Source organism: Candidatus Methanoperedens nitratireducens (assembly GCF_000685155.1).
GTDB lineage: Archaea > Halobacteriota > Methanosarcinia > Methanosarcinales > Methanoperedenaceae > Methanoperedens > Methanoperedens nitratireducens.
Genome location: NZ_JMIY01000002.1, coordinates 310,774 through 365,293 on the forward strand (window position 1 = coordinate 310,774; position 54,520 = coordinate 365,293).

At 43.3% G+C, this 54,520-nt stretch carries 70 protein-coding genes and 3 tRNA genes (1 of these 73 cut by a window edge); 42 read left to right on the forward strand and 31 right to left on the reverse strand.

Annotated features, from left to right (window positions below; genetic code table 11):
• Positions 1-312 precede the first annotated feature (312 nt).
• From ANME2D_RS05455 to ANME2D_RS05485, 7 genes are all read left to right on the forward strand, one after another.
• Entirely contained in the window at positions 313-759 is a 447-nt protein-coding gene (locus ANME2D_RS05455; RefSeq protein WP_048089644.1) for a hypothetical protein, read from the forward strand.
• Positions 756-1,493 carry a hypothetical protein gene (locus ANME2D_RS05460; protein WP_048089646.1) on the forward strand — a complete coding sequence of 246 codons (738 nt, stop codon included), beginning with the start codon at positions 756-758 and terminating at the stop codon, positions 1,491-1,493. Before ANME2D_RS05455 ends, ANME2D_RS05460 begins: the two co-directional genes overlap by 4 nt.
• Positions 1,490-2,203 (forward strand): DUF1673 family protein, encoded by a 714-nt coding sequence (locus ANME2D_RS05465; RefSeq protein ID WP_048089648.1) that lies wholly within the window; start codon positions 1,490-1,492, stop codon positions 2,201-2,203. The genes ANME2D_RS05460 and ANME2D_RS05465 overlap by 4 nt, the downstream gene beginning before the upstream one ends.
• Complete coding sequence (locus ANME2D_RS05470) at positions 2,200-2,805, forward strand: DUF1673 domain-containing protein (protein WP_048089650.1); 606 nt, start codon at positions 2,200-2,202, stop codon at positions 2,803-2,805. The genes ANME2D_RS05465 and ANME2D_RS05470 overlap by 4 nt, the downstream gene beginning before the upstream one ends.
• A 103-nt stretch (positions 2,806-2,908) precedes the next feature.
• Complete coding sequence (locus ANME2D_RS05475) at positions 2,909-3,100, forward strand: hypothetical protein (protein ID WP_048089652.1); 192 nt, start codon at positions 2,909-2,911, stop codon at positions 3,098-3,100.
• 1 nt (position 3,101) lies between these two features.
• A complete protein-coding gene (locus ANME2D_RS16750) occupies positions 3,102-3,911 on the forward strand; it encodes a DUF1673 family protein (protein WP_052368587.1) in 810 nt (269 codons plus the stop codon).
• Between the two features lie 85 nt (positions 3,912-3,996).
• Positions 3,997-4,761, forward strand: coding sequence for a dienelactone hydrolase family protein (locus ANME2D_RS05485; protein WP_048089659.1), 765 nt, complete (start codon positions 3,997-3,999; stop codon positions 4,759-4,761).
• A 7-nt stretch (positions 4,762-4,768) separates the two neighbouring features.
• Here ANME2D_RS05485 and ANME2D_RS05490 read toward each other — a convergent pair whose 3' ends face one another.
• The 8 genes from ANME2D_RS05490 to ANME2D_RS05525 all read right to left on the reverse strand — a co-directional run bounded on the left by ANME2D_RS05490 (position 4,769) and on the right by ANME2D_RS05525 (position 11,373).
• Positions 4,769-6,013, reverse strand: coding sequence for an ABC transporter permease (locus tag ANME2D_RS05490; protein ID WP_048089661.1), 1,245 nt, complete (start codon positions 6,011-6,013; stop codon positions 4,769-4,771).
• 18 nt (positions 6,014-6,031) lie between these two features.
• Positions 6,032-7,405, reverse strand: coding sequence for a COG1361 S-layer family protein (locus ANME2D_RS05495; protein ID WP_052368588.1), 1,374 nt, complete (start codon positions 7,403-7,405; stop codon positions 6,032-6,034).
• Positions 7,402-8,106, reverse strand: coding sequence for an ABC transporter ATP-binding protein (locus tag ANME2D_RS05500; protein ID WP_048089663.1), 705 nt, complete (start codon positions 8,104-8,106; stop codon positions 7,402-7,404). Before ANME2D_RS05500 ends, ANME2D_RS05495 begins: the two co-directional genes overlap by 4 nt.
• Positions 8,094-8,285 (reverse strand): hypothetical protein, encoded by a 192-nt coding sequence (locus ANME2D_RS05505; protein ID WP_048089665.1) that lies wholly within the window; start codon positions 8,283-8,285, stop codon positions 8,094-8,096. Before ANME2D_RS05505 ends, ANME2D_RS05500 begins: the two co-directional genes overlap by 13 nt.
• A gap of 35 nt (positions 8,286-8,320) precedes the next feature.
• Positions 8,321-8,950, reverse strand: a complete 630-nt coding sequence (locus ANME2D_RS05510; RefSeq protein ID WP_048089667.1) for a hypothetical protein — start codon at positions 8,948-8,950, stop codon at positions 8,321-8,323.
• 74 nt (positions 8,951-9,024) lie between these two features.
• Positions 9,025-9,930 (reverse strand): helix-turn-helix transcriptional regulator, encoded by a 906-nt coding sequence (locus ANME2D_RS05515; RefSeq protein ID WP_048089669.1) that lies wholly within the window; start codon positions 9,928-9,930, stop codon positions 9,025-9,027.
• A 36-nt stretch (positions 9,931-9,966) separates the two neighbouring features.
• Positions 9,967-10,605 carry a class I SAM-dependent methyltransferase gene (locus tag ANME2D_RS16755; RefSeq protein WP_052368589.1) on the reverse strand — a complete coding sequence of 213 codons (639 nt, stop codon included), beginning with the start codon at positions 10,603-10,605 and terminating at the stop codon, positions 9,967-9,969.
• Between the two features lie 30 nt (positions 10,606-10,635).
• A complete protein-coding gene (locus ANME2D_RS05525) occupies positions 10,636-11,373 on the reverse strand; it encodes a cytochrome c biogenesis CcdA family protein (RefSeq protein WP_048089671.1) in 738 nt (245 codons plus the stop codon).
• A gap of 236 nt (positions 11,374-11,609) precedes the next feature.
• Here ANME2D_RS05525 and tes point away from each other — a divergent pair, with 236 nt between their 5' ends.
• The 5 genes from tes to ANME2D_RS05550 all read left to right on the forward strand — a co-directional run bounded on the left by tes (position 11,610) and on the right by ANME2D_RS05550 (position 14,753).
• Complete coding sequence (gene tes, locus ANME2D_RS05530; protein ID WP_048089673.1) at positions 11,610-13,103, forward strand: tetraether lipid synthase Tes; 1,494 nt, start codon at positions 11,610-11,612, stop codon at positions 13,101-13,103.
• Positions 13,104-13,121: 18 nt separating this feature from the next.
• Positions 13,122-13,829, forward strand: coding sequence for a uroporphyrinogen-III synthase (locus tag ANME2D_RS05535; RefSeq protein WP_048089675.1), 708 nt, complete (start codon positions 13,122-13,124; stop codon positions 13,827-13,829).
• 46 nt (positions 13,830-13,875) lie between these two features.
• Positions 13,876-14,115, forward strand: a complete 240-nt coding sequence (locus ANME2D_RS05540) for a hypothetical protein (protein ID WP_048089677.1) — start codon at positions 13,876-13,878, stop codon at positions 14,113-14,115.
• Positions 14,116-14,304: 189 nt separating this feature from the next.
• Positions 14,305-14,604, forward strand: a complete 300-nt coding sequence (locus ANME2D_RS05545; RefSeq protein WP_048089679.1) for a hypothetical protein — start codon at positions 14,305-14,307, stop codon at positions 14,602-14,604.
• A 75-nt stretch (positions 14,605-14,679) separates the two neighbouring features.
• Positions 14,680-14,753: transfer RNA gene (locus ANME2D_RS05550), tRNA-Val, on the forward strand.
• Positions 14,754-14,809: 56 nt separating this feature from the next.
• Here the strand turns inward: ANME2D_RS05550 and ANME2D_RS05555 are convergent.
• Complete coding sequence (locus tag ANME2D_RS05555) at positions 14,810-15,094, reverse strand: antibiotic biosynthesis monooxygenase family protein (protein ID WP_048089681.1); 285 nt, start codon at positions 15,092-15,094, stop codon at positions 14,810-14,812.
• An 8-nt stretch (positions 15,095-15,102) separates the two neighbouring features.
• Positions 15,103-15,513, reverse strand: coding sequence for a carboxymuconolactone decarboxylase family protein (locus tag ANME2D_RS05560; protein WP_048089683.1), 411 nt, complete (start codon positions 15,511-15,513; stop codon positions 15,103-15,105).
• A gap of 165 nt (positions 15,514-15,678) precedes the next feature.
• On the opposite strand from ANME2D_RS05560, the gene ANME2D_RS05565 reads away from it, so the two are divergent.
• The 5 genes from ANME2D_RS05565 (at position 15,679) to ANME2D_RS05575 (ending at position 18,535) form a co-directional block, all read left to right on the forward strand.
• Positions 15,679-16,854, forward strand: coding sequence for an argininosuccinate synthase (locus tag ANME2D_RS05565; RefSeq protein ID WP_048089688.1), 1,176 nt, complete (start codon positions 15,679-15,681; stop codon positions 16,852-16,854).
• A 101-nt stretch (positions 16,855-16,955) separates the two neighbouring features.
• The gene (locus ANME2D_RS17880) at positions 16,956-17,108 is read left to right on the forward strand and encodes a hypothetical protein (RefSeq protein ID WP_157833974.1); all 153 of its coding nucleotides are present in this window, start codon (positions 16,956-16,958) and stop codon (positions 17,106-17,108) included.
• Between the two features lie 168 nt (positions 17,109-17,276).
• A complete protein-coding gene (locus ANME2D_RS17885; protein WP_157833975.1) occupies positions 17,277-17,444 on the forward strand; it encodes a hypothetical protein in 168 nt (55 codons plus the stop codon).
• Positions 17,445-17,486: 42 nt separating this feature from the next.
• Positions 17,487-17,768: a lipoate protein ligase C-terminal domain-containing protein gene (locus ANME2D_RS05570; RefSeq protein WP_052368592.1), complete on the forward strand. Its 282-nt coding sequence runs from the start codon at positions 17,487-17,489 to the stop codon at positions 17,766-17,768.
• Positions 17,765-18,535, forward strand: a complete 771-nt coding sequence (locus ANME2D_RS05575) for a lipoate--protein ligase family protein (RefSeq protein WP_048089690.1) — start codon at positions 17,765-17,767, stop codon at positions 18,533-18,535. Before ANME2D_RS05570 ends, ANME2D_RS05575 begins: the two co-directional genes overlap by 4 nt.
• Positions 18,536-18,539: 4 nt before the next feature.
• Here ANME2D_RS05575 and ANME2D_RS05580 read toward each other — a convergent pair whose 3' ends face one another.
• Together ANME2D_RS05580 and ANME2D_RS05585 are read right to left on the reverse strand one after the other, a co-directional pair.
• On the reverse strand, positions 18,540-19,238 hold the full coding sequence (locus tag ANME2D_RS05580) for a ferredoxin--NADP reductase (RefSeq protein ID WP_048089692.1): 699 nt from the start codon (positions 19,236-19,238) through the stop codon (positions 18,540-18,542).
• A gap of 69 nt (positions 19,239-19,307) precedes the next feature.
• Positions 19,308-19,991, reverse strand: a complete 684-nt coding sequence (locus tag ANME2D_RS05585) for a lipopolysaccharide kinase InaA family protein (RefSeq protein ID WP_048089694.1) — start codon at positions 19,989-19,991, stop codon at positions 19,308-19,310.
• A gap of 156 nt (positions 19,992-20,147) precedes the next feature.
• Between ANME2D_RS05585 and ANME2D_RS05590 the strand changes: the two genes are divergently transcribed.
• Both ANME2D_RS05590 and ANME2D_RS05595 read left to right on the forward strand, forming a co-directional pair.
• Entirely contained in the window at positions 20,148-21,074 is a 927-nt protein-coding gene (locus ANME2D_RS05590) for an ABC transporter ATP-binding protein (protein ID WP_241763310.1), read from the forward strand.
• A 3-nt stretch (positions 21,075-21,077) separates the two neighbouring features.
• Positions 21,078-21,860, forward strand: a complete 783-nt coding sequence (locus tag ANME2D_RS05595; RefSeq protein ID WP_048089696.1) for an ABC transporter permease — start codon at positions 21,078-21,080, stop codon at positions 21,858-21,860.
• On the opposite strand, the gene ANME2D_RS05600 is transcribed toward ANME2D_RS05595, so the two are convergent.
• From ANME2D_RS05600 to ANME2D_RS05620, 5 genes are read right to left on the reverse strand one after another with little or no spacing between them, the layout of a single operon-like run.
• The gene (locus ANME2D_RS05600; RefSeq protein WP_048089698.1) at positions 21,857-22,957 is read right to left on the reverse strand and encodes a pyridoxal phosphate-dependent aminotransferase; all 1,101 of its coding nucleotides are present in this window, start codon (positions 22,955-22,957) and stop codon (positions 21,857-21,859) included. The two genes, ANME2D_RS05595 and ANME2D_RS05600, sit on opposite strands and share 4 nt — an antisense overlap.
• A gap of 5 nt (positions 22,958-22,962) precedes the next feature.
• On the reverse strand, positions 22,963-23,571 hold the full coding sequence (gene hxlB, locus ANME2D_RS05605) for a 6-phospho-3-hexuloisomerase (protein WP_048089700.1): 609 nt from the start codon (positions 23,569-23,571) through the stop codon (positions 22,963-22,965).
• Positions 23,568-24,086 (reverse strand): hypothetical protein, encoded by a 519-nt coding sequence (locus ANME2D_RS05610; protein WP_048089702.1) that lies wholly within the window; start codon positions 24,084-24,086, stop codon positions 23,568-23,570. The genes hxlB and ANME2D_RS05610 overlap by 4 nt, the downstream gene beginning before the upstream one ends.
• Before the next feature lie 29 nt (positions 24,087-24,115).
• Entirely contained in the window at positions 24,116-24,973 is an 858-nt protein-coding gene (gene mtnP, locus ANME2D_RS05615; protein WP_048089704.1) for an S-methyl-5'-thioadenosine phosphorylase, read from the reverse strand.
• Positions 24,974-24,977: 4 nt separating this feature from the next.
• The gene (locus ANME2D_RS05620) at positions 24,978-25,682 is read right to left on the reverse strand and encodes a phosphoribosyltransferase (RefSeq protein WP_048089706.1); all 705 of its coding nucleotides are present in this window, start codon (positions 25,680-25,682) and stop codon (positions 24,978-24,980) included.
• 227 nt (positions 25,683-25,909) lie between these two features.
• Here ANME2D_RS05620 and ANME2D_RS05625 point away from each other — a divergent pair, with 227 nt between their 5' ends.
• From ANME2D_RS05625 to ANME2D_RS05680, 12 genes are all read left to right on the forward strand, one after another.
• Positions 25,910-26,680: an ATPase domain-containing protein gene (locus ANME2D_RS05625; protein ID WP_048089708.1), complete on the forward strand. Its 771-nt coding sequence runs from the start codon at positions 25,910-25,912 to the stop codon at positions 26,678-26,680.
• An 18-nt stretch (positions 26,681-26,698) separates the two neighbouring features.
• A complete protein-coding gene (gene tpiA, locus ANME2D_RS05630; protein WP_048089709.1) occupies positions 26,699-27,370 on the forward strand; it encodes a triose-phosphate isomerase in 672 nt (223 codons plus the stop codon).
• 178 nt (positions 27,371-27,548) lie between these two features.
• A tRNA-Lys gene (locus tag ANME2D_RS05635) sits at positions 27,549-27,643 on the forward strand.
• A gap of 22 nt (positions 27,644-27,665) precedes the next feature.
• The gene (locus ANME2D_RS05640; RefSeq protein WP_048089711.1) at positions 27,666-27,923 is read left to right on the forward strand and encodes a DNA-directed RNA polymerase subunit H; all 258 of its coding nucleotides are present in this window, start codon (positions 27,666-27,668) and stop codon (positions 27,921-27,923) included.
• A 20-nt stretch (positions 27,924-27,943) separates the two neighbouring features.
• Positions 27,944-29,536 carry a DNA-directed RNA polymerase subunit B'' gene (locus ANME2D_RS05645; protein WP_081810154.1) on the forward strand — a complete coding sequence of 531 codons (1,593 nt, stop codon included), beginning with the start codon at positions 27,944-27,946 and terminating at the stop codon, positions 29,534-29,536.
• Positions 29,529-31,343: a DNA-directed RNA polymerase subunit B gene (gene rpoB / locus ANME2D_RS05650; protein WP_048089713.1), complete on the forward strand. Its 1,815-nt coding sequence runs from the start codon at positions 29,529-29,531 to the stop codon at positions 31,341-31,343. The genes ANME2D_RS05645 and rpoB overlap by 8 nt, the downstream gene beginning before the upstream one ends.
• 9 nt (positions 31,344-31,352) lie before the next feature.
• Positions 31,353-33,983, forward strand: a complete 2,631-nt coding sequence (locus tag ANME2D_RS05655; RefSeq protein WP_048089715.1) for a DNA-directed RNA polymerase subunit A' — start codon at positions 31,353-31,355, stop codon at positions 33,981-33,983.
• A complete protein-coding gene (gene rpoA2 / locus ANME2D_RS05660; protein WP_048089716.1) occupies positions 33,980-35,125 on the forward strand; it encodes a DNA-directed RNA polymerase subunit A'' in 1,146 nt (381 codons plus the stop codon). The genes ANME2D_RS05655 and rpoA2 overlap by 4 nt, the downstream gene beginning before the upstream one ends.
• A 12-nt stretch (positions 35,126-35,137) precedes the next feature.
• Positions 35,138-35,431: a 50S ribosomal protein L30e gene (locus ANME2D_RS05665; RefSeq protein WP_048089718.1), complete on the forward strand. Its 294-nt coding sequence runs from the start codon at positions 35,138-35,140 to the stop codon at positions 35,429-35,431.
• Complete coding sequence (locus ANME2D_RS05670; RefSeq protein WP_048089720.1) at positions 35,424-35,867, forward strand: NusA-like transcription termination signal-binding factor; 444 nt, start codon at positions 35,424-35,426, stop codon at positions 35,865-35,867. Before ANME2D_RS05665 ends, ANME2D_RS05670 begins: the two co-directional genes overlap by 8 nt.
• Positions 35,868-36,058: 191 nt before the next feature.
• The gene (locus ANME2D_RS05675; RefSeq protein WP_048089722.1) at positions 36,059-36,487 is read left to right on the forward strand and encodes a 30S ribosomal protein S12; all 429 of its coding nucleotides are present in this window, start codon (positions 36,059-36,061) and stop codon (positions 36,485-36,487) included.
• Between the two features lies 1 nt (position 36,488).
• Positions 36,489-37,049, forward strand: a complete 561-nt coding sequence (locus tag ANME2D_RS05680; protein WP_048089724.1) for a 30S ribosomal protein S7 — start codon at positions 36,489-36,491, stop codon at positions 37,047-37,049.
• A 46-nt stretch (positions 37,050-37,095) separates the two neighbouring features.
• On the opposite strand, the gene ribH is transcribed toward ANME2D_RS05680, so the two are convergent.
• On the reverse strand, positions 37,096-37,506 hold the full coding sequence (gene ribH / locus ANME2D_RS05685; protein ID WP_048089727.1) for a 6,7-dimethyl-8-ribityllumazine synthase: 411 nt from the start codon (positions 37,504-37,506) through the stop codon (positions 37,096-37,098).
• Positions 37,507-37,594: 88 nt separating this feature from the next.
• On the opposite strand from ribH, the gene ANME2D_RS05690 reads away from it, so the two are divergent.
• From ANME2D_RS05690 to ANME2D_RS05700, 3 genes are all read left to right on the forward strand, one after another.
• Positions 37,595-37,667: transfer RNA gene (locus ANME2D_RS05690), tRNA-His, on the forward strand.
• A 98-nt stretch (positions 37,668-37,765) separates the two neighbouring features.
• Positions 37,766-39,463 carry a glutamate--tRNA ligase gene (locus ANME2D_RS05695; protein WP_048090000.1) on the forward strand — a complete coding sequence of 566 codons (1,698 nt, stop codon included), beginning with the start codon at positions 37,766-37,768 and terminating at the stop codon, positions 39,461-39,463.
• 41 nt (positions 39,464-39,504) lie between these two features.
• A complete protein-coding gene (locus tag ANME2D_RS05700) occupies positions 39,505-40,164 on the forward strand; it encodes an acylphosphatase (RefSeq protein ID WP_048089729.1) in 660 nt (219 codons plus the stop codon).
• Positions 40,165-40,215: 51 nt separating this feature from the next.
• On the opposite strand, the gene ANME2D_RS05705 is transcribed toward ANME2D_RS05700, so the two are convergent.
• Positions 40,216-40,638: a glycine cleavage system protein H gene (locus ANME2D_RS05705; RefSeq protein WP_048089731.1), complete on the reverse strand. Its 423-nt coding sequence runs from the start codon at positions 40,636-40,638 to the stop codon at positions 40,216-40,218.
• A 54-nt stretch (positions 40,639-40,692) separates the two neighbouring features.
• Between ANME2D_RS05705 and ANME2D_RS05710 the strand changes: the two genes are divergently transcribed.
• Positions 40,693-41,169 (forward strand): hypothetical protein, encoded by a 477-nt coding sequence (locus ANME2D_RS05710; protein ID WP_048089733.1) that lies wholly within the window; start codon positions 40,693-40,695, stop codon positions 41,167-41,169.
• A gap of 97 nt (positions 41,170-41,266) precedes the next feature.
• Complete coding sequence (locus ANME2D_RS05715; protein WP_048089735.1) at positions 41,267-41,470, forward strand: helix-turn-helix domain-containing protein; 204 nt, start codon at positions 41,267-41,269, stop codon at positions 41,468-41,470.
• On the opposite strand, the gene ANME2D_RS05720 is transcribed toward ANME2D_RS05715, so the two are convergent.
• Positions 41,467-41,826 carry a winged helix-turn-helix domain-containing protein gene (locus ANME2D_RS05720; protein WP_157833976.1) on the reverse strand — a complete coding sequence of 120 codons (360 nt, stop codon included), beginning with the start codon at positions 41,824-41,826 and terminating at the stop codon, positions 41,467-41,469. The genes ANME2D_RS05715 and ANME2D_RS05720 overlap by 4 nt on opposite strands.
• Positions 41,827-42,067: 241 nt before the next feature.
• Here ANME2D_RS05720 and ANME2D_RS05725 point away from each other — a divergent pair, with 241 nt between their 5' ends.
• The gene (locus tag ANME2D_RS05725; protein ID WP_048089738.1) at positions 42,068-42,469 is read left to right on the forward strand and encodes a hypothetical protein; all 402 of its coding nucleotides are present in this window, start codon (positions 42,068-42,070) and stop codon (positions 42,467-42,469) included.
• A gap of 2 nt (positions 42,470-42,471) precedes the next feature.
• Here ANME2D_RS05725 and ANME2D_RS05730 read toward each other — a convergent pair whose 3' ends face one another.
• From ANME2D_RS05730 to ANME2D_RS17890, 4 genes are all read right to left on the reverse strand, one after another.
• Complete coding sequence (locus ANME2D_RS05730; protein WP_052368594.1) at positions 42,472-42,861, reverse strand: cupredoxin domain-containing protein; 390 nt, start codon at positions 42,859-42,861, stop codon at positions 42,472-42,474.
• A 108-nt stretch (positions 42,862-42,969) separates the two neighbouring features.
• The gene (locus ANME2D_RS05735; RefSeq protein ID WP_048089739.1) at positions 42,970-43,257 is read right to left on the reverse strand and encodes a hypothetical protein; all 288 of its coding nucleotides are present in this window, start codon (positions 43,255-43,257) and stop codon (positions 42,970-42,972) included.
• A gap of 210 nt (positions 43,258-43,467) precedes the next feature.
• The gene (locus ANME2D_RS05740) at positions 43,468-43,827 is read right to left on the reverse strand and encodes a hypothetical protein (RefSeq protein ID WP_048089744.1); all 360 of its coding nucleotides are present in this window, start codon (positions 43,825-43,827) and stop codon (positions 43,468-43,470) included.
• Positions 43,828-43,866: 39 nt separating this feature from the next.
• Positions 43,867-44,019 (reverse strand): hypothetical protein, encoded by a 153-nt coding sequence (locus ANME2D_RS17890; protein WP_157833977.1) that lies wholly within the window; start codon positions 44,017-44,019, stop codon positions 43,867-43,869.
• Between the two features lie 307 nt (positions 44,020-44,326).
• Between ANME2D_RS17890 and ANME2D_RS05745 the strand changes: the two genes are divergently transcribed.
• Positions 44,327-45,040: a DUF5714 domain-containing protein gene (locus ANME2D_RS05745; protein WP_048090003.1), complete on the forward strand. Its 714-nt coding sequence runs from the start codon at positions 44,327-44,329 to the stop codon at positions 45,038-45,040.
• A 668-nt stretch (positions 45,041-45,708) separates the two neighbouring features.
• Here the strand turns inward: ANME2D_RS05745 and ANME2D_RS05750 are convergent.
• The 5 genes from ANME2D_RS05750 to ANME2D_RS05770 form a co-directional block, all read right to left on the reverse strand.
• Positions 45,709-46,065 (reverse strand): hypothetical protein, encoded by a 357-nt coding sequence (locus tag ANME2D_RS05750; RefSeq protein WP_048089746.1) that lies wholly within the window; start codon positions 46,063-46,065, stop codon positions 45,709-45,711.
• Positions 46,049-46,978: an RAD55 family ATPase gene (locus ANME2D_RS05755; protein WP_052368595.1), complete on the reverse strand. Its 930-nt coding sequence runs from the start codon at positions 46,976-46,978 to the stop codon at positions 46,049-46,051. The genes ANME2D_RS05750 and ANME2D_RS05755 overlap by 17 nt, the downstream gene beginning before the upstream one ends.
• Before the next feature lie 70 nt (positions 46,979-47,048).
• Positions 47,049-47,282 (reverse strand): exodeoxyribonuclease VII small subunit, encoded by a 234-nt coding sequence (locus ANME2D_RS05760; RefSeq protein ID WP_241763311.1) that lies wholly within the window; start codon positions 47,280-47,282, stop codon positions 47,049-47,051.
• A complete protein-coding gene (xseA, locus tag ANME2D_RS05765; RefSeq protein WP_048089749.1) occupies positions 47,279-48,496 on the reverse strand; it encodes an exodeoxyribonuclease VII large subunit in 1,218 nt (405 codons plus the stop codon). The genes ANME2D_RS05760 and xseA overlap by 4 nt, the downstream gene beginning before the upstream one ends.
• A gap of 60 nt (positions 48,497-48,556) precedes the next feature.
• Positions 48,557-49,015: a bifunctional nuclease family protein gene (locus ANME2D_RS05770; RefSeq protein ID WP_102044957.1), complete on the reverse strand. Its 459-nt coding sequence runs from the start codon at positions 49,013-49,015 to the stop codon at positions 48,557-48,559.
• Between the two features lie 89 nt (positions 49,016-49,104).
• Between ANME2D_RS05770 and ANME2D_RS05775 the strand changes: the two genes are divergently transcribed.
• Positions 49,105-49,350, forward strand: coding sequence for a hypothetical protein (locus tag ANME2D_RS05775; RefSeq protein ID WP_048089752.1), 246 nt, complete (start codon positions 49,105-49,107; stop codon positions 49,348-49,350).
• 160 nt (positions 49,351-49,510) lie between these two features.
• Here the strand turns inward: ANME2D_RS05775 and rnhB are convergent, their stop codons facing one another.
• Together rnhB and ANME2D_RS05785 are read right to left on the reverse strand one after the other, a co-directional pair.
• Positions 49,511-50,173 carry a ribonuclease HII gene (gene rnhB, locus ANME2D_RS05780; RefSeq protein ID WP_048089755.1) on the reverse strand — a complete coding sequence of 221 codons (663 nt, stop codon included), beginning with the start codon at positions 50,171-50,173 and terminating at the stop codon, positions 49,511-49,513.
• Between the two features lie 10 nt (positions 50,174-50,183).
• Positions 50,184-50,711: a cysteine hydrolase family protein gene (locus tag ANME2D_RS05785; protein WP_048089757.1), complete on the reverse strand. Its 528-nt coding sequence runs from the start codon at positions 50,709-50,711 to the stop codon at positions 50,184-50,186.
• Between the two features lie 233 nt (positions 50,712-50,944).
• Here ANME2D_RS05785 and cdhA point away from each other — a divergent pair, with 233 nt between their 5' ends.
• The 3 genes in view from cdhA to cdhC are tightly spaced (at most 15 nt apart) and all read left to right on the forward strand, a layout consistent with a single transcriptional unit that may run on beyond the window.
• Positions 50,945-53,323, forward strand: coding sequence for a CO dehydrogenase/acetyl-CoA synthase complex subunit alpha (cdhA, locus tag ANME2D_RS05790; protein ID WP_048089759.1), 2,379 nt, complete (start codon positions 50,945-50,947; stop codon positions 53,321-53,323).
• Positions 53,324-53,875, forward strand: coding sequence for a CO dehydrogenase/acetyl-CoA synthase complex subunit epsilon (cdhB, locus tag ANME2D_RS05795; protein WP_048089761.1), 552 nt, complete (start codon positions 53,324-53,326; stop codon positions 53,873-53,875). It abuts the gene before it with no gap.
• Positions 53,876-53,890: 15 nt separating this feature from the next.
• On the forward strand, positions 53,891-54,520 hold the 5' end (the start) of the coding sequence (gene cdhC / locus ANME2D_RS05800) for a CO dehydrogenase/CO-methylating acetyl-CoA synthase complex subunit beta (RefSeq protein WP_048089762.1). The gene runs 786 nt beyond the window's last position; only the first 630 of its 1,416 coding nucleotides appear in the window; it begins with the start codon at positions 53,891-53,893; its stop codon lies beyond the right edge, outside the window.

Genomic DNA, 54,520 nt, shown 5'->3' on the forward strand with positions numbered 1-54,520 from the left:
AAACTTAGTAATGAGGCAAAATATTAGGAGCTAAACAGCTCTAAAAAAACCTGAGTAGATACTGAATAATTTAAATAATTGGAACTTAAATCAAGAGGTCATTTGGCCTTATCTCGATACGAACTCGAGCTGGAGTTCGTTTAAGTTCGTTTTGAGTTCGTTGTTAATCGTCTTTTTCATTGTCATCTATAAACAGCAGTTCATAGCCAACTCTGCGGTGAGATACGAGTCCATACATTTACAGCATCTGAATTGGAGGATGGTCTCAGATCATGCAAAATTTATAAATAGTCAATATACATATATTGACTTATGTTCCTGCCTTTAAATGACAGACAGTTTGAGTTATGGAGGCTGCGGCGCAGTGGTCTTCCCAATATCAACATTGCGCGCTTATTCAACATATCCAAGCAGGCGGTATCCAGGGCGATTCTCACTATGGATGAGAGAATTAAAAAGACGCTGCTTGAGATGGCGCATGCAAACCAGATAGAAGTGGAAAAGGTAAAACCTGAGCGCGGCATCCTGTTCGGTCACTCAGTGCCGTTCAACGTCAGCACTATTATTTTCGTTTCAGCAAAGCACGGGGTGCAGGTATGGTACGAGCATGAAGGGAATTGCGGCGCTTGTAAGAGATATGCAAGGTGCATTGAAATGCTGTGGGACTTCGCGGATGAGATGAAGCTCAGGCTTGAGAAAACCGATGACCCAACGAAACTGGCCGATGAGCTGTTCGAGAAATTAAGGAGGTTGGCATGATAAAGAATGTAGCCGAGATAATAAGAAAAACGATGGGCTGGTGCCCGCAAAAGGATGATGATTTTTTTCAAGCGCAAACTAAAGGTTCGGCGAGCTCTCAGTTTTTAATAGTAAATCCAGCCCTGAAAAGCAGTGGATTGATCGAGCAAATAGATGTGCCTTTGTATATGCTTGACTGGCGAATGCTGGCGATTTTATTAACCATGTTTTTCTCTTTTTTTTGGATATCTTTTACTGATTATCTAGATAGAACGCCTATTAGCTATCTTGGAACCATGCTAATTATGGCAGCATTGATACTTTTTTTTCTTCTGTCTGATCGTTACAGGGTCTCGATCAATTCTGAAAAGCTGCTGATAAAGACGCCGTTTCTTCCGTCTATAAAAATCCCAAAAAACCAGATAAAGAATGTAAAAAACATAGACAATATCATCTATAAGCAAAAACATAGCTGGGTTAATATCGTACTTATTTTATCGATCCTGTTTATCAGTCTTATGCAGATCATCTTATTGTATCAGCAGATAGCGCGTTCCATAGCGTTGGAAGATGCAGTAATGAGCATTGCAAGAACGATATTCTTTATCTCTCTCTTTATAATAATGTTCTACAGGCACTCCCGCCTCTCCTACTACCCAAGAGCTATCCAGATAGATACAGGGAATAAGAGCATCACGCTATGCCCAAGAAATGAGTTTGAGTTCGATGCTTTTAAGGAGGCACTGGAACGATGACAGGCATTACGGAAAAAGTTAAGAAATTCATAGGCTGGTGTCCGCAAAAAGATTTTACCAGGGAGATTGTCAATACCGAAAAGCATGAGCAATATTTTATCTCATTTTATGAAAAGGGCGCACATGCTGGCAAGACGATGAAAATAATCACGGATTATCAGTTCTCTACGGTTTTATATGCTGGTTCTGCAGCATTCTTCATTTTTTTAATTGCAGGCTTAGTTTTCCCGATCCCCGTATATTTTGCCATTTTGTCAGTTTTGTCAATTTTTCTAACCTCAGTAATACTATTTGTTCAGGACAAGACCACAGTGGAGTTTGCTTCAAACGCATTAATCATTAGAAGACCGCTCTTTAAGCCTGTAAAAATATCAAAAGATGACATTCTGAAAATTGAGGTCGTGAAGAATCCTAACCGCAGATTTCGTCGTGTAATAATTTCGCTTGTAATAATTGCTCTGATATTTTGGGCAAAGGGTGCAATAGATACATTATCCCGCTCTACGGCACATGACACTGTTTCATATTTCATCTTCCGGATATTTTTACAGGTTGCGTTGGTGATATTTGTTACAGTACTATTCTATAAATGGTACATCAGGTCATCTTTTGAGAATTTCCTTAAAATAACTTCAAGAACGAAGAGAGAAGTCACTATTTATGTTGACAATCCACAAGAGCTGGTAAGTAAATTAGGAGAGTACCAATGAAAACTTTTTCTGAAAATATCCGGAAAATCATGGGCTGGTGCCCGAATGCGGGTGCACTTACGATAAGAAAATCCGTGCAGTTCGATGACCTGGCCGTAAATGCGCCCGATAGTGGTGGAGAATTAACTCACATCACCGCAGGATGGTGGAACAAATATCACAACAGGATTCTATTTAACTCAGTTATTGCCACGCTGGGAGCAATCTACTTTTTCACTTTAAGTGGAAAAGATAACATGAACTTTTTCTTGGCTGGCTTGATAGCGGGAATTATCTCCAGTATAGTATTTGGAATAACCGAATGGCGCAGGCTCAATAAAGCTGCAGCAGGAGAGTTCAGGGAACTGCAAATTACCAGACGAAAGAAGGTTATTAATTACATCATAATATTTGGATCAATAGCTGTAATTATCTTTGTAATTGTTTTTTTTCGGGTGAAAACTGGGATACGTATCAGCGGGTATTACGCCTTTATCTCAGGTTTATTCTTATTTGTCTGGACACAGTACCTTGAGGTGGTTTACTGGGAACGGAAAAACAGGAAGACCCTGATAGTGGAAAAAACATCTTTTTACGCAGTAGATACAGGTGGAAGAAAGTGATTCTAATCAAACAGCTAATGAAAGGATTAGCCGCCGGACTAATCGGCGGGTTGATAGGCTTTATTATATTTGTTATTATCTGGAATAGAGGAGATGGCAGTAAATGAATCTGATTAAGCAGGGAATACTGATGGCAATAACAGCATTTATTTTTTCAATGCTTTTTAGCTACTTCATGGACGGGAACATTAATTGGATATTGTCTTTCGGGATTGTGAGCGGTTTTTTGTTAGGGACTTTATTGATGTATCTCTTGAAGAAGGAAGAAAGGCGACAAAGGGGCTCTGGTGATTGAATTGTCGTTGAATATAGTGGATAAAGTAAAAAAATTGATGGGATGGTGCCCGAATGCCAGTATGAATATCAAAAAGTCGCAATCGTGCGGGGATGATTTCAACATACCAATGAGCGATGGGGACGGATCTCCCTCAAAAAGGTATATAAAATCGTTATTCGAATGGGACTACATCGTAAAGGAAGAACTGTTACGATCGATTGCTGTTTTCTTCTATGCTTTTATTGGCGTCGGGGGATTGATCATGTACGGTTATATTAAAACAGGCATAACCGCCACACCTTTTCTGGCGCTGATTGTAACTTTTGTTCATTTCTCAATCCAGGTCTGGTACAGGAAGAACGTATTGAGTCCAGCTATACACCGCTTTGAAAATAGCAAACCATTGCGAGAATTGATAATACTGATTACGGTGTATGTGATTTATCTTTATTTCTCCATTCAATACCCTGTACTGCAAAGGGCATGGATCCTTATTCTCTTATTCATAGGTTTAAAACTTGGAAAAGTATTTGAGCTTAACCGCCCCACAGGTGTTAAGTTGATGCTATTTTTTGCAACAGCTTGTGCCTTCGTGCTTATTCGGTATTATGTCCTTCAACTTCCGCTGATGCCTCTGCTTAAAGGTATTACGGCTCTTGGAGTGGCTATGTTGATATTAGCAGTGTTGTTCAAGAAGGCAGGCTTTGAGGAACCTGATTATCTATACAGGATGGACAGGAGGAGTTTCTTGATATGGGTAGCAATCGTAGCCATCTCTGTGATAGTCGGAATAGCGGTAATGATAGGGCTTGATAAGGTACTCAATTAAATAATAGAGGAAGTCGGATGGTCTCACTTCGTACACAAAATTTATATCCTCACAGATAAGAATTTATGTTGGAGTTGGTTCTATTATGAAGATATTGATTTTTGGCTCTCTGATAATAGCCCTGGTAGTAATCTCAGGATGTGTGGAGACTGTAGACCGCGACACAGATGAGGGTTATCAGGTCAGTGGCACCACTGTAGAGATTGAAAGCGGGAACATGACTTATCCTGCTTACCTCGCAGCACCCTCCGGAGAGGGAAAGAACCCTGCTGTAGTGCTGCTTCACTCAATTAACGGTTTTGAACCCGGTTACCGCAACCTGACTGATAAGTTAGCAGGAGAGGGATATGTTGTACTCTCACCGCAGTGGCAGACCTTCGAGCAAAGGCCAGGGGATGATACTGTGGAACAGCTCCTTCGCGACTCGCAAGCTTACCTGCGCACCAGACCAGACGTCAACGGCAATATAGGGCTTACGGGATTCTGTATTGGTGGAAGGTACACCATGCTCTTTCTTCCCCAGATAGATGAATTCAAATCAGGAGTCGCCTGGTACGGCTTCCCCTATTCTGGCGGACCTGCAAACCAGTCCATGCCTGCGGATATGATAGAGCAGCTTAAAGCACCACTGTTAATGATACACGGAACACATGATCAGGCAAGCCCGATCGCTGATATCTACCGCTATGCTACGGCACTGAATGCTTCTGACAGGTACTTTGAGCTTAAGGTCTACCAGGGCCAGCCCCACGGGTTCATGATCGAAAATGGCGAGCTATCGGAGAGTCTCGTAGCAAGGGATGCCTACAGAGAGATGGTGGCATTTTTTGACCGCACGCTGAAAGAATAATATAACCTTACTCATATCTTAAGGCGTCAACAGGCTTCAATTTTGATGCCTGATATGCGGGAATTATTCCTGCAAGTACTCCCACTGTAATCGATACAGATAATGCCATAATTATTGAGTTCAATGATACTATTGCGGTACCTCTCATCAGAGGAAGATTTCCCATAAGTGCAGGCATAAAGCCTGAAAGAATTGTCCCAAGGATTATGCCTATGACCCCTCCAACAAGCCCGATAAACCCTGCATTGAACAGGAATATCAGCAAAATGTCAGGATTGCGCGCACCAATAGCTTTCATTATCCCGATCTCTTTTGTCTTTTCAAGGACGGAAGTGAACATGGTGTTTGCTATCCCGACAGCACCGACGATCAATGAAACTGCTGCAATCGCGACAAGAAATGCATTCAATGAACTTAGCGCTTCTGCTCTTGTTTGCTGGAATTGCCTGCTTGAAGAAACCGAAAAATCCCTGTCTTTCTGGGTGACATGTCTTGCTACCATAAGCTTGCTCTCGATTTTCGCGATCACTTCATCTAACTGGTCTTCGTTCTTGATCTTAACAACAAAAGAGTCGTAGATGCCGTTTTTCTTGTCTTCGATCACCTGGTATGCCATCTGGATCGGCATATAGATGTTCGTGCTCTGGTCATCCACAATTCCCACAACTCTGAAGGCGCTTCCTTCTATCGTGATCATCTTATTTATCCCGATTGGCTGATCAAAATAAGAGGATGCAAGCCTTCCTCCTATAACAACTACATTCTGATCAGCAGAATCAAGCATCCGACCACTTTTTATTTTATTCGTAGTAATTTGAGACCATACCCTCTGATCAACGCCTGTTAAAGATACTTTGCCTGTTTTGCCACGATAGGAAACTTCCACACTGCCTCTGATATTTGTATCAATCAGCGCGATATCTGGTATGCCCTTCAATGCCTGAAGATCACTCCTGCTCAATACTATTTCTTTGTCTGTTGCCTGAGCTCCACCTGAAAAACCTCCTTCGCCTCCACCGCCTCTCATAACAAACATGCCCGTACCACGGGAGAAACCTGGTGATATCGTCACAATATCGCCACCAAGACCGCTTAACTGAGCGGTCATTGATTGCTGCATCCCTTCTCCCATCGATATAATGGCAATCACTGCAGCAACGCCTATCACTATGCCCAGTATAGTAAGCCAGCTTCTAAGCTTGCTGTGAAGCGCCATATTAAAAGCATGCATGAAACATTTTTCAAGCTTCATTTTAACCTGCAGGGATTATCATTTCGTATTGCTTCTGAATATATCCTTTATTTTGAAATCTGGATCAATCAATTTTCGACTCCTGTACTTTCGATGGGCTATAATTCCTCCCACAAGCACAACTATTCCGAAGAAATACCATTTGTAATTAGAGAATACACTTTCCTGTTGTACAGTTCCTCTTCGTACCTGCATAGCCATTTGCCCGTCAGCAGCCGCCATACTCTGAAGTCCAAGTTTGATTTCTTTCTCAACTATTTTTCTTTCTCCCATAGTATCAGTATAGGCGATTTGCATGAGCACTGTTTCAGATGAGCTGTTCATAGTTCTTTGCACAGGACTTCCCTGGAGACTGGCATCGCTTCTGGCTGTTCTATTCTGGGAAGTCGTAGTGCCCATTGATGACTGCAATCTGAAGCTTGCGATCGTATAGTCCCCTTTGTTCAGGTTTCCTATTATGACTGAATTTGAGCCGCTCACTCTCCAGCTTCTCTGCTCGGGAATGATCACCGACACCGAATATGCAGGATTGCTTCCAACATTGGCAACACTGAAAGATGTCTCACTGCCTGTGCTTTCAGAGAAAGCGACATCAAAATCAGTTCCTCCGCCAACATACACTCCCGCAATTGTTGAAATCTTCTTCTCTTCCTTTGTTATAGAGTCATAATAGCTCAAATATAAGTTCAGTTTATATAATCCCTGCTGCGCATTGGTATCTGCAATCACCTGATATTCCAGATCAGCGCTGTCGCCAACATCAATATACTTAATGTACCTGGTATTGTCGCTTCCGACAGGAAGAATAATGTTGTTACCATTCTCCCAGTTGAAGGTCAGATCCCGCAGCGGTGCATTTCCTACGTTATTGATCGTGAACTTCAGGCTGCTCTGCTTTCCAGGAACAAGCGCTGTCTTGTCAATATGGATTACTTCAGCACTTTGTTTGCTCTTAACATCAAGGGACAGACTTTTTTGAGTCGCAGCACTTCCACCGCTCTCATAATACTTAACTTTGAGTTCGTAACTGCCTGCAGGAGCATCTCTGTCGACCCGCAATCTGTACTTTACTATCTTTATATTTTCATTTGATTGTCCCTTATAACCCTGGATTATTCCGATGCTTTGAACTGCGCTTTCACCGGATACAAGCTCAAAAGGATACTCAGGCACAATTTCTATCATAAGATTGTTGACAGTCATACCGCCGATATTCTCAACACCTAAACGCACTTCTACAACATCTCCTGCTATCGCAGGATCAGGGTCATAGTTTACAACGCTTATTGATATCACTGTAGCGTCCACTAAATTTCCCATTTCTGCATAAACTGCAGGAACGTAAACCACCAGTACCACGACCATTAAAACCGTGAACATTGTTTTTTTCATTTTTTATTCACCTCATCATTTTCAGATATTCTTGTTATCTGCCCATCTTTAAGTTCAATTGTTGTGTGGGCATATTTCGCCAGATTAAGGTTATGAGTGACCATTATGATCGTTTTCCCCTGCTCTTTCCATAATCTGTGAAGCATATTCAGAACTTCTATACCTGCAACACTGTCAAGGGCCCCTGTTGGCTCATCCGCCAGGATGATCTCAGGATCGCCTGCCAGGCTTCTTGCGATGGATACCCTTTGCTGCTGACCTCCAGAGAGCTGTGCTGGTCGATGATGCATCTTGTCGCCCAGTCCTACAGATATCAGTATTTCTCTTGCCCTGTTTGCTGCTTCCCGATCATCATATTCCAGGAACTCCAGAGGAAGTACCACGTTCTCAAAAGCAGACATTGACGGAATCAGGTTATATTGCTGGAATATGAAACCGATAGTCTTACCTCTTAATGATGCCAGGTCTGATTCGTCCAGTTTGCTGATGTCCTGAGATTTGAGATATACGCTGCCTCTGGAAGGAACGTCCAGGCAGCCTATCAGGTTCATCATTGTCGACTTGCCGCTTCCAGAAGCGCCTATGATAGCCACAAAGTCTCCTTTCTTTATTTCAACGCTTACTCCTCTCAGTGCAGGTACTTCCACTTCGCCCATCCTGTAAATTTTCCAGACATCGTGCATTTTCATTATGGTATCCATCGTATCACCGGTTTATACTGTCCTGGAGTGCTGTTCAGATTGCTCTCAATATCTACCATCTTCAGCCTGTAGACTTCAGGCTCCTGAAGATTATTCTGCTCTGGCTGGATTAGAGAGACCAGGTAAATATTCCCTGAAATCGATAGGATGAGCAAAACTGCCAGAATCTTACTTCTCATAGTAAACCTTGTTTATACGAATCCCCTGTCGGGGATCAAGTACTATCTTTCCTTACCATTATTCTAAGTTTCATTGGAGAGGTCATCAGGACTTTGTAATCCGTACCGTTCATGGTCAGAGTTCCTGTTGAGAGCATTTCGCCTTCATATTCTGATATTGATAAGGAGATGTGTCCTACTGTTGCTGGCGTAAAGCCCGTCCGGTCAGTCCCATCCGGGGGGAGCGTCAGTACATCTCCGGTAAGAGACTGGTCGTCATAGCCTGTTATGTTGAGGGCATATGCCTGGCCTGCAAACCTGAGATCCGCCCTGGTCATGGTCGACATTTCCGCATCATTTATTTCTTTTGCGATCTCTTCCGGGCTTTTCTTCTGCCAGAGGAGGGAACGGATAAAGCCCGGTGATGCCTCCCTGGTCTTTATGACATTCACATGCAGGATGTGGTACTGATCTTCATCCAGTGCAAACCCGTGTCCCATGAGTACAGGCTCAACAAACTGTTTTACATGTCCTCTTTCTTGTCCCATGAATATAGGCTCAGCAAACAGTTTTATAGGTCCTCTTTCTCTACCGATGCCCATACCAAAGGGCTGGGCAAACACGGTTACTGCCGAAACAAGCATAACAGCAGCAAAAAGTATTGCTGTTTTTGTGATTAGTTTCATTTTATTCACCCTGAATGCCCACTTGGACTGAACGATACTTAACTTCGATGCAGAACATTGATATGAAATAAGCTTTATTTCAGTTCATTTTCTGATAAAAACCAATCAGAAAGTTCGATTAAGTTCGTCCTTCCGTATTCATGTTTTTTAATTATGTTTCTCCTCTTTAGAGCGTTTATTATGCCTGTAAGTGAAGATTTTGGTATCCCTGTCTCGTATCGAATATCAGCCTGGGTTGCAGAGCCACCTCTCCTTAATAACAGGCCTATTATCGCTCGCTCTTTATCAGAGAGAGTATCTATGACCTTTCGCATCTCTCCCGTGACATGGATTTCTTTTGTTTCAGGTATTACAGGTATTATCTCTGCTTCATGGTTCTGGGTTTCTTTCTTCTCATGAATAGCTGTTCCTTTATGTATTCTGTGTCTATAAAACGCAAAAGTAGCTCCAGCAGCCGGCAAAATAATTAGTAATATAGAGACCAGCGGGGTAAATAGATCTTTTGATTGGTCTGGTACATCGATTGGCAGTTTATAGTTCACTCTGATCCACGGTGATACTACCCTGTATCCCTGTATGGATAAGGCAAGCGAGTCCTCCTTTATCTGGAACTGATAGTTGAGTTCAGGTTGTATCTCAAACCTCGTTATCTCAGAACCAGGTGGAAGATAGAGCACTAAAGAGTAATCTGAGTAGTAACCATCTAAAGAGAAGTTAAACGACCATGTATCTGCGCTCTTTGATGTCAGCATATCTGTAACAGCATAGAGCTGGTTAGTATTGTTATCAAAAGTGTATTTTATGCCATTTAAGAAAGGCATATAAGACAGGGATTCAGGCGTAGCATAGCCTGTCAGGAGTACTTTCCCTGAATTGTCTACATACCCATTGAGCAATATCTGCTCCTCGCCTATCGTCTCCTGTGCATCCGCTGAGGTTACCAGTATTATCAGCAGGAACAGGAGTATTCGAACGTTCATGCTAACGCACTATTATGGATACTTAATGTAAAAATGTTAGCTACTAAACTTTCTACCCTTTAAATATAATGCTTTTGCTTTATTACTTATAAGTTGAATTTCCTCTACTTTAAAACCAGCATTTTCTACAAGGCGAGCAAGTTCGTTAGGAGAATAGTTTCGATAATAGCCTGGTGGCATACCAAACTTCTGGAGGTACCTGAGGCTTAATTCTATTTTTTCAAACCAATTCACTCCGTAATCCGTATAGGATGTAATAAGTAATAACCCTCCATCTCTTAAAATCCTGTGACTTTCTTGAAGTGCTTTATAGGGATTTTCGATAGTATGTATTACATTAGCCATAAATACGGTATCAAATCTTTGCGATGGAAAAGATGTGCTTTCACAATTAGCTTTTTGTATAGTTACATTCTGGAAATCTTTTAAGTGAATCCTTGCCACTTCCAGCATCTCATCCGACAGGTCTGTGGCAATAATATTCCTTGCATTTTTGGCTATTACTTTAGTGAAATATCCTGTTCCGCATCCAAACTCTATAACTTCTCCTAGATCACGCTCTCCAAGTAACCTTTTAACAATTGCTTGACGAAGAGTCTTCCCAACAACATACTCTACACCTTCATCGTAACTACGGGCATATTTACTCCAGTATTTCTCCTCTCTATGTACCATCACTATTCTACTCTCTTTATTAAAATAAGCCTATATCCCGTAAAACGTAGTCGGGAAATAGGGTGAAAGCAGCCTGATCAGCAGTTTATCTATATTGAACAGCAACATAATCCCGACCGCTATAAGTAAAAGGCCTGAGAGTTTTTTAAGCACCTCTCCGTTCCTCATGAACCATTTATATCTATTCGTGACCTTTTTACCATAATAGGCTATTGACAGCATGGGAATGCTCATGCCGACAGAATAGACAAACAGCATCCATGCGCCGTAGGATACATTGCCCACAGAGGCGACATACGCAAGCACAGCGCCGAGTATCGGGCCAACACAGGGAATCCAGACGACACCTAAAGACATGCCCAGGAAAAAGCCGCCAAAGAGACCTCCCTCAGGCATATTTGATGAGGATCTGTTTAAAAACCCGATATTATTCCTTAAGCCCTGTGTTATTGAGCTTGAGATTTTTATGAACTCAACGTTTATGTCATCATCAAAGAGCACAGCACCCATTCCTATTATGAACAGGATAGATAAGCTGCGCATATAATCAGCAAGAGATGCAAAGACTGCGCCAAAGCCGGATACAAGAGTACCCATGATAGTAAAGCTGAGTGTCAGGCCTGATACAACGGCTAATGGTCGAAATCTGCCTCCTGCTGAGCCTGACATCACAGCAGGAACGAGCGGAAGACAGCAGGGCTTGAGTATAGTCACTAAGCCTGCTACAAAAACCAGGATTATAGAGGGTGCTGAAGGTTCTATGCTCATTTTAGTCTACCACCGCAATATCCAGCTGGATATATAAGTATGGCTTTACGTATGATGTAAAGTAATATATAGCTTAGGGTCTATCTGTTTAATCAAGCAAGTTTTAAATAGTGTAATTTCTTATATATATTAAAGCAATTGATTTGAATCAGCCAGGAGAGGCAGGAGTGTTTTTCAATCAAATGGCCAGAGTGTAGGTACCGAGTTCAGTCCTCTCCTAAAAAGGGGTTAATCTCATGAGAGCAACAAAATCATTATGTCCTGAATGTCTTACTGTGATCGATGCTTCGATTATCGAAGAGAACGGAGAGATCATGATAGAAAAAACATGCAGCAAGCATGGATATTTCAGGGATATATACTGGTCAAGCGCAGAGCAGTTTAAGCGGTTTGATCATTACTGGCATGACGGAACTGGAGTAACAAATCCGAATATATCCACAAATGGAGATTGCCCTGAATCATGCGGGTTATGTTCAGCCCACAGAACAACTACTATCCTGGGAAACATTGATGTTACAAACAGATGCAACCAGGCCTGCCCTGTATGTTTTTCAAATGCTTCATCATCCAGCTATCTCTATGAGCCATCCATCGATCAGATCAGGGTAATGATGCAGATGCTCAGGAACGAGAAGCCTGTGCCGTGTCCGGCCGTTCAGTTCACAGGCGGAGAACCGACAATGCACAGGGACATCATCCAGATCGTTAAGATGGCCCACGGATTTAAATTCGGGCAGATCCAGATGGCAACCAATGGCATCAGATTTGCACAGAGCCAGAAATTCTGCGAGGATCTGGCAACAGCAGGTCTCACTACTATTTATTTGCAGTTTGACGGGGTAACAGAGGAACCCTACAGGATCACAAGAGGATACAATGCTCTTCCATTAAAACTTAAAGCTATAGAGAACTGCAGAGCAGCAGGACTGAGGAGTGTTTTTCTTGTACCCACACTCGCAAAAGGTGTAAACGACGGTCAGGTAGGAGATATCATCAGATTTGCAGTAAATAACAGAGATACGGTTGAAGGTGTTAATTTCCAGCCAATTTCCTTTACAGGAAGGGTACATAGTGAAGACAGGATGAAGAGGAGAATAACTATTCCCGATCTACTCGATCTGATAGAAGAACAGACAGGCGGAGCTATTACATCAGAGGATTTCTATCCTGTTCCCTTTATCGTGCCCGTTTCCCGCTTCGCTTCAACCCATCAGGGTGTCCCTAATTTTGAATTCACGGTACATCCGCACTGTGGTTCTGGAATATATGTCTGCATCGAGGATGGAAAAATGATACCTTTAACTCGCTTTGTCGATGTGGAGGGGATTATTGAGTATATCAATGAGCTGGCACAGGAGAAATACAAATGGATCGGCAGATCGCTTGCTAAAATAAAAAGAATGGGCAGGCTTATTTCTGCGCTGCCGAAGTATATCGATATGAGGAAAGCACCAAAATCGATAGATATTAAAAAACTTATCCTTAATATTCTCACGAAAGGGACAAGAGAGGCTGTTAGAGAATTCAACCAGAATACGCTCTTCGTTGGAGCTATGCATTTTATGGATTTATACAATATCGACCTTGAGAGGATAAAACGATGCGCTGTCCATTATGCCACGCCTGATGGCAGGATCATACCATTCTGCACATACAATACGATATACAGGACTGAAGTGGAAATGAAGTTTGCAACACCTGTTAAGAGAGAAGTGTTTAAGATTTGATGTGTGATCTTCAGTTATATGAAAATCGCTGTTACCAAACTTAAGGAAAAATCCGGGGGTATCACCGAGCTATTTAAACAGTATGGTCATGAAGTATTCATAATATCCACAATGAGTGCAGCAGGACCCACAGACCCAAAGCCCCTCTCCCGTCTGGCTGAGATGGTCTCAGAAGGCAGGATCGATATCCTTATTTTCACAAGCGCTCTCGGAGTTGATAAACTCTTTGAAAAAGCAAAGCCAGGAAAAAGTGTAAGAATAGTAAGCGTAGGCCCAAAGACAGCAATGCGGGTGGAAGAACACGGCTTATCGAGTGAGGTTATAACCAGGTTCTCATCCGAGAATTTTGCCGGGTATCTTGGTGATATCAGCGGAAAAACAATAGGAATTGCAAGAGCAGAGGTGCAGGACACGCGATTGATAGAGTCCCTGATATCAGGAGGGGCAATAGTAATAGAGGCTCCAGCTTACAGGTTAGAACCTGCAGGGAACATGTTTACAGATGTCTTAAAAGATGTGGATGCAGTGATCTTCACCAGCGCCAGATCATTTGAATATTCGGGTTTTAACCAGGACCATGCAAAAAATATCAAAGTCATAGCAATCGGGCATAAGACCGCTGATGCAATGCGAGAGTATGGGGTAGTCCCGGATATAGTAGGGAATGGTACGCTTGAGGATTGCCTGGGCATTCTATCGCCCAAAAAAGCATACTCGCACTCCTGATCCTGCTGTGCAAAGTTTAATTTAAGAAAAAGGATTATAGCAGCCTATGGATGAGAACACCGTAAACAGGACAAAGGCTGCCATTAACGCCCTCATAGACATAGAGCAGTTATGGATTGAGAATACTCCCGACTACAACCTCTCAACACAGGAATTGCTCGTACTCAAAAAAAGACTTGAGCGCGCGATGGAGAATATCTCAAAGATATACGAGGAGAACAGAACAAAAATGCAGGCAGCAGAGGAAGAAATCAAAAAGATACATGAGGGCAAGAGAAAGAAGTAGGAACATCCTCTGATATATAATTTAATAATTATTACCATTACTATTATTGTTATTATTAAAATGGATAGATATATATTATAGTATTGTATATTTGTATGTGAGTATGATGGGGGCCTTTCAAGGTATACTATCATAAATAACAATCCCTCGCCTGCCATCATGCTCAAAAACGCTAATGGGGTGCTACGGTTGAATTTAAATATAGAACCTATCGGTGTAATTAAAAAATCTAATGCAGGTTTAGCTGATATATTGATATACTCTGATTTCGAGCATATCCTTCAAAACATCACACAAAAACTTGAAAAAGGAATATCTCTCCTGATAGTACATAAGAGCAATAAAACCCCTGATAATCATCAGGTCCAGATATCTTCTGCTGAATTAATCAACTGGAAAGGGAATATTCTAAGGGTAAAGGGATTGGAGGCTGATAATGACTCATTGATAGATGTGAGGCTGGTAAAGATGTTTGATTCCGGGCAGTGATACTGAGGTTAATCGATATTGTTAACGTTAAATGCAAATCCTTATTAGGAATACACGCTATAATCTGCCATCTTTGGGCTCGTGGTCTAGTCGGCTATGACGTCGCTCTCACACGGCGAAGATCCTGAGTTCGAATCTCAGCGGGCCCATATAAGTTCAAATCGCTTTTTTCGAAGGAATACTTTCACCCGCTGGTGCCCACCAATCACACGGATACTCGTTCAATTTCTTCGAGAAAGTACACATCTGGCTTATCGGAAACACCGGCCCGCTTCATTGCCTGCCGTAGATCTTCAGATCGGGCAAATTCCCTGGCCCTCCCAAGATCATCCCACTCCAGAAGGATTACGATTTCATCAGGGTCATCACTGCTGCGGAAAAGATAACCTCCTTTAGAACCCTTATCCTTGCGTGTGCTGCCGTGCTCCTCAAACACAGGCTTCCACCTGGCATAATCCTTGACCTTATGTCTTATAAGTAAGTATGGCATACCTGGCCCTATCTTATAACAACCCTCCTCAGCAGAGGCTCCTTTCTAAGATGCTCGGTTATCTGCTGCAGTTCTCTGGAGAAGGTATCATAGTCGTAGTCCTGGGCATGCATAATATCGCCCCATGCTGCAAAATAGCTGGCCAGAAATCCTGTCTCAGCAAGTTCCTCATCAGTCGCACCGCGTAACTTGGCAGCGGTTTTGTGAAAGAGCTGGCAATAAGGACACTTTGCGTTTGCGGCGACTGCCAGTCCCATAAGCTCCCTGTACTTAGCTGGTATCTTGCTCTCGCCAAGGGTATACTTCTTGAAGAGCGGCCAGTGCTGGACGACGGTATCCTCAGGCACATTCTTCACGAAACCAGGAACCATCCCCAGGTTCTTTTCTATATCTCTAAGTGTATCTTCATATTCTCCCATAGTAACTAACCTCCTTTATTAAATCATGGTTTGTCCTTTTAAATAAACCTTTTGATATTAACTTTCTAGCTTAGCTGAGCGTTTGGCTTCGTAGTAAGGTTCATAGGCACTGATTGTTCTTCAAAAAACAAAAACTATTAATCTTTCCGCACTATTTAGCCCGGGATTATGAAAAAGGTAGTACTCTCTTACTCTGGCGGACTTGATACATCCATCTGCATACCCCTGTTAAAAGAACATTACTGCTGCGATTATGCGATCACTGTGACGGTAGATGTCGGGCAGCCTGAAAAGGATATTCAGCAGGCGGAGAAAAAAGCGTCTATGATCAGCAATAAACATTACACGATAGATGCTAAAGAAGAGTTTGTAAAAGATTATATCATCCCTCTTATCAAGGCAAATGGGAGTTATGAGGGCTATGTCCTGGGCACATCGATAGCACGCCCCCTCATTGCCAAAAAAGTCGTGGAGGTCGCACAGAAAGAGAACGCTCATGCTCTTTGCCATGGCTGTACAGGAAAGGGTAACGACCAGTTGAGATTCGAAGCTGTGTTCAGAGGTACTGCCCTTGAGGTCATTGCTCCTATGAGGGACATGAACTTAACACGTGAGTGGGAGATCGAATATGCAAAGAAAAACGGGATACCTGTATCTGTCACGAAATCAAAGCCCTGGAGCATAGATGAGAATATATGGAGCCGCAGTATAGAGGGAGGTCACCTTGAAGAACCTGGTTTCATCCCTCCTGAGGATATATTTGAGTGGACTGCTCCTCCGGAGAAAGGGCCTGACGCTGAGACGATTGATATAGGTTTTGAAGAGGGCGTTCCTGTATCACTGAATGGCGAAAGCATTGGCGGCGTCTCACTGATCCAGAGACTTAATAAAATAGGTGGTGCCCATGGTGTAGGGCGCACGGATATGATCGAGGACAGGGTACTTGGCCTTAAGGCAAGGGAGAACTACGAGCACCCTGCTGCCACAATACTGTTAACAGCACACAAAGACCTGGAAAGGCTTGTGCTTACAAGGGATGAGCTGAGGTTTAAATCATTCGTTGACGAAACCTGGAGCGAGCTTGCATATAAGGGTCTTGTGGATGAGCCCCTGTACTCGGATTTAAATGCTTTTATTGATAAGACCCAGGAGAGGGTCACAGGGAATGTAAAGGTCAAGCTCTATAAAGGCAGTGCAAAAGTTGTTGCCAGGGAATCACCATTTGCGTTATATTCCTCTGATCTCTCCTCGTTTGACAGCAGGACCATAGATCAGAAGGATGCAGAAGGATATTGTAAGTACCATGGTTTCCAGGCACGAATGTTTAAAAGGATATGTTAGTAACTGTCTTAAGAATCTGAGCTCTTGAAATACAAGAAGATAAGTATAAATATAAGTTACGTAATGATTAAATGTGACAGTTTTAAGGAGGTGAAAAAAAAATGGTTGGACTAGAAAGCTCGTTGGATAATGCAGAAAATGCACAGAAAGTCAAAGTTGCAAAAGAAGACCCTGCAGAGAAGAAGAGACAGAAAGAGTTCTATGCAAAATTGAGAAACCGCTCGGCAGAACAACCGACTGGTGCACAATACTAGTTGAGTTCAGTAGATCTGTAGGAAAGATACATAACTATCGCCCTCTACAGGTCGTTTCATGTATCTTTTCTATATATCTATAGATATATATTGTATAAATGATTTTATTAAGTTGCAAAAACTTTAATATAAGGGCAACTAACATCATTATGAAAGGAGGTAGGAATCATGTGCAGCACATATACACCTTTTGAAGTAAAGCCCGAAGATCTTGCAGCGATGGGACAGGAACGCGGAATGTTCTGGTGCAGATCGTGTAAGAAGACATTTATTAAAAAAGGTGCAACCGAGTGCCCGAACTGCGGCTCAAATAAAATAAAGCCAAGAGCCCCGTAAACATTTCCAGTCTAATTTTTAATAGATCGGGGAGCTATAGACGTGATTGCATCTACAAGCCAGAAGGTCAAAGAAGGAAAGCTTGTAAAAGTAGAAGTGGAGTACGATGGGATTATCAGAAGAATCAAGATAACTGGAGATTTTTTTCTGCATCCAGAGGATGTTCTGGATAGAATAGAAGAGAGTATGATCGGCCTGGGAAAAGACGCAAGCATAGATACGATTGCCTCCATAATTCAGGGGATAGCGCAGGCCCATGATGCCCAGATGATAGGTATTGGCCCTGAGTCGCTGGCCTCTGTGATCCGGGAGACGCTGAAATGAAGTGGAGGATAGTCAGACCAGAGGTTCATGATGCTTATATGAATATGGCTATTGATGAGGCCGTGAGCGAGGGGATAATGGACGGCTCATCGCCGCCGACTATAAGGTTCTATATCTGGAAACCATGCGCGGTCTCCATTGGCTATTTCCAGGGCATCAGAGATGAGGTGAACCTTGATGTATGCAGGGAACTGGGTGTTGATTGCATCAGGCGGTGGACAGGCGGAGGGGCGGTATACCACGATTATGAGGGCGAGCTAACCTACAGCGTGATTGCACCTGCCAGCATGTTCCCGAAAAATATCATAGAATCATACAGACTGATCTGCGGCTGGATAATCAGAGGCCTTGAGCACATAGGCATCACTGCTGAGTTTCGGCCTATAAATGATATTCTCGTGGATAACAAGAAAATATCAGGCAGCGCGCAGACAAGACGCAGGGGTGTACTGCTTCAGCACGGCACCCTGCTGTACGGGCTTGATCTCAGGATAATGTTCAGTGTGTTGAATGTGAGCAGGCAGAAGATCAGTGATAAGATGATACATAGCGCGGAGGAGAGGGTTACATGCATCTTAAAGCACTGCGACGTGGACAAAACGGCTGTCTGCGGCGCTCTTATCGAAGCGTTCGCCTGCGGCGCGTCGAAGACGAACACAGAGAACAAGGAGCATGAGTTCGGCACGTGGAGCGAGAGGGAGATTATGCGGGCAAGAGAGCTTGCTGAGAAAAAATACAAAACCGATGAGTGGACGTACCTGAGATAGTATATCAGTATCCAGGGAAGTATTCCTGTTTTATCTGTTTATTCGGTACCTTCATATCCTTTAATACCGCTGTCATGGAATCCACCATCTTCTGCGGGCCGCTGATATAGAAGATGCGCCCCATGTAATCCGGGATCTCCCTCTGTATCATCTCTTTATCGATGCGCCCTGTGGGTCCCTTCCATTTTTCACCTGGCCTTGTTATAGTATGCACTACCTTAAGATTCTTATTCTTCCTCTGCATCTCATCAAGTTCATCCTTGAACGCGATATCATCCTCAGACCTGTTGGAGTATAGCAGGATTATATCAGTCTTCAACTGCTTATCAGTAGCATACCGGATCATGCTCCGCAGCGGGGTTATGCCTATACCGCCTGATAGCATGGCGATTTTATCATATTTACCTTTAAATGTGAAATCCCCAACAGGACCATTGATGGTCACCTTATCCCCCACTTTCAGTGCTGCAAGGGCATTTGCGAACTCATGTCCTGTCAGCTTCTTTGTCAGTTCAATATAATCTGATTCAGTCGGGCTGCTCGATATAGTAAAATGTTTTTCCAGTTTCTTGCCCCCGCTTTTTAGAGTTATGAACATATACTGCCCGGCAATAAAATCAAATCCTCCGGGTCTGTTGAATCTGAAGCTCATAACATCCGGGGTTCGCTGGATTATCTGCTCTACAGTAGTCTCAAAACGCATGGTTTTCCTCCCTGATACTAAATTAAATATACTTGCTCTATAATTATCTTTTGTATATCGTGTATTTCGTTATCGTTTGATCCCGTGCCTCTTTGCCTTTATCAGTTCAAGCAGGTTCTTCGATTTATTCTCTAAGAGGAAGATGACAAACATATAGGGTACAATGCTTATTTTCCGCGTGAGGTCTTCGCCATATCCCTCTGCTATGCCAGTCAGGATATCTCTTAAATCAGAAGAGTCCGGGATCTCATACGCTGCGCTTCTGGCAAATGTTGAGTAGTCTTTCTCCCTGTTTTCTTTTATCTGCTGATGCTCAAAATCAAAGAGTACAATCCTGCCATCCGGTCTGCAGCCCACATTATGCACGTTTGCATCGCCCAGTTCAAAGCCAGCATCATGTATTCTTCTTATTTCGGCTGCAGCCCTTTTAACGATTTCAATTTTTTTTTGCTTACTCGCATTTTTATCTCTTAGCAGGCGGGATAATTCTTTCATTTTGATAAATTCAATATCCAGATAATCCTCCCCTTCCTCCAGCAATTTTGGGACCGGGAAACCACGCTTATTGAACTCCCTGTATCTTTTTGCTTCAGTATGCTTCCTGCTCTTACCTGATTTTGGCTTAAGACCAAGAGGGATAGCTACAGCGATCGCAATAAAATCGGAGTAGCAATTCGAAAAAAAACTGTTATAAAATCTTTTTCTTATGTAATCTCCTTTTCTCTCATCGTAATGTCGCTCAATTTTATTCAAATAGCCTTCGTCGCTTCTTTTGAAGTAACGACCAATGCTTATATCATCACTCCCCGTATCTTATAAGATGCTGATTTAATGTAGGTGTTATAAACTAATATAGCTAGCTCACCAGATAAAAGCAATCGAAAAGCACAAGTGCCATAATCACAGATATTGAAGTGGTGGTTTGTTATAGTCTCTGTTATCGTGGCCCGGGATCTGATGAAGCGCTTTGGTGAGTTTGCCGCTGTAGATAACATAAGTTTTACAGTTGAGGAGGGTGAGATATTCGGGTTTCTCGGCCCCAATGGCGCAGGTAAGACCACTGCGATGAAGATGATCCAGTGTATATCACCCAAAAGTGGTGGAAAGCTTGAGGTATTTGGAATGGATGTGAACACATACCAGCGGGAGATCAAGAGACTTCTGGGGGTTGTACCTCAGGAGACAAATCTTGACCCTGATCTTACAGTATATGAGAACCTGCTGGTATATTCACGTTACTTTGATATCCCGCGCACTGAGGCAGAGAAGAGAATAGATGAACTTCTGGATTTTGTTCAACTGCGTGATAAAAAAGATACATCGATTATACAGTTATCAGGAGGGATGAAGCGGAGGTTGATACTTGCAAGATCTCTTATCAATGATCCCAGACTGCTGATCCTGGATGAGCCGACTGTCGGGCTTGATCCCCAGGCAAGACATCTTATCTGGGATAGAATTAAAAAACTGCAGTCGCAGGGGAGCACGATTGTACTCACGACCCATTATCTTGAGGAAGCTGAGCGCTTATGCGACAGACTTGTGATCATGGACAATGGTAAGATCCTGGTTGAAGGAAAGCCGGATGAACTGGTCAGGGGATATGTGGGGACCGATATTGTAGAAGTTGAAAAAAATCCAGTGGCAATAGACTATCTGGATAGAACATCTGCAAATTATGAAGTAATGGGGGACATGATACAGGTATACACAGATAATCCGCAGAAAATCACCAATGCTCTTTTAGAGAAATGCAAGCTTGGACACGTGATCGCCAGAAGAGCAACGCTTGAGGATGTATTTTTAAAACTCACAGGGAAAAAACTCAGGGATTGAACAATGTCTTACTTTGAGATTCCAAAACTCACCCGCAGCGTGTGGAAGATCTGGCTTCGCAATAAGGACGTATTCATGAAAACATACAAAGTGAATTTCATTCCCCCTTTCCTGCAGCCCGTGCTGTATCTCCTTGCTCTTGGATTTGGGGTTGGGGCTTTTGTAGATGAGATCGATGGTATGTCTTATCCCAGATTCATTGCTCCTGCCCTGATAGCCATCTCGATTATGAATACATCCTTTTTTGAATGTACCTTTGCCTCTTATGTGCGGATGTATTATCAGAAGACCTTTGATGCCATAATCGCAACACCCATCTCAATTGAAGAAGTGATAGCAGGTGAGCTGCTCTGGGGTGCCACGCGAAGTACGATAAATACGGTGATAATACTGCCGGTGCTGGCAGCCTTTGGAGTCATCGAATTCCCCTCCTCACTGCTTGTAATCCCGTTCTCTTTTATTGCTGGCCTTCTCTTTGCAACCATCGGCATGTGCTTTACAGCCATATCCCCGAACATAGATTCTCTTAATTATCCCACATTTCTATTCATAACGCCCATGTTCCTCTTCAGCGGTACCTTTTTCCCGCTCTCGCTTCTACCTGTGTCCCTGCAGTATTTCGCAATAGCAGCACTGCCACTGACACATGTTGTCATTATTGTACGCTCTCTTACGTTTGCAGACCCGAGCGGGTTTATACCTGTGAGTTTAGCATGGATCATACTCTTTTCACTTATATTTTTTATATTATCGATTAACCTGATGAAGAAAAGACTTATCGTTTAGCATAGCACTTTCTCCATTATCCCAAGTGCCCGCCTTATATTCTCGATAGATGTAGAGTATGATATCCTTATATGCCCTTTTCCGTTCTCACCAAAAGCCGTGCCCGGAACAACGATAATACCGTTCTCTATCAATCTCTGCGGCGCATCTTCATCCTCGATCTCCGGGAATGCATAGAACGCCCCCTCAGGCCTGATGCATTTAATACCCATAGCACACAGCCCTTCAAGCAATACATCCCTCCTTGCTCTGAAGCTTGCGCGCATCTCGCTGACGCAGTCCTGCGGCCCTTCAATGGCTGCCTGTGCCGCCTTCTGAGCTATTGAGTTTGCGCATGCCTGGATGTACTGATGCACTTTGAGCATCTGCTCGATATATTCTTTTCTTGCTGCTGCATAGCCGATGCGCCAGCCTGTCATTGCGTATGTCTTGGAGACACCATTGATGGTAATAACATTATCAGTGAACTGCGCAGGGCTGATATGTTCACCTTCGTATATGAAATGCTCATAGACCTCATCAGAGATTATTGTAATGCCGTTATCCTCTGCGATCTCTGCTAATGCTTTGATCTCATGTTCTCTCTGAACAGTCCCTGTGGGGTTCGAGGGTGAATTTATAATAAGTACCTTTGTTCTGGGAGTAATAGATTCATTCACTTCCTCTGGCCTAACTGTAAGCCCTTCTCCAAGAGGTACACCCACAGCCCTTCCCCCTGCCATCCTTGTTAAAGCAGAATAAGATACAAAGCCAGGATCGGGAATAAGAACATCATCCCCCCTATCTATCAGGGCCACAAGCGCTAGATGAAGCGCCTCGGATGCTCCGGATGTGATCATTACCTCATCCGGCATAACAGTAAAATGGTTCTCCCGCTCAAACTTCCTGCACAGAGCCTCACGCAGCTCCGGGATCCCGAGGTTCACTGTATATGCTGTAAAGCCATTATTGATCGCATCGATAGCCGCCTTTTTAATATGCTCTGGTGTATCAAAATCAGGCTGGCCGAGTCCAAGGTTAATGGCATTCGGGCCAGCCCCTTCAAACATCTTGCGAATTCCTGATATATCAATATTTTTTACCCGCTCACAGAACATGCCTATCACTCAAATAATGTATGCCTTGATTTTAACTCAGCTTCACTTGCCCCTGTTCTGACCATCAACTCTGAGATAACAGCATCAAGAAATACCAGTGCAGATATCTCAAAAACAGTTCCAAGAGGTGCAAGCTGCGTGTAACCTGTCATCCTGCGCTCGTGGTAATCTTCATAGATTATATCCTCTTTAGTCCTTCCAGGGATTAAAATGACAATATCTGAGATCCTCCCAAGGGTAGAATCCCTGTTTGAGGTTACGGTAGCCAGTTTTGAGCCAATTCTTTTTGCAATAGCGCCAAGACTCGCAATGGAAGGAGTCTCACCTGAACCTGATACTGCGATTACCATATCCTCAGCATTTACCGCCGGGGTTGTTGTTTCGCCCACAACGTAGACATAAAATCCCATATGCATCAGTCTCATTGCAAAGGCCCTTGCTGCAAGACCGGATCTTCCTGCACCCATTAAGAATATCCTTTTTGAAGTCATTATGCTGTCTACAAGAGACGTTACAGATCTTGTATCCAGTTCAGATGCTATTTTTCTGATGTGGGCTGCAATAAAGTTCATCGATGCAATTGTAGCTTCACATTCCTTTTTTTCTATGTTCATAAGTAAACACTTTTCTCCTCAACAGCTTTATACTCAACCCGCTTTACTACCCAGTTCTCAAGATCCTTTAACTCGTTATATACCAGAACTATCTTATCAGGGCTTCCGTCCCAGTGAAGGATCTTTTTTACATCTTTTTCTTTGAGTTGACCGATGATCGATCTTACTAAATGGGCAAGTGCAGATTTCTTAGAGAACTGCAGGTTGAATATAGTCCTGTATTCTCCTTTTGTTTTTGCATATGATACTAATGTATAGCCCATACTCTCATACTCTGAGATCGTATTAAAATCACACAATATCTCCTGCTCGTAAGTTATTGATGAGTCTATATTCGATATCCTGAAAATGATCTGCTGGATTAATGATTCGCTAACCTGCCTGCCAAACCATAAAATTATTTTACCCTGCGTGCAGGAAACAGTCACATCGTCGCGCCCCATCTCTATGATAGATATACCCCGCCCGTTTATTAGAGTATCTATAGAATCTTTGGAGTACTTATCCTCTGTCATGAGCAATTCATCCACCTGGAAGTATATAATTATCCTGAAATATATTGACCAATCAGATCGTTCAATCTTCCTTTAGTCTCATCAGGGATCATATCCGGTGCGGTCACTATTGCCCCTGATAACGCGCTTGCACAGATGCAGGTTCTATCATGTGGTATTCTGGGAATAGCTTCTTTAATGATACCGCGCACGGTCTCCTCGTTTTTAATCGCATTTGCTATCACGGTTTCGATACTCACATCCTCCTCATGCCATACGTCATAATCGGTCACCGTTGCAATGATACTGTAGCATATCTCTGCTTCACGTGCAAGTTTTGCCTCCGGGAGAGCGGTCATCCCGATTATATCAAACCCTAAGCTCTGGTAGACCCTTGACTCGGCCCGTGTGGAGAACTGCGGTCCCTCCATGCAGACATATGTTCCCTTTTTATGGACAGTATGCCCGAGTTCATTTGTGATATCAGCCAGCAGGGATGACATCTCAGGACAGAATGGATCAGCAAAGCCGATATGAACAACGATCCCATCCTCAAAGAACGTGCTATCCCGTATCCTCGTTCTGTCAAAGATCTGATCAGGGATCACGATATCAAGTGGTTTTAGCTCAGGTTTTAGACTCCCAACAGCGGATGCTGAGATTATCCTTTTAACACCAAGCTTCTTAAGGGCAAGAATATTCGCACGGGAATTCAACCTGGAGGGTGAGATATGGTGTCCTTTTCCATGCCTTGGAAGGAATGCGACATTTACCTCTCCAAAAGACCCTATTGTAATAACATCAGATGGCCTCCCGTATGGGGTATTGATCTTGACCTCTTTTACATTGTCCAGCATGGATGTATCATAAACACCGCTGCCTCCGATTATTGCTATATCAGCATTCATTAGCTCACGCTCCTTCGTAGCTCCATGTTTTTTCACCCGAAACTGTTTTTGTTTTGAGTAGCCCTCTTCTTACCATTTCCCCGAGTATCTCATCCATCCTGTTTGGCTGGGCTATCTCAAAGCTGATAGGGTCGATATTATGATATTTTAATAATCCCGATCGTATTTTTTCTATGCTCCACTCAGGGAGTTTTTCCTTTACCATAAGCCTTGAGATAATATCGATCATATCCTCTATAAAGTTCCATGGATACACGATCCATGCCCATTCCTGCACGATCTCACCGCAGTAATCGGGTCTGATCTCGGATGTGTAGAGATACTGGAGGACAGCGGTTCTTACCTCTGCAGGGTTCTGCTCGGTCACATAATCTCTTGCATGTACGATACTCTTGCCTGTATCTGTGATATCATCTACGATAAGTACCTTCTTACCTGCTGCCGCGTTATTTGTGAGGGGGTACCTGATAGCAGGACCGCCGCCAGCACTTGCTGTGCCTACGTAATGTTCAACTTTAAGGCTTGTCAGGTCATTTAGTCCGAGAAAATCACAGAGCACACGTCCTGCAAACCAGCCGCCACGTGCAAGTGCGATTATTATATCGGGTTTATAGCCTGAGCTCTTTATATCATCTGCAACATGCCTGCAGAGATCATAGATATAATCCCAGTTTGTTATAACGCATTTGAATTTATCAGGAAGCACCATGAGGATATCACTGCACCGAATAGGTATTACAATTACATAAATTTATTGTAAAATATTACAATAATGTTTAATTATTTATAGAAGTTTTAAAAAGTAGAATGAACACCAGGTTTTTTTTTGAATCCCCGAGTCGGTTCATAATCATCCTTAACATATAAGCATCATAATCCTTAATATGTAATAAGGTATTTAAGTAAAACAGTAAATACTCATCCAGGTGTTTAGCTATGGCAGATAAAAAACAGATTAAAACAGATATGATTGGCTCACACCGTGTTCCAACAGGAATCCCGGGGTTTGATGAATTGTGCGGAGGGGGAATACTCAGAAATAGAACATACCTTATATCCGGGTCAGCCGGGGCAGGTAAGACTATATTCGGACTACAGTATCTTTATAACGGTATTACGAAATATGGAGAGAACGGTATATTCATAGCGACAGAAGAACGTCCTGAACAGGTCAGGGAGAACGTGAAAATGTTCGGATGGGATTTTGAGGCTCTGGAGGACGAAGGCAAGCTTGCGATACTTGATGCATGTTCTACAAAAATAGGTATTCCATCACATGAAAAATATGTCGATGTCAGGCCTTTTGATATGCGCTCCATGCTGGACCAGATCATAGCGATACAGGAGGATATCGATGCAAAAAGGGCTTTAGTCGACGGGACTACATCTATAGGTTTCTATCTTCAGGATCCGGCGAAGATAAGGGTTGAACTTTTGAAATTAAGTACAACGCTTGAGATCCTGGGATTGACCTCATTAATGACATGTGAGATCACAGATGATAATATGATAGGAAGGTTTGGTGTAGAGACTTTTGTTACTGAAGGAACGATCCTGATGTACTACAAGCGGACAGATTCTGTAAGGGTCCGCAGTATCGAGATCTTCAAGATGAGAGGTTCTAACCACAGCCAGAATATACATCCATACGATATCACCTCAAGCGGTGTAGTGGTACATCCACACGAAGAAGTTTATACTGGTTGATTTTTTAAAGGTGCGCTCATGGGGAAAAAACCGCTGATAGTATTGAATTTCAAAACATACACCGAGGGTATGGGGGAAAATGCGGTAAAGATGGCAAAATATTGCGAGGAAGTAAGTGCGGACTCGGGAGTTAAGATTATTGCAGTTCCCCAGGCGCCTGATATATACAGGGTAGCATGTTCTGTAAAAATACCGGTTTTTGCCCAGCATATAGATGGTGTGGTAGCCGGGAGCCATACCGGCCATATCACAGCCGATTGCGTCAGGTCAGCAGGTGCCACGGGAACACTCATCAACCACTCAGAGCGTCGCCTTCTCCTGGCTGATATAGATTCGGCTATCCAATCCGCAAGAAGATCAGAGTTGATAACGATCGTATGTACAAATAATGTTGCAGTTACCCTGGCAGTTGCGACATTCGCGCCCGAATTCGTGGCGATAGAACCCCCGGAGCTTATAGGCTCAGGAATTCCTGTTTCCAAAGCGGATCCTGATATAGTAAGAGGATCCGTTAGTGCCGTAAAAAGGATACAACCTGATGTTGAAGTTCTGTGCGGTGCGGGCATATCCAGAGGGGATGATGTTGCTGCTGCGCTTGAGCTGGGAGCAGCGGGCGTACTTCTTGCTTCAGGTATCATTCGAGCAAAAGACCCGAAGGCTGCACTCATAGACCTTGTGGGAAATATATGATGTTAATCGATGAACCAATGCGAAAGCTATTAAAAGATGAAAAACATAGAAAGATTTAAGTAAAATAAGATCGTTTGAGGGGCGCACATCCACGAGGTTTTAATAGAACTTGCAATTGATTGAGCGTTTATTATCCCTGATTAGAAGTATAGGTATGAGATTAGAGGGTAATATATTTGGGCTCGTAGCTCAGTCAGGCAGAGCACCGGGCTTTTATTCAAAGCGAATTGAGAAGAAACCCGATGGTCGAGGGTTCAAATCCCTCCGAGCCCGCTTTACCTGTGAGGTAAATTAAATGAAGGAGAAAGAGCATACTGGACGGGAGTTTAGGCCCTTAGAACATAAACTGGTACCAAGGCACGAAATTTTAGATGAGGATACTCTTAAAAAGATACTATCTGAGTATAATATAGAGAAAGAACAGATGCCCAAGATTCGTGTATCTGATCCGGCAGCTTTAGCCATTAAAGCAAAAGTTGGCGATGTTATACGTATCATCCGCGAAAGTCCAACGGCAGGTAGAGCCATTTTCTACCGTCTGGTTATCGCGTAATTAGAGGTAATAGAGGTAATATGTTAGATAGAAGAATGCTATCAGATGTGTATTTTACAAATGATAATATTGTGCGTCACCACGTAGATTCGTTCAATGATTTTCTGGATTATGGTATCCAGAAAGTTATTGATGAGCAGAGGATCATAGAAACCGATATTGAAGGTGTATATGTCAGACTTGGAAAAATCCGTACAAGCCATCCGATAGTAAGAGAAGCGGACGGTGCGGTCGATAAACTCTATCCCACAGAGGCAAGACTGAGGAATATAACGTATGCTGCACCACTTTATCTTGGCATGACCATTATCAGCCCTGATGGGGAAAAAGAAGAGAAAGAAGCTGAAATTGGACTTTTACCTATAATGGTATGGTCTAAAAAATGTAACCTCGTAGGATTGACAGAGAAGGAAATGGTCGAACTGGGAGAGGATCCCCAGGATCCCGGAGGGTATTTCATAGTTAACGGCACAGAGCGGGTTATTACTACGCTTGAAGACCTTGCTCCAAATAAAATCCTTGTTGAATTCGAGGAGCGCTATGGCGAGAACATAGAGGTGGCAAAGGTATTCTCACAGAGGCGGGGTTATCGTGCACTGGTAGTTGTAGAGCGGAATAGAAAATCCATTCTTGAGGTTTCATTCCCATCCATATCGGGCAGGATCAATTTTGTCACCCTTGTCCGTGCGCTGGGTCTTGAAACTGATCAGGATATTGTGAACGCTGTGTCCGATGATCCTGAGATTATTAAATTCATGCTTGAGAACCTGGAAGAAGCAGAAGTTGGCAATAAAGAGAAAGCAATGGAGAAAATAGGGACACGGGTAGCATCCGGCCAGGCCAGAGAATACCAGATAAAAAGAGCAAATTACGTGATTGACAGGTACTTACTTCCTCACCTTGGGAACGATGAGGCCCATCGTCTTCTGAAAGCCCAGTTCCTCGGCCGCATGGCTCAGGCGTGCTTTGAACTTGCCCTTGGCAAAAGGGAGAGCGATGATAAAGATCATTATGCAAATAAAAGGCTAAAACTGGCAGGTGACCTGATGGAAGATCTGTTCAGAGTCTCATTCAACAGGCTCACAAGGGACATCAAATACCAGCTTGAGAGGGCAAGTATGAGAAACAGAGACCTGAATGTTGCCACTGTCGTGCGCTCAGATGTACTGACTGAGCGTCTTGTACATCCATTAGCCACGGGCAACTGGGTCGGAGGTCGTACCGGCGTATCACAACTGCTTGACCGCACTGACTATATTGCCACGCTGTCGCATTTGCGCAGGGTCATATCACCGTTATCAAGATCACAGCCTCATTTCGAAGCAAGAGACCTGCACCCTACACAGTGGGGAAGAATATGCCCCACAGAAACTCCAGAAGGACCTAATTGTGGACTCGTTAAGAATTTTGCACAACTGGTCGAAATATCCACTGCCGCAGGAGATGACAGGCAACTTAAGAACTATCTCTATGAAAAGGGTGTACAGCCGATCATCCCGCAGCTTGTAGGAGTTGAAGAAGTGCCTACTACCTATGCGACAGAACTTGAGGCACTCGAAGAAGCACAAGAAGCAAAAATAGAGCCTGAAGAGGAGGCTGATATATTTGAATAGAACAAGGATTTTCTTAAACGGCGAACTCGTAGGTACCCATGACAGACCAAAAGAACTGGTAGCAGAACTGAGAAAGAAACGGAGGCAGGGTGAACTCAAGAAACAGATTAACATCATTTTCTATGAGGATACGAGTGAGATATACATCAATTCAGATCAGGGCAGGGCAAGACGTCCTGTTATAATCGTAGAAAAAGGTGTACCTCTTATAACAAAAGAACATATTGAGAAATTAAAGAATGGGGAAATTACATTTGAAGGCATTGTGAATGAAGGTTTAATAGAGTATCTTGATGCAGAAGAAGAAGAAAATGCGTTTATAGCAATTGATGAAACGGATATAACACCAAAACATACGCATCTTGAGATAGATCCTGCTCTGATCATGGGTGTTGGCGCAGGCATGGTGCCTTTTCCTGAGCATAATGCATCCCCCAGGAATACGATGGGAGCAGGTATGATCAAACAAAGTCTTGGTATGTCGATGCCTAATATGAAGCTTCGACCTGATACAAGAGCCCATGTTCTCCATTACCCGCAAAGATCACTGGTGACCACGCAGACTGCTGAGGCCATCGGGTTCGATAAGCGACCTGCAGGGCAGAATTTCGTAGTAGCTGTGTTATCCTATGAAGGTTATAATATAGAGGATGCGCTGATCATAAACAAAGGTTCGATAGACCGGGGACTCGGAAGAAGCCATTTCTTCAGGACAAACGAGGGAGAAGAGAGAAAATATCCGGGTGGACAGGAAGACAAATTCGAGATTCCTGATGCAGAGGTGAGAGGGGCACGGGGCGCTGATGTTTATAAACAACTTGATAGTGATGGATTAGTCAATCCTGAGATACCTGTTGGACCAAATGATGTGCTTATAGGCAAAACAAGCCCTCCAAGATTCCTGGAAGAGCCGACTGAGTTTGGAATCAGCCCTCTCCAGCGCAGAGAGAGCTCAGTCACGATGCGCTCAAATGAGAAAGGTATAGTTGATACAGTGATACTGACCGAATCAGAGAACGGTTCACGACTTGCAAAAGTCAGGACAAGAGACCAGAGAATACCTGAGATAGGGGACAAGTTCGCCTCCCGTCACGGACAGAAAGGGGTAATCGGTCTCGTAGTACCGCACGAGGATATGCCGTTTGCAGAGAATGGTACAGTTCCTGATCTTATAGTTAACCCGCATGCCATACCATCACGAATGACAGTGGGCCATGTCCTTGAGATGATAGGCGGCAAAGTGGGTTCACTTGAGGGAAGACATATGGACGGTACATCATTCTCAGGAGCCTCTGAGGATGAATTGCGCTCTGGCCTTAAAAAATTTGGCTACTCGCATACAGGTAAAGAGATACTTTATGACGGTATAACCGGAAACAGGATTCATGCTGATATATTTGTAGGAGTTATTCTGTATCAGAAGCTCTACCACATGGTATCGTCAAAGATGCATGCCAGGTCCAGGGGACCTGTCCAGGTATTGACCCGGCAGCCGACAGAAGGCAGGGCAAGGGAAGGCGGTTTGAGGTTTGGAGAGATGGAACGCGATGTTCTTATAGGGCATGGCGCTGCTATGGCCTTAAAAGAGAGGCTGCTTGATGAATCCGACAGGGTAGTGGAATACGTCTGTTCTGCCTGTGGCATGATTGGCACCCTTGATAAACGAAGAAACATCACCATATGCCCGGCCTGTGATGCAGAGACAGATATACATCCTGTTGAAATGAGCTATGCATTCAAACTACTGCTTGATGAGATCCTATCCCTCGGCGTTGCACCACGACTTGTGCTTGAGGACGCTGTTTAGGAGGAGACGATGATAACAACTCCAAAAAGAATAAAACAGGTAAAATTCGGACTTATTTCACCAAAAGAATTCCGGAAAATGAGCGTCACAAGAATCATAACGGCGGATACGTATGATGATGACGGATTTCCGATTGAAATGGGATTAATGGATACAAAACTCGGAGTTATTGATCCTGGCCTGCGATGTAAAACATGCGGGGGCAGAGCAGGTGAGTGCCCCGGACATTTCGGGCATATCGAACTTGTGGCACCAGTTATCCATGTTGGTTTTGCCAAGCTGATACGCAAGATCCTGCGGGCAACCTGCCGGAGCTGCGGAGCACTGCTTCTTGAGCCTGCCCAGAAGAAGAGATATGTTGAACAGATAAAAACACTTAAAAAAATGGGACAGTCGATCGAGGATGTTGTTAACGAGGTATTCAAGGAAGCTCGAAAAGCTGGAAAATGTATGTACTGTGGCGAGGCCCAGCAGGAGATCAAATTCGAGAAACCCACAACCTATATCGAGAACGAGCATAAGCTGATGCCGACTGATATACGCTCACGTCTTGAGAGAATAACAGACGAAGATATAGAAGTAATCGGCATGGACCCCCATAATGCCCGGCCTGAGTGGACTATTCTGACAGTACTGCCTGTGCCGCCTGTCACTATGCGGCCATCGATTACACTTGAATCAGGCCAGCGCAGCGAAGATGACCTGACCCATAAACTGGTAGATATAATCAGAATCAACCAGAGATTCCAGGAGAACAGGGAAGCAGGGGCGCCACAACTTATCATAGAAGATCTATGGGAATTACTGCAGTACCATGTAACCACATTCATTGATAATGCGGTCTCTGGTGTGCCTCCTGCACGACACAGATCGGGCAGACCGCTTAAGACCCTATCCCAGAGGTTGAAAGGAAAAGAAGGACGGTTCAGGGGAAGCCTGTCAGGCAAACGTGTCAACTTCTCTGCAAGAACTGTGATCTCACCCGACCCTAATCTCAGAATATACGAGGTAGGTGTACCCCACGAGATAGCAAAAGAACTTACCATCACTTTGAACGTAACCCCAAGAAATATCGATGAAGTGAGAGAATATGTAAGACGTGGACCTGATAATCATCCTGGTGCAAACTATATCATCAGAGCAGACGGGCGTCGGGTAAAAATCACTGATAGTAACTGTGAGGAACTTGCAAGTCTGATTGAACTTGGATGGAAAGTTGATAGACAGATAAAGGATGGCGATGTTGTGCTATTCAACAGGCAGCCTTCGCTTCACAGGATGAGCATTATGGCTCATGAGATAAAAGTGCTGCCATATAAGACATTCAGGCTCAATCCTGCAGTATGCCCGCCTTATAACGCAGATTTCGACGGTGACGAGATGAACCTGCATGTGCCTCAGACCGAAGAAGCTCGTTCTGAGGCAAAGATCCTGATGCATGTGCAGGAGAACATTTTATCCCCGAGGTTTGGAGGACCCATTATAGGCGGAATCCACGACCACATATCCGGACTCTTCCTGCTAACGAACAGTAAAGATAAGATAAATAAGAGTGATGCTCTGGAACTGCTTGGGAAATCAGAGATCCGGGAACTGCCAGAGCCTGCAGGAACCGAGGATGGGGAACCCTACTGGACAGGGAAACAGATATTCAGCCAGATTCTTCCTAAAGGACTTAACCTTCAATTCAAAGCAGAGATATGCGAACACTGTGATCCATGCAAGGGTATAAATTGTGATAAAGATGCATATGTGGTCATCAGGAATGGGGTGCTTGAGCAGGGCACCATTGATGAAAAGGCTATAGGAGCTTTTAAGAGTGTGATACTTGATAAGCTGGTGAAAGAGTTCAATCCTGAAATCACAACCAGATTTATCGATGATGCAACACGCCTATCTATAAGGGGTATTATGCGAAGGGGATTCAGCTTCGGTATAGATGACGAGTATGTACCCCCTGAGGCCCAGACCCAGATTGACGAGACCATGACCCAGGCAAAAGATAAAGTTGAAAAACTGATCTCTGCATACCTGGCAGGAGAACTCGAACAACTTCCTGGACGAACTGTTACTGAGACGCTTGAGATGGAAATAATGAAAGAACTGAGTAGAGCACGAGACTCGGCAGGTGATATTGCAGGACGACATCTGGGAATGGATAACTCTGCGGTAATAATGGCACGTTCCGGCGCGCGGGGTTCAATGCTCAACCTGACGCAGATGGCCGGATGCGTGGGTCAGCAGGCTGTTAGGGGTGAGCGAATTAAAAGAGGTTATGCAGGACGCACACTGTCTCATTTTGAGCGGGGCGACCTGGGAGCCCAGGCTCATGGATTTGTGAGGGCAAGCTACAAGAGCGGTTTATCACCGACTGAGTACTTCTTCCACGCCATAGGTGGACGTGAAGGTCTTGTTGATACAGCCGTTAGAACTTCACAATCAGGCTATCTCCAGCGCAGACTTGTGAACGCGCTTCAGGATCTTGAAGTGCAATACGATGGAACTGTAAGGGATACAAGAGAAATGATCATACAGTTTAAATATGGAGAAGACGGGATCAACCCGATGAACAGCGATTTCAGTAAAGCTGATACAGTTAAGCGAATTGTAGAATCGGTCATCGGAGAGGTGAAGGAATGAACCTGGATCAAAAAACAATCGAGGAAACTGTTTCATCCCTCCCGTTTCCTCAAAAGATTATTGATAACCTGATGCGTGAGCTCGAGAGTACGCCTGTCACAAAAGAACAGATGGATGAGATAATAAGGGGTATAGCTACCGGATATGATCATTCTAAGATAGAAGCAGGTGAAGCTGCAGGCGTTGTTTCTGCACAATCAATAGGCGAACCTGGCACACAGATGACAATGCGAACATTCCATTACGCAGGTGTAGCAGAAATAAACGTTACACTGGGCTTACCACGCTTAATTGAGATAGTGGATGCAAGAAAAAGCCCGAGCACTCCGATGATGACCATTTTTCTGGAGAAGGATTATGCATTTGACCGTGATAAAGCGCGCGAACTCGCCTGGAAAATTGAGGCGACCAATATCACTGTGCTTGGCAGTATGTCCACAGATATAACCGAGATGAAGATAATAATCGAACTTAATAAGAAAGCGCTCCTTCAGCGTAATATGACCACAAAAGAGATTGCTGATAGACTCGAAGAGGAGATTGGCACTACTATCGAAGTGTCTAACGATACTTTAATCATGAGACCTGAAGAAGCATCATACAGGCAACTGCTTCAGCTTGTTAAAAGCGTGCAATCAGTGATATTAAAAGGCATTAAAGGAATAAAAAGGGTAGTTATCAGAAAAGAGGACAGTGGAGAATATGTTTTATATACTGAAGGTTCAGAGCTTAAGGAAGTGCTTTCAATAGAAGGGGTTGATGCTACAAGAACAAGGACAAACAGTGTAAATGAGGTCTTTGAGGTAATGGGGATAGAAGCCGCAAGGATGGCCTTGATTCATGAGGCCATGGATACGCTCAAGGAACAGGGTCTAACCGTAGATGTCAGGCATATCATGCTTGTGGCAGACATAATGACTGTTGACGGTGATGTAAAACCGATAGGTAGACATGGAGTATCAGGTGAAAAAGCAAGTGTTTTTGCACGTGCTGCTTTTGAGGTAACTGTGAACCATCTACTGGATTCGGGTATGAGTGGAGATGTTGATGAACTCAGGGGAGTAACAGAGAATGTAATAGTAGGCCAGCCCATAAAACTGGGTACCGGAAATGTTAAATTAATTGCAAAAAAAATCACATAAAGGAGCAGAATTATGGAAACTGATATAACCAAAGTACTTCGAAGCACTTTATCCACAGGTAAAGTGCTTATCGGCACGAAACAAACCTTGAATGCAGTAAAGAATGGGAAAGCACAGGCTGTTATAGTATCGTCCAATTGTTTAGAACAAACATTGAAAGAATTAAGGGGTATAACTGTAATAAAATATCCTGGATCTGGCGTTGATCTTGGTGCTGCATGTGCTAAACCATTTCCGATTACTGCACTTGCTGTTCTGGATCCCGGAGAATCAGAGATTCTTTCCTTAGGGAGTATGAATGAGTGAAGTCAGGTTAACTACTGAGGGAATAAGGTATATTGCATTATTTGAGAGCCTAACAGGCGCCAGAGCAAGAGATTGCTATGAAGATATAGAAAATAACAGGTTGATATTCGTGGTAAAGAGCGGGGATATGGGACTGGCCATCGGAAAAGGCGGGGATCATATCAACCGTGTAAAAAGAGTGGTAGGCAAGCATGTTGAAGTAATTGAACACTCAGAAGACCCTGTTGAGTTCGTGAAAAATGCTTTTCATCCGGTTTCAACAAAAAATGTTAATATTGTTGAGAAGGATGATAAGCGCATAGCTTATGTAGAGGTACTTACTAAAGAGAAAGGACTTGCCATCGGGAGAGACGGCAAAAACATTGAAAAGGTAAAAAAACTCTCCTTAAGGCACCATAATATAGATGATGTGATTATCAAGGGTTGCACCCCCTAACGACTGTCGACTGTCACGCCAGTCGATTGCGTATTCACGTCGACTGTTACGCCAGTCGATTACGTATCCACGTATTGCTTCGCAATACGTGTCTGCGTCCTCAAGGGGCGCAACCCTTGATACGTGTCTGCATCCCAGGGATGCAATCATTGAGAAAATAAAAATTATTCATACTGGAGGAAGAAAACTTCATGGGAAAAGGAATATATGCAGCTCGTAAACTTAAGAGCGAACACAAGAAGTTCAGATGGAGCGACAGGAATTATAGCAGACGCGCTCTTAATCTTGATGTAAAGGCAGACCCGCTGGGAGGAGCACCTCAGGCAAGGGGTATTGCACTTGAGAAAGTCGGGATTGAGGCAAAGCAGCCTAATTCTGCTATACGAAAGTGCATAAGACTTCAACTCATCAAAAACGGAAAACAGATATCCGCTTTCTGCCCTGGCGACGGTGCGATTAATTTTATCGATGAACATGATGAAGTAACCGTAGAAAGAATGGGCGGAAGAATGGGCGGTGCCATGGGAGATATTCCCGGAGTGCGCTGGAAGGTAATAGCAGTTAACAATGTTGATCTAAGACAGTTAGTTCTTGGTAAAAAGGAAAAGCCGGTGAGATAATATGCATAAATTGTTTGGAAAATGGGATTTTACAGAGGTTGAGGTTAGAGACCCGAGTATCAGAAATTATGTCAACCTTACACCCATCTTTGTCCCGCACACAGGCGGCAGAAATGCAAAACAGCAGTTCGGTAAATCGAGTTTAAACATTGTTGAGCGACTTGTCAACAAAATGATGCGCGAAGAGAATAATACAGGACAGAAGATAACAGCGAACACGATTGTTCAAGAAGCTTTTGAGAAAATCAATAAGAAAACGGGACAGAACCCTATACAGATCCTGGTCAATGCAATCTCAAATTCTGGACCCAGGGAAGAGACTGTCAGGTTACAGTACGGCGGTATTGCAGTTCCAAAATCAGTTGATACTGCACCACAGCGCCGTGTGGATACTGCGCTACGACTAGTCACTGAAGGAGCACAGAAGGCAGCCTTCGGTACAAAGAAGTCCTTAGCTGATACCCTTTCAGATGAGATAATCGCAGCGGCAAACTACGATGTCAAAGGGTATGCAATGGGTAAAAAGGATAATATCGAGAGAGTTGCGAAGGCAGCACGTTAATAGTAATAGTATCGCATAACCGAAGTTATGCGATTATCCTATTAGCTTATTCTTTTAACATTCTGACCATCTTTACTGCTGCTTCCACAGCGCGTTTGGCATATTCAACACGCTCATGTGCATCAAGCCTGCTCATGCCTGGACCTGAGATCCCGAGTGTTACGGGTTTATTGTACTCCAGGGCAAGATCTGCTATCTTCCTTGATGCATGCTGAATAACGATCTCATCGTGCTTTGTGGCTCCCTGTATCACACATCCCATCGTGACCACTGCATCAACATTCCCATCTTCCGCGAGTTTCTTTACTGCCAGAGGCATATCAAAAACACCGGGTACGTACAAAATTTTTGCAACTGATGCTCCGAGAAAAGCTGCATGTTCTTTTCCAAGGGTCTCCATCTGTATAGTTATATCCCTGTTAAATTCTGAAACAACAAATCCAAGTTTGATACTCATTTTTTAGCACCTAGACCTGTCATATTCTTCGGTTTAATCAAAAACTTTATCCTTTTAAGATGCATTAACGGGATTACTCCATCAGAGTGCCTGGGTGGGGTAGCTGGTTATCCTATGGGACTGTGGATCCCACGACTCGGGTTCGAATCCCGACCCGGGCCTCATATTTTTCCTTAAAAATGGTTCATTAATTTCATATTCAACATGGATTGGAGCAATCACAGAAGCTTAATATCATAGTGCGATGATTAAAGCGGCAATGTTAACCACAGATGAATTGAAACTCCTTATCAAAAAATATGCTCTTCAGAATGCGGTCAAATATAGCAAAACACCGCAGGCAGGCGCTGTCATGGGTAAGGTCATGGCGCATCCTGAACTTCGCCCGCGGGCTAAAGAGATAACCGTCCTGGTTGGAGACGTCCTGCGGGAAATAGAAGAGATGACGCCCGAATCGCGTGAGGATGAGTTGAAGAAGCTTGCACCTGAGCTCCTGGAAGAACTTAAAGAAAAGAAGGAGCCAGAGAAAGGTCTGCCCCCGCTTGAGATCAACGGCTCCCTTGTAATGAGGTTCGCTCCCAATCCTAACGGGCCACCCACGCTTGGAAGTGCCAGGGGGATCGTGGTGAACTCGGAGTACACAGGACGATATAATGGAAAATTAATCATACGCTTTGATGATACAGACCCTGTGACAAAGCGCCCGATGCTTGAAGCTTATGACTGGTATCTTGAGGATTGCCTGTGGCTAGGGACAAAACCTGATGAAGTCATCATAGCATCTGATAGAATACCATTATACTATGAGACTGCAGAGCAGTTGATCCGAAAAGATGGGGCGTACGTCTGCTTCTGCAAGCAGGAAGTGTTCAAGGCGCTCAAGGATGAAAAGAAGGCATGTCCGCACAGAGAACAGGGAGTAGAGAAGAACCTTGGGCTCTGGAAAGATATGCTTTCAAGCTGTTATAAAGAGCAGGAAGCTGTACTTAGAATAAAGACCGATATAGCCCACAGGGATCCGGCAATCAGGGACTGGGTAGCTTTTCGCATAATAAAGACACCACATCCAAGACCTAGCGTGGGTGATAGATACTGCGTCTGGCCGTTACTTGACTTTGAAGGGGCTATCGAGGATCATCTGTGTGGAACAACACATATAATCCGCGGCAAGGACCTTATTGATAGCGAGAGACGCCAGAGATATATCTACAAATACATGGGATGGGCTTATCCAAAGACATTGCACTGGGGACGCGTGCAGATATATGAGTTCGGGAAACTCAGTACAAGCGCTATTAAGAAAGCTATTGCAGAGGGGATCTATACAGGATGGGATGACCCTCGCCTGCCCACAATCAGAGCAATCAGGAGAAGGGGCATAAGACCTGAAGCCCTTCGAAAATTCATGATCGATCTTGGTCTTGGCGAGACCGATATCAGCCTCAGTTTAGATACTCTGTACGCAGAGAACAGGAAGATAATCGACCCTATAGCTAATCGATATTTTTTTGTATGGAGCCCTGTTAAAATGGAAATCGAGGATGCTGAGCCAAAAGTTGCTAAAGCTCCGCTTCATCCATCCCGGGGAGGAATAAGAGAGATACCTGTGGGAACAGAGGTATTGGTATGCAGGGACGATGTTGAGACACTAAAGGTTGGAGAGCGGCTGCGCTTAAAGGACCTCTACAATATCCAGATAACCGGTATCTCTCCTCTGAGAGCGAAGTTCATAGGTACTGATATAGATCTCATCAAGAAGGAGAAAGCGCGCATCATCCACTGGGCTCCGACTGATGGACTTAAGGTCAGGGTTCTGTCGCCTGATGGCGAGTATACCGGTACAGGCGAGAGAGGGATTGAGAAAGAACTTGATAGGGTCGTGCAGTTTGAGAGGTTCGGGTTTGTAAGGATAGACAGCGTAGATGATGGGGTTGTGGCGTATTTTACGCATAGATAATCAGGCAAAAATACTTAAAGTTTTGAGATGAAATTAAGCTCATGAAGCATGTTCACGCACTCATTAGCGGTGAAGTTCAGGGAGTAGGCTATCGAGAAGAAGTTAAACGCCTTGCTTTTGATCTAAATATCTGCGGTTGGGTCATGAATTTAGAGGATGGGAGGGTTGAAATAACCGCAGAAGGAGAGAGTAAAAGCATTGAAGAATTTTTAGATAAGATAAACATTAAAAAATATCCGATTTTTGTGGAAGAAGTGAAAGTTGATGAGGAGACCTACACAGGCGGGTTCAGATCATTCAGGATTATAAGAGATAAAGATTTACAGAAAGAGCTTTTATCAGCTATATTAAGAGGAACGGTTGAGATCCATGAAGTTAAAGAAGTCCTGCTATCTGTAAAACAGGATACATCGGCGATGCTTGAGAAACAGGACTCGATGCTTGAGAAACAGGATTCAATGCTTGAGAAACAAGATTCAATGCTTGAGAAACAGGACTTGATGATCGAAAAGCAGGATTCTCTTATAAAAGTGACTGAGAAAGGATTTAATGATATGAAAACAGGTTTCAGGGAAATCAAGGAAGAAATTCATCTGGTGAGAGATGATTTCCGTGAAATGTTCATGCATGAGATAAGAGAACTCAGGAGTGAAATAACCGAGATAAAAGCAACGCTTACAAGGATGCAGGAAGCTGGATGAGTGGGAGTTAGATAGGGGTTAATGTCTGTTGATCTGAGTAAATGAATAGATCTAACTACCTGCAAATCTTTTGCGTTCTTTTGCGATTAATTTCTTATAGTATTCTACAGCCTCTTTTACATCCATTAACAGGTGCTCACTGAACTTCCCTTCTATTTTTATTATCCACTCATTATATGGATCGTCATTGATTATGTTCGGGTCTTCCCAGAGCTTATCGTTCACCTCTATTATTTTCGTATCAAACGGCAGGGATACCTGTGATACCGCCTTTATGGTCTCATATGCTACCAGGGTATCTCCCTTTTTAATAGATTCACCGATATCGGGCAGATCCATATGCACTATCCCTTTGGATAGCGACTGTCCAAGTTCAGTAATCCCGATAATGATATGTCCCCCCTCAGGCTTTAACCATACATGGTTTTTAAGGTAATACCGATCCTCCGGGAATTCAAATTCATAAGCCTTCATGGCTCTTTACATCTAAGGATAGGTATAAATATTCATCGATACCTGCTTGATGCCATGAGCGATTACTGGGGTATTCCTGAACAGGAATATGAACTCTCCCTGCTGCAATTTGCCAGGGAGGAATTATCAGAAATGGGTTATTCTGTTCTCAGCGAAAAGGTGGAAGTATGCAGCGGGGCAGGAGCTTTGACCATGACTGCAGTACTGAGGACAGAGGAATTACAGTTTGGCCTGTATATTCATGATGGTCCAAAGCAGAGAAAAAGCAGAGGCCCCCCGATTATCAGTATGTTGAGGCTTTTATCCGGTATGAACAGCGCGGAGGATCTGAGGAATTTCGTACTTGCATATCAGTATGATTTTCACAGGAATTTAGCGCCTGAGGATGTGGTTCTTAAAGACAGGATAGAGTCTGATATGAGGGAGATATACACATTTTTATATAATTTGAAAATAAAGGATCTTTACGATAATGATCTGAGCAGCGCAGCAGATATTTTGAGGATAAGGCTTAGAGAGGGCAGCGCATAACCTTAACGAATAGACCCACATGTTGAGAGCATACATCAAATACACATAGCCCCTGAACAAAAGGTTATAAATAAGGTACAGTTAGATAATTATCATCATGAAAAATCTTGATAGAATACTAGAGTTGCTCAGTGATTTCAAGTGGTGTAGCATCAATGAAATAAAAACTAGGATCTCTTTGCCATCAGATAGATTAAACGAAGCCCTAAGCTTCCTGCAAGAACAGTCATTCATCAGTAGAGAGGATGAGAAGTTGAGAATAACACCCAGGGGATTAAAATTGCTGGAAATCCCATCTTAGTTAAGCATTTCATTTACTTCTATTAATCTTTTCAACAATTCTTTTCCTCTAGCTGTGAGTTCATAACATGCATCTGGATTGCACTTTGTTATAAAGCCCTCAGCTAACAGGAAGTCAAGATACCTCTCGAAATTTCTCCAATCAAGGTATGCCCTCTGCATAATTCGGGTCTTTTTTGCCCTGTTCTCCTCTTGTATTGCTCTGAGCATATCCAAGATTATTTCCCATCTGCTTCTATCTTTTTTCAATTCTATACACATCTCCCCGTTTTTGCTGCTATAATTTAGCCTGCATGGCAGCGATAATACTGATGAAAGTAGAATCCAAAGCCACATTCCACATGCAGTCTTATCCACCCCTTTTACTCATCAAGCATATCACCACTAACTCTATCAAGGGCTTAGCTTAGAATACATCTACGACTTAGCAGCATATGAAGTTTTCCATATTATTTAAATGCTTCCATTGTCAGATACGTTCCTGAGCCATTTAGCTCAGTTCTTTCAATTAAAGTACCTGCTGAATTTAGAGATCAATGAAAAATGGAGAAGAGTTTTTATACTGATTAATCGGGATTCTAAAGGATGAGGTATTGATATGAGTTTTCTTGGAACAGCCGCAAGTTCGTTTGCAGATATAGTCCTGGTTGTTCAAATAACAGGTTTTATTATACTTCTCTCAGGCATTATATATGTAAAAAGAGGAAATTTCTTAAAGCATTTTAAAATGACAAGAATCGCTGTTTTTTTAGGAATCTTATCTCTTATATGGATGGGCTATTCCCTGGTGTTCTATTTACCGATACTTTCTATCGGTACTGCCTGGGCTTTATTTATTTTCCATTCGGTTATTGGATCTCTGGCACTATCCACAGGTGTATTCTTTGCATTTGACAGGCTGATAAAAAAGACAAGAATCCCTATGAGAATTGTTTTTCTTTTATGGATACTGGCACTGCTTTCGGGAATCTCGATTTATATTAATTACTATGTATTTTAATTTTAGCTGACTATTAATTGACCTTCCATTCCTGCGTCTCTGTGGCCTGCCACTTCACACCACATATCAAATGTTCCTGCTCTGTCTGCAACAAATTCCATAACCTGAGTAGTTCCAGCAGGTACTATATTCACTCTCTGATTGTACCCTTCAATAAACAGGTTGTGTGTTCCCTGATCATTTATTACTGTTATTCTTACAGTGTCTCCCAGGTTAGCGGTTATTGTTGCCGGGTCTAATTCAAAATTTGATTCTCTTATCGTATATTCTTTAACTTCACCCGTTGGAGTGACCGGCACAGTGGGTGTAGCTGTCTGGTCCTGCGGCTGATCTATGCATCCACTTATAAAAATAACCCCTAACAATAGTAGAAATACATTGGATAGTTTCATTCCAATCCCCTGTATTACTACGCTATATATTATAATAAATATTTCTCTTTGGCGCCTATAAAGGTTATATCTATAAAGGTTAAGTTGATTTTGAGAGGATTCTCTTACTTAAGTTTCTCCCCCATGTTCCTTTTCATGCTCCTCAAGGGTCTCATGTCCGTGTTTTCTCTTTGTAGCTTCTCCGCCTTTAGATCCACCCTTATGTCCTATTTCTGAATAGAACTCGCGACCGTGGGTTTCTCTGGTAGCTTCTCCTCCCTTCTTGCCAAGTTCACTATAACCCTCATGGCCTAACTCCTTTTTTCTCTCTTCTCCTCCCTTCTTCCCAATCTCATGATAGAACTCATAGGTATAGCCCTTCTCCTTCTCTTCTTCTTTCTTCTTTTCTTTTACCATTCTATATCACTCCCTATTTTGATTATTTTATATCCAGTTAATTTATAGTTACCCCATATATTATGGCAACCATAACTATGATATCCAACAGGATATCATAGCCGATTAATTCACTGTTACCCCTATTAATACCCTATATTTCATGCTACAAGAATATTTTGGTAATTAGAACAGTATTGTTAACTGTTCATCTTTCAGAAGCTTTTTGATCTACTCACCTGCTTCAGCCCTTGCAGCCTCTGCCTGGACAGTCTCTGGTTTCTCCCTTATGAAATGATAACCCTCTTTTTCCAGCATTGGAGCAAAACGGTTCCGCCAATCATCGGCTTCTTCATCGCTTGAGAATGTAATATCCAGGTCTTTTCCTGTACGTATTACAATAACTTCTCCTTTCTGTGGAATAATTCCTCTTGCTGCAGCCCCTCTGGGTGCAACTCCACCCTTCTTACCGATTTCCCGATAGAATTCGCGACCATAAGTTTCCTTGGTTGCTTCACCGCCCTTTTTGCCTGCCTCTTCTACAGTCATCTTACTGGACTCTTCTCTTCTTTCCCCTTCTCTTTTTGGCATTTATATCACTCCCTCTTTTGGTTTTAGTCTTCTCTGATTCTACTCTTGTCTAACCCTATATCCACCCTCTTTGAGCTTTGATACAAAGCGCTCTTCCCAATTCCGAGACTCATCTTCGGTCGGAAATGAAACACTTATGTTACCTGCTCTTGCTCTCATGAATACCTCTTTTTCCGCAGCTCTTCCTGCCATTTATATCACTCCCTATTTTGAATTTGTTCTTTTAAAGCTAATTTATAGCTTCCTATTGCTCGATATCAGGTCGAATCGGTCTCCCCCTGACCTACCCTGGTAATCATAACCATATCTCTGAGATAATAGCTGATTAACTCAACATTATCTATAATATAGTTACATTACCCCAATTGATGTGTTATATCTCATGCTATAAGAGTATTTTGGTGGTAATTGAAGAAAAAAGCCAGAAGATGCCTGGTGAATTCCAGAATCTCTCGCTGCAATAATACTCATATATTAGAAAATGCCTTACAATGCGAATATGGACTATAAAAAAACTGAGAACTGTATGATATGCGGCGAGGAACTTGCGTATTTAACAGCCGCCATTGGAGCAACATGCACCTATTGCGGTAGAGCAGAATCTGCCAACATACACTGTCCTTCGGGTCATTATGTATGCAATGAGTGCCACGCAAGGGATTCTATACAGATAATCACCAGGTTCTGCCAGAATTCAGGCTCAACGAATCCCATGGAGATGGCAAAAACCATTATGAAGCATCCTACCATGCCCATGCACGGGCCTGAGCATCATGCCATGATTGCAGCAGTGCTTGTTACTGCCTACAAGAATCTCACAGGAAAAGTGACAGATGAAGAAATCAAGGAAGCAATAAGGCGTGGCGCTACAGTACCGGGCGGCTATTGCGGTTTATATGGCGCTGATGCTGCGGCCATAGCTACAGGCATAGCCATGAGCACCATACTGAAGGCCAGTCCCTTAACAGATCATGAGAGACGGACTGCAAATATGATGACCTCAAGAGCGCTTGCTGCAATAGCAATAAACAGAGGGGTAAGGTGCTGCAAGCGAAGTACGTTTGCTGCAATTGAATCGGCAATTCAGTACTTCAGAGAGGTGCTCGGCACAGAGCTTGAGCATACCCCAGTCTCTAAGCTCAAATGCGAGCACAGTTCCAGGAATAAGCAATGTGCCAGAGCTGATTGCAGATACTATGCTGGAGAGCAATAAGATAGATATGGCATGGTACGGAGACTGGATGGCAGTGGTTGTAAGCATTCTGTTCTTCACAGTCTTTGTAATTGGATTTGCATATGCTCTAAGAATTAAGTACTTCGCTTCTTTGCGAGTACATCCAACAATCAGCAACAATCAGTACCTGGATATCCCTGCTCTCACTTGGCACCAAACCCACCTCGCAGAAAGCGACGCAGATCTTCTTCATCCTCATCGTATTCTTCATTATTTTCTTCTGTCTGTTTCATAATTTACCTCAGTAATATAAGATAGAACATACTCCCATCCTATTTTTATAATTTAGATAGTGTCTCTTGTATAGTAAATGCATCCATACCGCAGTGAATGCATGATACCATAGCAATTCCTTTAATGAATTCCGCTTTAGTTACTGGCATTTTATGCTTGCATTTTGGGCATTTGTATTGTTTGATAGAGATCATGCTATTACCCCCATATTAGCAAAGACGATATCAATTGGTTCTTTATTAGCCTTATTAAAGCTTATATTGTATAAAGCTTACCCTTAGAGAAGTTATTTATCAATTTGCTATGTTTTTTGTAAAATAGAAATAAATAGGGTAATAAAAATACTCCTTTTTGTTTATATTCTGATCTTCTCCCCTGAATCTGCCCTGGTAGTCTGAACATTAGAGTATGTGCTACATAGTAACACATCTCTTAATAATCCTGCTTGTGCGCAGCGTCTCCAGTGAGGTGAGCTGTTGATTCGCCTCTGCCTCTGTGACCGTCACCAGTACAGTAGATTTCGAGGAAGGTACTATCATAATCCTGTGCTTCCTGAAATAAAAAAAAGTCTCCTCCAGACCCTCTTTATTCATCTCCCCGAGCACATGCCTTATCTGCTTCTCCAGCCAGAACATGGTCTCTAAAAGTTGCTCTCTATACTCTCTGGCTCTGAGGATTACAGGCACACCGTCTATTCTGTAGAGTATGCATGCTTCAACCCCCTCGATATCATATAACGCATCCAGGGCCTCCTCAAGTTCTTTTACCATATTCTTTATTCTCTTCCCTTATGACCAGATCAAGGATTTGTGAAGGATCTTCATTATGTGTCCAGTTCTTCTGCAAAGCTCCGATCCTTGTCGACAATCTCTCTCCGATCGCTCCCATAGCTCTTGACCTTTCGATTGCCTCTTTAAATTTCTCATCGAATTTAGTTTTCGGTCTTACTCGATCTATCTGTTTCTCTGATGCCTTTATAACAATTCCCAATCCTGTCTCTATATAATAAGGGTAAAGACCAGAATCATGCTTTGAGCCCCTGTGCTTCATGATTCTAAGTGTTCTATCATACATCTCACCAAAACCAAGATTTTGCAGATATATTACTGAATCAGCTAAATAGAGGGGCATTGTTGGGCTCTCAGATAAGTACGGCTTATCTATCTGGGACATAATACTGTATGTTGGTGTGACATCTACCGGGTCCTCAAGCGTTACCAGGGCAGTGCCGATCTTGCGCAATTCCTGGAATATCGTGCTCAGGGATTTTCTCCTCTCTTTTTCAGAATAAAAAGTCGGATATGTCAATGGATCTATTACTACTCTCAGGTTCTGAGAGGACATTGACCTTTTAATCATCTCTACAAGATCCAGAGCAGGAAATGTGAGATCTTCTCCAAAAAGATGGATTATCTTCAGGTTCCCTTGCTCAATATGATCCTCAATCTCTCCCCATCCCATATCCCAGCAGTCCCTGATTATCTGCTCCTCCGACATCTCAAAGGAGACATAGACTACTTTTTCACTTCGATTGAGGCCAAATAGCGAATACTGTAATGCGAAGGTAGTTTTTCCAACGCCTGTGCCTCCGCGGACTATGTTTATAGTATTATCTCGAAAGCCTCTGCCCATCAGATCATCAAGACCATATATTCCCGTAGGGACTCTACCCGTTTTTATCATCTATTAGTCTCCAACGTATATGTTTGGAGCATATTTATAGTTTTGCTACAATAACTAAAATGATTGATAGTTATTTTTCCAGCGTGCTCTCTTCCTGCAACTCAAATGGCTCAGATCCCAATCCATTATTCTCTTCTATTAGTTTATCCACTCTTTGCTGGGCATTTTTCAACATGGTATCGCATTCTCTGACAAGTCTTATTCCCTTATCAAAAAGCAAAAGACTCTCATCAAGAGAAAGCTGCCCTTGCTCAAGCCTTTCTACTATGTTCTCAAGTTCCATAAGTGACTCTTCAAAGCTCATTTCCATTTGTATACCTCCTTATCATTTACATTGCACCTGATCCTTCCATCATTTACAATTATCTGAATCTCATCCTGTTTTTCAACATCATGGATACTTCTTAGAGGTATCTTATCTGGTAGCTTTAACACTATGCTGTAACCCCTTGAGAGAGTACCAAGCGGACTGACCGCATCAAGTTTACTCGTATGTACCATGAATAAAGATGCCTTCGTATCCAGTATCCTCCTTATACCCAGGGTCTGTCTCTGGGCGATTTCATCAATATACTGCATATAATGTGATAATCGTTCCATGAGTAGATACGGCTCTATATCAGCCCTTAACCCGGATAGATGAGATATTCTGTCATTCAGGATGTATCGTTGCTTTTCGATTAACCTGTACTTTAACCTGTTGATTTGATTGAGCAGCTCCTGCCTATCAGGGACGGCGATCTCTGCTGCAGCGGATGGGGTCGGAGCACGACGATCTGCTACAAAATCGGCAATAGTATAATCTGTCTCATGTCCCACGGCAGATATAATCGGGATCTTTGAATTGAAGATCGCCCGCGCCACAATCTCTTCATTGAAAGCCCAGAGATCCTCTATAGAACCTCCGCCCCTGCCCATGATTATCAGATCAACACCAGTGTTGTTCAGCACAGAGATTGAGCGCACTATGCTTTTAGCAGCAGTCTCGCCCTGCACTATCGTAGGGATAAATAACACGCTTGTGGGGTACCGGCGTTTTATAACAGTCAGTATATCATGAAGGACGGCCCCCGTAGGTGATGTTGCCACGCCTATCTTCTTTGGGAATCTTGGCAGTGGTTTTTTATGCACAGGAGAGAACAAACCCTCGCTCTCAAGTTTATTCTTTAATTGCTCATATGCCTTGTAAAGTTCCCCGATGCCATCAGGTCGAATCGCTCTTACCTTGAACTGGTACTGGCCTCTTTGCTCATATACATCTATATCTCCAAGGATAATCACCTTCATTCCGTATCTGGGCTCAAACCTTAGGTTCTGACCGTACCATCTAAACATAACGCACTGCAACTGGCTGCTCTTATCCTTTAATGTAAAATAGCGATGGCCAGAGCTATGGTTTGTGAAGTTCGATATCTCACCCCTTATCCATACATCATTCAGTTGACTGCCTGTTAGTATACTCTTTACCGCCAGGGTAAACTCGTGGACAGCATAGATGCCTTTCTCTTCAAAGAGCATGGCCTTAGAATCTACCCTGGTAGTTATCTGGTTTACTATAGCAAGGTGAAAGTATTCGAATTAAGAGAGATAATTATCAAGCGATATAGTACCCTCCAGCTCTTCCTTGTCGATCAGGGCCGCAGAGAGTACGCTTTCCCTGACATGGATTGGTGCATCACAGCGAAGCGCAATGGCTATGCAATCGCTCGGTCTTGCATCTAACTCAAATTTCTTCTCATCCATCGAGACAGACATTCTTGCATAGTAAACTCCATCGTTCAGTTCATCTATAAGAATATCATCGATCTTTGAACTCGTGCGCTCAAGCAGAGAAATAAAAAGATCATGCGTCATCGGTCTTGGCGGGATCTCATGATTTAAAGCAGCGTTTATGGATATCGCCTCAGATAATCCGATATATATTGGCATTATGCGTTTTGCACCGTCTTCAAGAAGCACCAGCGGCACCGGGCCACCCTGTTTCTCAATGAGATACACACCTTTTATAGTAACTGGCAGAATTGTCCCGTTCATCATAGTATTATTAATAGGAGGGATAATAAGTTTTCCTATAGCACATTAAAAAACTTTATATGGGATAAAACAATAAGACAGTGGGTGATATTATGTCTTCAACAAGTAATATATTAAAGATGTTGGCAGGTATAGTTATCCTGGCGATTGGTGTTATCTGGTACACTGGCCCTCAGATAGGTGGATTCTTTGGCTACTGGGAAGAACTTAAAATTCTATTGAAAGGCACTATCGGTCTCTTTCTCCTGTTCGTAGGATTGATCATCGCATGGATGGGCTATGACGATTACAAGATGGATATAGAGATGGCAAAGGAAAAGAAAGAAGCCAAAGAATAATCCAGATAACTAAAAGCAATCAATCTTCATTTGATTTTTATTAAATTTTTCAACGTATAGGAAAGTATAAACGCATTTCTTCCTCCTCATCTTGAAATCTGATAGTCTAAAAACAACGAACATAAACGAACTGGAACGAACTCTTGGAGTTCGTTTTGAGTTAGTATAAGTTCGTTGTTAATAATTTTGCCCCCGCAGGGGCTTTCTTGAGTAGCCTCTTTGCAGTTTCCCATGAGCTTCTCGAAAATTCCGGAAGTGAACCATGATCTGCAATCCATTTCTCAAGGAACCTGATAGTCTTTTGGTCTGAGGGATATCCGCTTCCAATCTCAGAACCAACTCTTTTTTCTATTTCTTTAATCAATGCATCCCTTTGCACTTTTGCAAGGATGGAGGCCGCTGATACGATCGGGTATTTCTTATCTGCATCGTGTTCAGATGTGATCCCTATCTCCCCTGTATATTTTCTCTTTATATTCTCCCCGAAGCGCAGAGCGTTAATATCTGCTGCATCCACTACAGCATGTCCCGGTCTTAGCTCATCAAGGACTTTCACAAAGCATGCTACCATTATTTCATTCATTGTCATTACTTTTCTAAGTTCATCGATCTGGAGGGGGCTGACCTCCAGAATATAATACCTGTCTGCAAGCTCCTTAATCCTGATTGCAAGAGCCTCCCGCCTTTTAGGTGTCAATTGTTTTGAATCTTTTACACCAAGGCTAACCAGTGCACCAAGTTCTTTCTCATCCAGCAGTACACCTGCAACGCACATGGGGCCAAGTACAGGCCCTTTTCCTGCCTCATCTATTCCTGCAATCATTAAAACTCATCTACAGTGCTTTATCTGAACTTGTTATTTCTGCACCATAGATGTTTTTCATGTATTTAATTGCCTGTTCCTGGTCTCTTTCATCTATCGAAGCAGTGCAATCCTGGGGCACGATTGTTCTGTACCCTGAGAAATAAGCATGACCGACATTATTCTGAACACAGATATCTGTACTGACACCAAGAATAATCAGGGTATCAACGCCCAGCCTTTTAAGAACGGATGGGAGTTCAGTATCAACAAACCCGCTGTACCATCTCTTCTCGATTACAATATCGGTCTTCTCAGGTTTGAGCTCTGGTACTATCTCTGAGCCTCTTGTGCCTTTCATGGCATGCTCTCCCCAGATATTCATCTCCCTATCAGTTGCAGTGTGGGCATCACGCAGATATATAATCGGAATGCCCTGCTCTCTTGCCTTTTTTATAAGGTTCGCTACGTTCGGCACGATTCTCTGTGCCTGAGCGCTTCCGAGTTTTCCAGTAACAAAATCATTTATCATGTCCACGACGATAATTGCTTTCTTCATGCTTCCACTCAGGATTAATGTTAGCATATATTTACTTAAGTCTTTGTGTTACTTAATGTATATAATTGACGATAATGATAAATATAAATAACATTTAAGTATATTAGTGTGGATTATGGGGTTAAACACATTAGTGGAACAAGATCTGAAACAGAATTGGTAAATTATAATATTAAGATAAGCAGTCAGGACAGGAGAGCCAATAAACTATTCACAATCATTGGAGATAATAGATGATAATTAAGAAAGGAAGTTTCGTAATAGAAGGACTGGAAAATGTTCAGATAAACATAGGCAGGATAGTTGAGCACGGGCATGAAGCCGGGTCTGAGGTGGAGGGACCTACGCCCAGACCTGAGATTATAAGCTTAAGAGACTGGGACTATCGCCTGCTTGATAGATATAATCCTGTATACACACCCACAAGCGATATGTGCGATTACTGTACATATGGAAAATGCGACCTAACAGGCAACAAGGAGGGAGCATGCGGCATTGACCTTGAGGGACAATCCGCAAGACAGGCCCTGATTACAAGCATAATGGGAGCAGCATGCCACACCGCCCACGGGCGCCATCTCCTTAATTACCTTATTAAAAAATATGGCGAAGATCATCCTATAGATGTTGGCCCAAGCAATTTAAAAGCCCCGCTTACAGAGACAATAATGGGCATTCAGCCAGTAACCATAGGCGATTTTCTTCCCGTGCTTGACTATGTTGAAGAGCAATTGACCCAGCTTACCGCTGCTGCCAATACAGGACAGGAGGGCGCAGCGCGGGATTTTGAATCCAAGGCTCTTCATGCAGGAATGCTTGATCTTCTGGGGATGGAAGTGGCTGATATCATCCAGATCTCATGCATGGGACTTCCAAAATCAGATGAGAAAACACCCATGGCAGAGATAGGGATGGGCATCCTTGATACCCAAAAGCCTGTGGTAATATGCGTGGGGCACAATATTGCTGCACCAGCGTATATTCTTGATTATATGGATAGAGAAGGGTTGTTTGATAAAATAGAGATTGCAGGACTGTGCTGTACTGCCCATGATATGACCCGGTATAACAAGACCGCCAAGGTCATCGGCACTATGAGCAAGGAATTAAAATATATTAGGTCAGGCATACCCGATGTACTTGTTACTGATGAGCAGTGCGTTCGGGCAGATATATTGAAGGAAGCAAAAAGACTTCATATTCCGGTAATAGCCACCAATGAAAAAATCACATATGGTCTGCCTGACCGCTCAAATGACAGCGTTGATGCTATTATAGATGACCTTGTGAGCGGAAAACACGCAGGTGCTCTGATCCTTGATCTTGAGAAGGTAGGAGACCTGGTTCCAAAGCTTGCCATGAAAATGGGGCCCATAAGGAAAGCCAAAGGATTGACTGCGCTTCCAGATGAGGATGAATTCAAGAGACTCGTTGCGAAATGCACAAAGTGCCTTCAGTGCACCAGGGACTGTCCACAGGGCCTGCCTATAGCGGATGCGATGGTGGCGGCAGTAAGCGGCGACCTTGCGCCATTTGAGATACTGCACGACAAATGCGTGGGATGTGGTCGGTGCGATTACAGTTGCCCTGTTGATATCCCTGTGCTGAATGTTATCGAGAAGGCATCCCAGCGTGTAATAAGAGAAGAGAGGGGCAAGGTCAGGATTGGAAGAGGACAGATAGGCGACCCCGAGATACGTGAAGAAGGGAGAAACCTTGTACTCGGCACCACACCTGGCGTGCTTGCCTTTGTAGGCTGCGGCAATTATCCCGACGGTACAAGAGATGTATACGATGTGGTTGAAGAGATGCTCCAGCGCAGTTATATCATCGTATCATCAGGCTGCGCTGCAATGGATATAGGAATGTATAAGGATAAGGAAGGAAAAACACTCTATGAGCGCTATCCTGGCAGGTTTATAAAAGGTAATCTTCTGAACACAGGCTCATGCGTTTCAAATGCTCACATCGCTGCAACCACGATAAAAGTGGCATCCATATTCGCAGGAAGAAAAACGAAAGGAAACTGGGAGGAGATTGCTGATTATGTGCTGAACAGAATTGGAGCGGTTGGGGTAGCCTGGGGCGCGTACTCGCAGAAGGCTTTTGCGATCGCCACAGGATGCAACAGGCTTGGCATTCCTGTAGTTGCAGGGCCGCACGGGACTAAATACAGGCGAGCTTTCATAGGCAAACCCTACAGGAAAGAGAACTGGAATATACTGGATGCAAGGGATGGCTCTGTGGTCAATGTTGAACCTGCACCTGAACATCTCCTGATCACGGCAGGGACAAAAGAAGAGCTGATGCCGCTTCTTGCAAAACTGTGCTTCAGGCCAAGCGATAACAGCCTTGGAAGGGCTATCAAACTCACACACTATATAGAACTGAGTGAAAAGTACCTCAAAAAGATGCCTGATGACTGGCATACATATGTACGAAGCGAGGCCGATCTCCCTGTTGCGAAGAGGGAGCAGCTCATTAAGTTGCTTGAGGGGAAGGGATGGAAGATCGACTGGGATAAGAAAAAGATAACAGAAGGACCGCTGAGGAAGGTCGACGTCTCATTCCAGCCTACCAATGTTCCCAGGCTGTGCAAAGGAGGTAAATAAATGACTTCGGCTGTAAAGGCAATAGATACAACGCGCCAGGCAGTACCCTTTGACACAGGCAATATCCCCGGGCCGAAGATGGCAAAAGCTGTGATGCCTTCTGTAGCAGGAAAAATGCTTGCAAAAGCAAAGCGGCCGCTTCTGATCGTGGGCTCTGAGGTTCACGACAGGGATGTGCTTGAAAGAGCAGTTGCAATAGGACAAACAGGAGTTCAGATAGCTGCTGTTGGGAACGCCTACACGTCCCTCGGAGATAAAGGGCTTGATGTCCACTACGAGAACATGCACGCACTTGCATCGTACCTGTGCGATCCCGGCTGGCCTGGATTTGATGGAAAAGGCGGATACGACCTTGTGGCATTTTTTGGGATAACATATTATTACGCATCGCAGGCTATATCGGCCATTAAGAATTTCTCAGGAATAAAAGTAATATCTATGGATAGGTACTATCACCCGAATGCAGATATGTCGTTCGGTAACCTGAAGAACGATGTGTTTATTGCAGCGCTTGATGAGATTATAGCAGAGTTACGAAAAGATAAACAATAAGACAGGATGAAGATTATGGCAAATGAATTTCCCTTTGAAATCTCACCCATGTTTGAGGGTGAGCGTGTACGAAAAGATGATATGTATGTTGAACTCGCAGGACCGAAGTCGCGGGGATTTGAGCTTGTCAGGGCAGCAGGTCTGGATGAGATCGAGGATGGAAAGTTTACCCTCATCGGACCTGACCTGCCCGATATGCAGGAGGGTTCACGACACCCCTATGTAATGATCTACCGGATCGCTGGCAAATTAGTCGAGCCTGACCTTGAGGCAATAGTGGAGCGGCGAAACCATGATTTCCAGAACTATATCCAGGGGTATATGCACTTGAACCAGCGCTATGATGTCTGGGTGCGGATAAGCAATGATTCAATTAAAAAAGGACTAAAATCGTTTGAGCAGATAGCCAGAGCGACTATGATGCTTTTTAAGAATGAGCTGCCTTTTATTGAGAAAATAGAGGCCACTTATATCACAGACCCTGATGAGGTTGAGAAGCAAAGGGCTGAGGCCGTAAAAATCTACGATGCAAGGGATGCAAGGACGCGAGGTCTGCATGATGAGGATGTGGATGTGTTCTACGGCTGTACATTGTGCCAGAGCTTTGCACCCACGAATGTATGCGTTGTGACCCCGGACAGGATA

Bases quoted from the DNA above. Each gene is read 5' to 3' on its own strand.
- ANME2D_RS05455 (WP_048089644.1), top strand. From the start codon at position 313: ATGTTCCTGCCTTTAAATGACAGACAGTTTGAGTTATGGAGGCTGCGG.
- ANME2D_RS05460 (WP_048089646.1), top strand. From the start codon at position 756: ATGATAAAGAATGTAGCCGAGATAATAAGAAAAACGATGGGCTGGTGC.
- ANME2D_RS05465 (WP_048089648.1), top strand. From the start codon at position 1,490: ATGACAGGCATTACGGAAAAAGTTAAGAAATTCATAGGCTGGTGTCCG.
- ANME2D_RS05470 (WP_048089650.1), top strand. From the start codon at position 2,200: ATGAAAACTTTTTCTGAAAATATCCGGAAAATCATGGGCTGGTGCCCG.
- ANME2D_RS05475 (WP_048089652.1), top strand. From the start codon at position 2,909: ATGAATCTGATTAAGCAGGGAATACTGATGGCAATAACAGCATTTATT.
- ANME2D_RS05485 (WP_048089659.1), top strand. From the start codon at position 3,997: ATGAAGATATTGATTTTTGGCTCTCTGATAATAGCCCTGGTAGTAATC.
- ANME2D_RS05490 (WP_048089661.1), bottom strand. From the start codon at position 6,013: ATGAAGCTTGAAAAATGTTTCATGCATGCTTTTAATATGGCGCTTCAC.
- ANME2D_RS05495 (WP_052368588.1), bottom strand. From the start codon at position 7,405: ATGAAAAAAACAATGTTCACGGTTTTAATGGTCGTGGTACTGGTGGTT.
- ANME2D_RS05500 (WP_048089663.1), bottom strand. From the start codon at position 8,106: ATGGATACCATAATGAAAATGCACGATGTCTGGAAAATTTACAGGATG.
- ANME2D_RS05505 (WP_048089665.1), bottom strand. From the start codon at position 8,285: ATGAGAAGTAAGATTCTGGCAGTTTTGCTCATCCTATCGATTTCAGGG.
- ANME2D_RS05510 (WP_048089667.1), bottom strand. From the start codon at position 8,950: ATGAAACTAATCACAAAAACAGCAATACTTTTTGCTGCTGTTATGCTT.
- ANME2D_RS05515 (WP_048089669.1), bottom strand. From the start codon at position 9,930: ATGAACGTTCGAATACTCCTGTTCCTGCTGATAATACTGGTAACCTCA.
- ANME2D_RS16755 (WP_052368589.1), bottom strand. From the start codon at position 10,605: ATGGTACATAGAGAGGAGAAATACTGGAGTAAATATGCCCGTAGTTAC.
- ANME2D_RS05525 (WP_048089671.1), bottom strand. From the start codon at position 11,373: ATGAGCATAGAACCTTCAGCACCCTCTATAATCCTGGTTTTTGTAGCA.
- tes (WP_048089673.1), top strand. From the start codon at position 11,610: ATGAGAGCAACAAAATCATTATGTCCTGAATGTCTTACTGTGATCGAT.
- ANME2D_RS05535 (WP_048089675.1), top strand. From the start codon at position 13,122: ATGAAAATCGCTGTTACCAAACTTAAGGAAAAATCCGGGGGTATCACC.
- ANME2D_RS05540 (WP_048089677.1), top strand. From the start codon at position 13,876: ATGGATGAGAACACCGTAAACAGGACAAAGGCTGCCATTAACGCCCTC.
- ANME2D_RS05555 (WP_048089681.1), bottom strand. From the start codon at position 15,094: ATGCCATACTTACTTATAAGACATAAGGTCAAGGATTATGCCAGGTGG.
- ANME2D_RS05560 (WP_048089683.1), bottom strand. From the start codon at position 15,513: ATGGGAGAATATGAAGATACACTTAGAGATATAGAAAAGAACCTGGGG.
- ANME2D_RS17880 (WP_157833974.1), top strand. From the start codon at position 16,956: ATGGTTGGACTAGAAAGCTCGTTGGATAATGCAGAAAATGCACAGAAA.
- ANME2D_RS17885 (WP_157833975.1), top strand. From the start codon at position 17,277: ATGTGCAGCACATATACACCTTTTGAAGTAAAGCCCGAAGATCTTGCA.
- ANME2D_RS05575 (WP_048089690.1), top strand. From the start codon at position 17,765: ATGAAGTGGAGGATAGTCAGACCAGAGGTTCATGATGCTTATATGAAT.
- ANME2D_RS05580 (WP_048089692.1), bottom strand. From the start codon at position 19,238: ATGCGTTTTGAGACTACTGTAGAGCAGATAATCCAGCGAACCCCGGAT.
- ANME2D_RS05595 (WP_048089696.1), top strand. From the start codon at position 21,078: ATGTCTTACTTTGAGATTCCAAAACTCACCCGCAGCGTGTGGAAGATC.
- ANME2D_RS05600 (WP_048089698.1), bottom strand. From the start codon at position 22,957: ATGTTCTGTGAGCGGGTAAAAAATATTGATATATCAGGAATTCGCAAG.
- hxlB (WP_048089700.1), bottom strand. From the start codon at position 23,571: ATGAACATAGAAAAAAAGGAATGTGAAGCTACAATTGCATCGATGAAC.
- ANME2D_RS05610 (WP_048089702.1), bottom strand. From the start codon at position 24,086: ATGACAGAGGATAAGTACTCCAAAGATTCTATAGATACTCTAATAAAC.
- mtnP (WP_048089704.1), bottom strand. From the start codon at position 24,973: ATGAATGCTGATATAGCAATAATCGGAGGCAGCGGTGTTTATGATACA.
- ANME2D_RS05620 (WP_048089706.1), bottom strand. From the start codon at position 25,682: ATGGTGCTTCCTGATAAATTCAAATGCGTTATAACAAACTGGGATTAT.
- ANME2D_RS05625 (WP_048089708.1), top strand. From the start codon at position 25,910: ATGGCAGATAAAAAACAGATTAAAACAGATATGATTGGCTCACACCGT.
- tpiA (WP_048089709.1), top strand. From the start codon at position 26,699: ATGGGGAAAAAACCGCTGATAGTATTGAATTTCAAAACATACACCGAG.
- ANME2D_RS05640 (WP_048089711.1), top strand. From the start codon at position 27,666: ATGAAGGAGAAAGAGCATACTGGACGGGAGTTTAGGCCCTTAGAACAT.
- ANME2D_RS05645 (WP_081810154.1), top strand. From the start codon at position 27,944: ATGTTAGATAGAAGAATGCTATCAGATGTGTATTTTACAAATGATAAT.
- ANME2D_RS05655 (WP_048089715.1), top strand. From the start codon at position 31,353: ATGATAACAACTCCAAAAAGAATAAAACAGGTAAAATTCGGACTTATT.
- rpoA2 (WP_048089716.1), top strand. From the start codon at position 33,980: ATGAACCTGGATCAAAAAACAATCGAGGAAACTGTTTCATCCCTCCCG.
- ANME2D_RS05665 (WP_048089718.1), top strand. From the start codon at position 35,138: ATGGAAACTGATATAACCAAAGTACTTCGAAGCACTTTATCCACAGGT.
- ANME2D_RS05670 (WP_048089720.1), top strand. From the start codon at position 35,424: ATGAGTGAAGTCAGGTTAACTACTGAGGGAATAAGGTATATTGCATTA.
- ANME2D_RS05675 (WP_048089722.1), top strand. From the start codon at position 36,059: ATGGGAAAAGGAATATATGCAGCTCGTAAACTTAAGAGCGAACACAAG.
- ANME2D_RS05680 (WP_048089724.1), top strand. From the start codon at position 36,489: ATGCATAAATTGTTTGGAAAATGGGATTTTACAGAGGTTGAGGTTAGA.
- ribH (WP_048089727.1), bottom strand. From the start codon at position 37,506: ATGAGTATCAAACTTGGATTTGTTGTTTCAGAATTTAACAGGGATATA.
- ANME2D_RS05695 (WP_048090000.1), top strand. From the start codon at position 37,766: ATGTTAACCACAGATGAATTGAAACTCCTTATCAAAAAATATGCTCTT.
- ANME2D_RS05700 (WP_048089729.1), top strand. From the start codon at position 39,505: ATGAAGCATGTTCACGCACTCATTAGCGGTGAAGTTCAGGGAGTAGGC.
- ANME2D_RS05705 (WP_048089731.1), bottom strand. From the start codon at position 40,638: ATGAAGGCTTATGAATTTGAATTCCCGGAGGATCGGTATTACCTTAAA.
- ANME2D_RS05710 (WP_048089733.1), top strand. From the start codon at position 40,693: ATGAGCGATTACTGGGGTATTCCTGAACAGGAATATGAACTCTCCCTG.
- ANME2D_RS05715 (WP_048089735.1), top strand. From the start codon at position 41,267: ATGAAAAATCTTGATAGAATACTAGAGTTGCTCAGTGATTTCAAGTGG.
- ANME2D_RS05725 (WP_048089738.1), top strand. From the start codon at position 42,068: ATGAGTTTTCTTGGAACAGCCGCAAGTTCGTTTGCAGATATAGTCCTG.
- ANME2D_RS05730 (WP_052368594.1), bottom strand. From the start codon at position 42,861: ATGAAACTATCCAATGTATTTCTACTATTGTTAGGGGTTATTTTTATA.
- ANME2D_RS05735 (WP_048089739.1), bottom strand. From the start codon at position 43,257: ATGGTAAAAGAAAAGAAGAAAGAAGAAGAGAAGGAGAAGGGCTATACC.
- ANME2D_RS05740 (WP_048089744.1), bottom strand. From the start codon at position 43,827: ATGCCAAAAAGAGAAGGGGAAAGAAGAGAAGAGTCCAGTAAGATGACT.
- ANME2D_RS17890 (WP_157833977.1), bottom strand. From the start codon at position 44,019: ATGGCAGGAAGAGCTGCGGAAAAAGAGGTATTCATGAGAGCAAGAGCA.
- ANME2D_RS05745 (WP_048090003.1), top strand. From the start codon at position 44,327: ATGGACTATAAAAAAACTGAGAACTGTATGATATGCGGCGAGGAACTT.
- ANME2D_RS05750 (WP_048089746.1), bottom strand. From the start codon at position 46,065: ATGGTAAAAGAACTTGAGGAGGCCCTGGATGCGTTATATGATATCGAG.
- ANME2D_RS05755 (WP_052368595.1), bottom strand. From the start codon at position 46,978: ATGATAAAAACGGGTAGAGTCCCTACGGGAATATATGGTCTTGATGAT.
- ANME2D_RS05760 (WP_241763311.1), bottom strand. From the start codon at position 47,282: ATGAGCTTTGAAGAGTCACTTATGGAACTTGAGAACATAGTAGAAAGG.
- xseA (WP_048089749.1), bottom strand. From the start codon at position 48,496: ATGCTCTTTGAAGAGAAAGGCATCTATGCTGTCCACGAGTTTACCCTG.
- ANME2D_RS05770 (WP_102044957.1), bottom strand. From the start codon at position 49,015: ATGATGAACGGGACAATTCTGCCAGTTACTATAAAAGGTGTGTATCTC.
- ANME2D_RS05775 (WP_048089752.1), top strand. From the start codon at position 49,105: ATGTCTTCAACAAGTAATATATTAAAGATGTTGGCAGGTATAGTTATC.
- rnhB (WP_048089755.1), bottom strand. From the start codon at position 50,173: ATGATTGCAGGAATAGATGAGGCAGGAAAAGGGCCTGTACTTGGCCCC.
- ANME2D_RS05785 (WP_048089757.1), bottom strand. From the start codon at position 50,711: ATGAAGAAAGCAATTATCGTCGTGGACATGATAAATGATTTTGTTACT.
- cdhA (WP_048089759.1), top strand. From the start codon at position 50,945: ATGATAATTAAGAAAGGAAGTTTCGTAATAGAAGGACTGGAAAATGTT.
- cdhB (WP_048089761.1), top strand. From the start codon at position 53,324: ATGACTTCGGCTGTAAAGGCAATAGATACAACGCGCCAGGCAGTACCC.